56 protein-coding genes (1 of these 56 running past the window's edge) are annotated in these 57,509 nt (G+C 47.5%); 20 read left to right on the plus strand and 36 right to left on the minus strand.

Annotated features, from left to right (window positions below; translation table 11 throughout):
* Positions 1-306: 306 nt before the first annotated feature.
* Positions 307-1,149, plus strand: coding sequence for a DUF4394 domain-containing protein (locus tag ACKFKH_RS24800; protein ID WP_446861018.1), 843 nt, complete (start codon positions 307-309; stop codon positions 1,147-1,149).
* A 152-nt stretch (positions 1,150-1,301) separates the two neighbouring features.
* Here ACKFKH_RS24800 and ACKFKH_RS24805 read toward each other — a convergent pair whose 3' ends face one another.
* The gene (locus ACKFKH_RS24805; RefSeq protein WP_446861019.1) at positions 1,302-2,729 is read right to left on the minus strand and encodes a RecQ family ATP-dependent DNA helicase; all 1,428 of its coding nucleotides are present in this window, start codon (positions 2,727-2,729) and stop codon (positions 1,302-1,304) included.
* Positions 2,730-2,819: 90 nt separating this feature from the next.
* On the minus strand, positions 2,820-3,014 hold the full coding sequence (locus ACKFKH_RS24810; RefSeq protein WP_446861020.1) for a hypothetical protein: 195 nt from the start codon (positions 3,012-3,014) through the stop codon (positions 2,820-2,822).
* Between the two features lie 412 nt (positions 3,015-3,426).
* Here ACKFKH_RS24810 and ACKFKH_RS24815 point away from each other — a divergent pair, with 412 nt between their 5' ends.
* On the plus strand, positions 3,427-3,789 hold the full coding sequence (locus ACKFKH_RS24815) for a hypothetical protein (protein WP_446861021.1): 363 nt from the start codon (positions 3,427-3,429) through the stop codon (positions 3,787-3,789).
* Between the two features lie 271 nt (positions 3,790-4,060).
* Positions 4,061-5,149 (plus strand): aromatic ring-hydroxylating dioxygenase subunit alpha, encoded by a 1,089-nt coding sequence (locus tag ACKFKH_RS24820; RefSeq protein ID WP_446861022.1) that lies wholly within the window; start codon positions 4,061-4,063, stop codon positions 5,147-5,149.
* A gap of 4 nt (positions 5,150-5,153) precedes the next feature.
* Here ACKFKH_RS24820 and ACKFKH_RS24825 read toward each other — a convergent pair whose 3' ends face one another.
* The 11 genes from ACKFKH_RS24825 to ACKFKH_RS24875 all read right to left on the minus strand — a co-directional run bounded on the left by ACKFKH_RS24825 (position 5,154) and on the right by ACKFKH_RS24875 (position 13,546).
* Complete coding sequence (locus tag ACKFKH_RS24825) at positions 5,154-5,594, minus strand: FxLYD domain-containing protein (RefSeq protein WP_446861023.1); 441 nt, start codon at positions 5,592-5,594, stop codon at positions 5,154-5,156.
* Between the two features lie 112 nt (positions 5,595-5,706).
* Entirely contained in the window at positions 5,707-6,015 is a 309-nt protein-coding gene (locus tag ACKFKH_RS24830; RefSeq protein ID WP_446861024.1) for a hypothetical protein, read from the minus strand.
* A gap of 928 nt (positions 6,016-6,943) precedes the next feature.
* Complete coding sequence (locus ACKFKH_RS24835) at positions 6,944-7,891, minus strand: F0F1 ATP synthase subunit gamma (RefSeq protein ID WP_446861025.1); 948 nt, start codon at positions 7,889-7,891, stop codon at positions 6,944-6,946.
* Positions 7,892-7,904: 13 nt separating this feature from the next.
* On the minus strand, positions 7,905-9,422 hold the full coding sequence (gene atpA / locus ACKFKH_RS24840; RefSeq protein ID WP_446861026.1) for a F0F1 ATP synthase subunit alpha: 1,518 nt from the start codon (positions 9,420-9,422) through the stop codon (positions 7,905-7,907).
* An 80-nt stretch (positions 9,423-9,502) separates the two neighbouring features.
* Positions 9,503-10,060 (minus strand): ATP synthase F1 subunit delta, encoded by a 558-nt coding sequence (atpH, locus tag ACKFKH_RS24845; RefSeq protein ID WP_446861027.1) that lies wholly within the window; start codon positions 10,058-10,060, stop codon positions 9,503-9,505.
* On the minus strand, positions 10,060-10,620 hold the full coding sequence (locus ACKFKH_RS24850) for a F0F1 ATP synthase subunit B (protein WP_446861028.1): 561 nt from the start codon (positions 10,618-10,620) through the stop codon (positions 10,060-10,062). Before ACKFKH_RS24850 ends, atpH begins: the two co-directional genes overlap by 1 nt.
* A gap of 74 nt (positions 10,621-10,694) precedes the next feature.
* Positions 10,695-11,117: a F0F1 ATP synthase subunit B' gene (locus tag ACKFKH_RS24855; RefSeq protein ID WP_446861029.1), complete on the minus strand. Its 423-nt coding sequence runs from the start codon at positions 11,115-11,117 to the stop codon at positions 10,695-10,697.
* 100 nt (positions 11,118-11,217) lie between these two features.
* Positions 11,218-11,463, minus strand: a complete 246-nt coding sequence (atpE, locus tag ACKFKH_RS24860) for an ATP synthase F0 subunit C (protein WP_446861030.1) — start codon at positions 11,461-11,463, stop codon at positions 11,218-11,220.
* Positions 11,464-11,566: 103 nt separating this feature from the next.
* Positions 11,567-12,319, minus strand: coding sequence for a F0F1 ATP synthase subunit A (atpB, locus tag ACKFKH_RS24865; protein ID WP_446861031.1), 753 nt, complete (start codon positions 12,317-12,319; stop codon positions 11,567-11,569).
* 69 nt (positions 12,320-12,388) lie between these two features.
* Entirely contained in the window at positions 12,389-12,790 is a 402-nt protein-coding gene (locus ACKFKH_RS24870) for an ATP synthase subunit I (protein ID WP_446861032.1), read from the minus strand.
* 414 nt (positions 12,791-13,204) lie between these two features.
* Complete coding sequence (locus ACKFKH_RS24875; protein WP_446861033.1) at positions 13,205-13,546, minus strand: hypothetical protein; 342 nt, start codon at positions 13,544-13,546, stop codon at positions 13,205-13,207.
* 284 nt (positions 13,547-13,830) lie between these two features.
* On the opposite strand from ACKFKH_RS24875, the gene argZ reads away from it, so the two are divergent.
* From argZ to ACKFKH_RS24890, 3 genes are all read left to right on the plus strand, one after another.
* The gene (gene argZ / locus ACKFKH_RS24880; protein ID WP_446861034.1) at positions 13,831-15,939 is read left to right on the plus strand and encodes a bifunctional arginine dihydrolase/ornithine cyclodeaminase; all 2,109 of its coding nucleotides are present in this window, start codon (positions 13,831-13,833) and stop codon (positions 15,937-15,939) included.
* 1,208 nt (positions 15,940-17,147) lie between these two features.
* On the plus strand, positions 17,148-17,420 hold the full coding sequence (locus ACKFKH_RS24885; protein ID WP_446861035.1) for an Npun_R1517 family heterocyst differentiation transcriptional regulator: 273 nt from the start codon (positions 17,148-17,150) through the stop codon (positions 17,418-17,420).
* Between the two features lie 120 nt (positions 17,421-17,540).
* Entirely contained in the window at positions 17,541-18,944 is a 1,404-nt protein-coding gene (locus ACKFKH_RS24890; protein ID WP_446861036.1) for a TldD/PmbA family protein, read from the plus strand.
* An 11-nt stretch (positions 18,945-18,955) separates the two neighbouring features.
* Here the strand turns inward: ACKFKH_RS24890 and ACKFKH_RS24895 are convergent, their stop codons facing one another.
* Both ACKFKH_RS24895 and coaE read right to left on the minus strand, forming a co-directional pair.
* Positions 18,956-19,543 carry a hypothetical protein gene (locus tag ACKFKH_RS24895; RefSeq protein ID WP_446861037.1) on the minus strand — a complete coding sequence of 196 codons (588 nt, stop codon included), beginning with the start codon at positions 19,541-19,543 and terminating at the stop codon, positions 18,956-18,958.
* Positions 19,544-19,668: 125 nt separating this feature from the next.
* The gene (gene coaE, locus ACKFKH_RS24900; RefSeq protein WP_446861038.1) at positions 19,669-20,304 is read right to left on the minus strand and encodes a dephospho-CoA kinase; all 636 of its coding nucleotides are present in this window, start codon (positions 20,302-20,304) and stop codon (positions 19,669-19,671) included.
* Positions 20,305-20,372: 68 nt separating this feature from the next.
* On the opposite strand from coaE, the gene ACKFKH_RS24905 reads away from it, so the two are divergent.
* Positions 20,373-22,064: a glycosyltransferase family 39 protein gene (locus tag ACKFKH_RS24905; protein WP_446861039.1), complete on the plus strand. Its 1,692-nt coding sequence runs from the start codon at positions 20,373-20,375 to the stop codon at positions 22,062-22,064.
* Between the two features lie 12 nt (positions 22,065-22,076).
* Here ACKFKH_RS24905 and ACKFKH_RS24910 read toward each other — a convergent pair whose 3' ends face one another.
* Complete coding sequence (locus ACKFKH_RS24910; RefSeq protein ID WP_446861040.1) at positions 22,077-23,021, minus strand: hypothetical protein; 945 nt, start codon at positions 23,019-23,021, stop codon at positions 22,077-22,079.
* A gap of 19 nt (positions 23,022-23,040) precedes the next feature.
* A complete protein-coding gene (locus ACKFKH_RS24915) occupies positions 23,041-25,023 on the minus strand; it encodes an iron uptake porin (protein ID WP_446861041.1) in 1,983 nt (660 codons plus the stop codon).
* Positions 25,024-25,230: 207 nt separating this feature from the next.
* Between ACKFKH_RS24915 and ACKFKH_RS24920 the strand changes: the two genes are divergently transcribed.
* From ACKFKH_RS24920 to ACKFKH_RS24935, 4 genes are all read left to right on the plus strand, one after another.
* The gene (locus ACKFKH_RS24920) at positions 25,231-25,860 is read left to right on the plus strand and encodes a fasciclin domain-containing protein (RefSeq protein ID WP_446861042.1); all 630 of its coding nucleotides are present in this window, start codon (positions 25,231-25,233) and stop codon (positions 25,858-25,860) included.
* A gap of 100 nt (positions 25,861-25,960) precedes the next feature.
* Positions 25,961-26,377 carry an IS200/IS605 family transposase gene (tnpA, locus tag ACKFKH_RS24925; RefSeq protein ID WP_446861043.1) on the plus strand — a complete coding sequence of 139 codons (417 nt, stop codon included), beginning with the start codon at positions 25,961-25,963 and terminating at the stop codon, positions 26,375-26,377.
* A gap of 349 nt (positions 26,378-26,726) precedes the next feature.
* On the plus strand, positions 26,727-27,086 hold the full coding sequence (locus tag ACKFKH_RS24930; protein ID WP_446861044.1) for a hypothetical protein: 360 nt from the start codon (positions 26,727-26,729) through the stop codon (positions 27,084-27,086).
* A 543-nt stretch (positions 27,087-27,629) separates the two neighbouring features.
* Positions 27,630-28,532 (plus strand): cell division protein FtsX, encoded by a 903-nt coding sequence (locus ACKFKH_RS24935; protein ID WP_446861045.1) that lies wholly within the window; start codon positions 27,630-27,632, stop codon positions 28,530-28,532.
* 11 nt (positions 28,533-28,543) lie between these two features.
* Here ACKFKH_RS24935 and ACKFKH_RS24940 read toward each other — a convergent pair whose 3' ends face one another.
* The 3 genes from ACKFKH_RS24940 to ACKFKH_RS24950 all read right to left on the minus strand — a co-directional run bounded on the left by ACKFKH_RS24940 (position 28,544) and on the right by ACKFKH_RS24950 (position 33,548).
* Complete coding sequence (locus tag ACKFKH_RS24940) at positions 28,544-31,156, minus strand: bifunctional diguanylate cyclase/phosphodiesterase (protein ID WP_446861046.1); 2,613 nt, start codon at positions 31,154-31,156, stop codon at positions 28,544-28,546.
* Positions 31,157-31,536: 380 nt separating this feature from the next.
* A complete protein-coding gene (locus ACKFKH_RS24945) occupies positions 31,537-32,550 on the minus strand; it encodes a 2-hydroxyacid dehydrogenase (RefSeq protein ID WP_446861047.1) in 1,014 nt (337 codons plus the stop codon).
* Between the two features lie 131 nt (positions 32,551-32,681).
* A complete protein-coding gene (locus ACKFKH_RS24950; protein WP_446861048.1) occupies positions 32,682-33,548 on the minus strand; it encodes a polyphosphate kinase 2 family protein in 867 nt (288 codons plus the stop codon).
* A gap of 82 nt (positions 33,549-33,630) precedes the next feature.
* Between ACKFKH_RS24950 and ACKFKH_RS24955 the strand changes: the two genes are divergently transcribed.
* A complete protein-coding gene (locus ACKFKH_RS24955; RefSeq protein WP_446861049.1) occupies positions 33,631-34,326 on the plus strand; it encodes a DUF547 domain-containing protein in 696 nt (231 codons plus the stop codon).
* On the opposite strand, the gene ACKFKH_RS24960 is transcribed toward ACKFKH_RS24955, so the two are convergent.
* The 13 genes from ACKFKH_RS24960 to ACKFKH_RS25020 all read right to left on the minus strand — a co-directional run bounded on the left by ACKFKH_RS24960 (position 34,308) and on the right by ACKFKH_RS25020 (position 49,253).
* The gene (locus ACKFKH_RS24960) at positions 34,308-35,060 is read right to left on the minus strand and encodes a TIGR04283 family arsenosugar biosynthesis glycosyltransferase (protein WP_446861050.1); all 753 of its coding nucleotides are present in this window, start codon (positions 35,058-35,060) and stop codon (positions 34,308-34,310) included. The two genes, ACKFKH_RS24955 and ACKFKH_RS24960, sit on opposite strands and share 19 nt — an antisense overlap.
* Before the next feature lie 21 nt (positions 35,061-35,081).
* Positions 35,082-36,215 carry an acyltransferase family protein gene (locus tag ACKFKH_RS24965; RefSeq protein ID WP_446861051.1) on the minus strand — a complete coding sequence of 378 codons (1,134 nt, stop codon included), beginning with the start codon at positions 36,213-36,215 and terminating at the stop codon, positions 35,082-35,084.
* Between the two features lie 60 nt (positions 36,216-36,275).
* Complete coding sequence (gene nirD / locus ACKFKH_RS24970) at positions 36,276-36,641, minus strand: nitrite reductase small subunit NirD (RefSeq protein ID WP_446861052.1); 366 nt, start codon at positions 36,639-36,641, stop codon at positions 36,276-36,278.
* A gap of 75 nt (positions 36,642-36,716) precedes the next feature.
* Positions 36,717-39,260 carry a nitrite reductase large subunit NirB gene (nirB, locus tag ACKFKH_RS24975; protein WP_446861053.1) on the minus strand — a complete coding sequence of 848 codons (2,544 nt, stop codon included), beginning with the start codon at positions 39,258-39,260 and terminating at the stop codon, positions 36,717-36,719.
* Positions 39,261-39,484: 224 nt separating this feature from the next.
* On the minus strand, positions 39,485-40,279 hold the full coding sequence (locus ACKFKH_RS24980) for a glycosyltransferase (protein WP_446861054.1): 795 nt from the start codon (positions 40,277-40,279) through the stop codon (positions 39,485-39,487).
* A 12-nt stretch (positions 40,280-40,291) separates the two neighbouring features.
* Positions 40,292-40,423 carry a hypothetical protein gene (locus tag ACKFKH_RS24985; RefSeq protein ID WP_446861055.1) on the minus strand — a complete coding sequence of 44 codons (132 nt, stop codon included), beginning with the start codon at positions 40,421-40,423 and terminating at the stop codon, positions 40,292-40,294.
* 682 nt (positions 40,424-41,105) lie between these two features.
* The gene (locus tag ACKFKH_RS24990) at positions 41,106-42,836 is read right to left on the minus strand and encodes a hypothetical protein (protein WP_446861056.1); all 1,731 of its coding nucleotides are present in this window, start codon (positions 42,834-42,836) and stop codon (positions 41,106-41,108) included.
* A gap of 390 nt (positions 42,837-43,226) precedes the next feature.
* Entirely contained in the window at positions 43,227-43,565 is a 339-nt protein-coding gene (locus ACKFKH_RS24995; RefSeq protein ID WP_446861057.1) for a glycosyltransferase family 2 protein, read from the minus strand.
* 175 nt (positions 43,566-43,740) lie between these two features.
* On the minus strand, positions 43,741-44,553 hold the full coding sequence (locus ACKFKH_RS25000; protein ID WP_446861058.1) for a DUF3598 family protein: 813 nt from the start codon (positions 44,551-44,553) through the stop codon (positions 43,741-43,743).
* Between the two features lie 309 nt (positions 44,554-44,862).
* The gene (locus ACKFKH_RS25005; protein WP_446861059.1) at positions 44,863-45,624 is read right to left on the minus strand and encodes an SDR family oxidoreductase; all 762 of its coding nucleotides are present in this window, start codon (positions 45,622-45,624) and stop codon (positions 44,863-44,865) included.
* A 477-nt stretch (positions 45,625-46,101) separates the two neighbouring features.
* Positions 46,102-46,812: a DevA family ABC transporter ATP-binding protein gene (locus ACKFKH_RS25010; RefSeq protein WP_446861060.1), complete on the minus strand. Its 711-nt coding sequence runs from the start codon at positions 46,810-46,812 to the stop codon at positions 46,102-46,104.
* Between the two features lie 3 nt (positions 46,813-46,815).
* Positions 46,816-47,985, minus strand: a complete 1,170-nt coding sequence (gene devC / locus ACKFKH_RS25015; RefSeq protein ID WP_446861061.1) for an ABC transporter permease DevC — start codon at positions 47,983-47,985, stop codon at positions 46,816-46,818.
* A 29-nt stretch (positions 47,986-48,014) separates the two neighbouring features.
* A complete protein-coding gene (locus ACKFKH_RS25020) occupies positions 48,015-49,253 on the minus strand; it encodes an HlyD family efflux transporter periplasmic adaptor subunit (RefSeq protein WP_446861062.1) in 1,239 nt (412 codons plus the stop codon).
* Between the two features lie 173 nt (positions 49,254-49,426).
* On the opposite strand from ACKFKH_RS25020, the gene ACKFKH_RS25025 reads away from it, so the two are divergent.
* Together ACKFKH_RS25025 and ACKFKH_RS25030 are read left to right on the plus strand one after the other, a co-directional pair.
* The gene (locus ACKFKH_RS25025) at positions 49,427-50,599 is read left to right on the plus strand and encodes a sensor histidine kinase (protein WP_446861063.1); all 1,173 of its coding nucleotides are present in this window, start codon (positions 49,427-49,429) and stop codon (positions 50,597-50,599) included.
* Positions 50,596-51,222: a response regulator gene (locus ACKFKH_RS25030; RefSeq protein ID WP_446861064.1), complete on the plus strand. Its 627-nt coding sequence runs from the start codon at positions 50,596-50,598 to the stop codon at positions 51,220-51,222. The genes ACKFKH_RS25025 and ACKFKH_RS25030 overlap by 4 nt, the downstream gene beginning before the upstream one ends.
* Before the next feature lie 31 nt (positions 51,223-51,253).
* On the opposite strand, the gene dprA is transcribed toward ACKFKH_RS25030, so the two are convergent.
* The 3 genes from dprA to ACKFKH_RS25045 form a co-directional block, all read right to left on the minus strand.
* Complete coding sequence (gene dprA / locus ACKFKH_RS25035) at positions 51,254-52,375, minus strand: DNA-processing protein DprA (protein WP_446861065.1); 1,122 nt, start codon at positions 52,373-52,375, stop codon at positions 51,254-51,256.
* A 156-nt stretch (positions 52,376-52,531) separates the two neighbouring features.
* Positions 52,532-52,903 carry a hypothetical protein gene (locus tag ACKFKH_RS25040; RefSeq protein WP_446861066.1) on the minus strand — a complete coding sequence of 124 codons (372 nt, stop codon included), beginning with the start codon at positions 52,901-52,903 and terminating at the stop codon, positions 52,532-52,534.
* Between the two features lie 167 nt (positions 52,904-53,070).
* Positions 53,071-53,475, minus strand: coding sequence for a phage integrase N-terminal SAM-like domain-containing protein (locus ACKFKH_RS25045; protein WP_446861067.1), 405 nt, complete (start codon positions 53,473-53,475; stop codon positions 53,071-53,073).
* A gap of 480 nt (positions 53,476-53,955) precedes the next feature.
* Here ACKFKH_RS25045 and ACKFKH_RS25050 point away from each other — a divergent pair, with 480 nt between their 5' ends.
* From ACKFKH_RS25050 to ACKFKH_RS25075, 6 genes are all read left to right on the plus strand, one after another.
* Positions 53,956-54,600 carry a hypothetical protein gene (locus ACKFKH_RS25050; RefSeq protein ID WP_446861068.1) on the plus strand — a complete coding sequence of 215 codons (645 nt, stop codon included), beginning with the start codon at positions 53,956-53,958 and terminating at the stop codon, positions 54,598-54,600.
* A 376-nt stretch (positions 54,601-54,976) separates the two neighbouring features.
* The gene (locus ACKFKH_RS25055; protein ID WP_446861069.1) at positions 54,977-55,435 is read left to right on the plus strand and encodes a RipA family octameric membrane protein; all 459 of its coding nucleotides are present in this window, start codon (positions 54,977-54,979) and stop codon (positions 55,433-55,435) included.
* Between the two features lie 142 nt (positions 55,436-55,577).
* On the plus strand, positions 55,578-55,853 hold the full coding sequence (locus ACKFKH_RS25060) for a hypothetical protein (protein ID WP_446861070.1): 276 nt from the start codon (positions 55,578-55,580) through the stop codon (positions 55,851-55,853).
* Positions 55,850-56,221 carry a clan AA aspartic protease gene (locus tag ACKFKH_RS25065; RefSeq protein ID WP_446861071.1) on the plus strand — a complete coding sequence of 124 codons (372 nt, stop codon included), beginning with the start codon at positions 55,850-55,852 and terminating at the stop codon, positions 56,219-56,221. The genes ACKFKH_RS25060 and ACKFKH_RS25065 overlap by 4 nt, the downstream gene beginning before the upstream one ends.
* A gap of 283 nt (positions 56,222-56,504) precedes the next feature.
* Positions 56,505-56,795: a hypothetical protein gene (locus ACKFKH_RS25070; protein WP_446861072.1), complete on the plus strand. Its 291-nt coding sequence runs from the start codon at positions 56,505-56,507 to the stop codon at positions 56,793-56,795.
* A gap of 74 nt (positions 56,796-56,869) precedes the next feature.
* Positions 56,870-57,509: the 5' portion of a hypothetical protein gene (locus tag ACKFKH_RS25075; protein WP_446861073.1), read on the plus strand. 533 nt of this gene lie beyond the right edge of the window; 640 of the gene's 1,173 nt are visible here — the first part of the coding sequence; the start codon lies at positions 56,870-56,872; its stop codon lies off the right edge, out of view.

Consider the following 57,509-nt stretch of genomic DNA (forward strand, 5'->3'; position numbering starts at 1 on the left):
TTGAAACTTACCATGTCTCTACCCTCCGCAACCCCTCTTTATGCAACAACGCCGCAAGATTAACTAAATTTTTGCGAAACATTGTCCCAGTTTCTAATGCCTCACTGATCTGAAAAGCCTGTTTGGGACATCGAACAAGAGAAAAAACTTCATTTCTGTCAACAAAATTCACTGATCCTTTACTCAAACTTCAAAAAGTCTAGCCATAGATTAAAGGAATTGTAAAGAAGAAGCTCGATCGAGATCTACTACAGACTTCTGAGCGGACAAGTCAGCGAACCCTTACCCAACACGGGAGGATGACTGATGAAACGCCTCACCCCTGCGATCGCTATCACAGCATTAAGTTTGACGGCTGTTTTGGCAATGACCGATCGCGCTCAATCCACCAATCTACCTAACGTTCAGCTAGTGGGTCTGGCTGCCAAAAACACGCTCGTCTCTTTTAACCCCAATAACCCGACTAAAAGTAAGAGTCTACAAGTTCAAGGAATCGCCGGGACTTTGATTGGCATTGATGTGCGTCCCTCCAACGGGCTACTCTACGGTCTGACAAACCGCAGCCAAGTTTACACCATCAATCCCACAACTGGAGAAACGAAACTGATCAGCACGCTGTCGATTCCCTTTAAGCCAGGGTTTAGCACTGCGATCAACTTCAATCCGGTGCCCGATCTGCTGCGCGTCGTCAATGCAGATGGACAAAATCTCCGCATCAATGTAGACAGCGGCATGGTGATGGTAGACAAGCCGTTAAACTATGCTCAAGATGACCCCAATGCAAAGAGTCAGCCGCGTGTGGGTGCCGTGTCTTACACCAATGCTTTTCCGGGGCCGCCTTCACCAACCGGAGTTATGCCTCCAACGCGCACCACTCAACTGTTTGACATCGATTCTCGCCGCGATGTTCTCGTCCTGCAAAACCCGCCCAATGATGGCACGCTTGGAACGATCGGTGCTCTAGGCGTTAACTTCAACACGGTTGCTGGGTTTGAAATCTTCTCGCCGCGTGCAGGGGTCAATACTGCCTTTGCTGTCGCCAATTCCACGCTGTACACAATTAATCTTTCAACGGGTGCCGCTACAACCGTCGGGAACGCTCGTGGAATGAAATTGATAGGGTTGACAGCGCTTCCAATGTCGAATTAGGGATGAAGGAGGAGGGATGAACGGCATTGCTGAATCTGAGTATGAATCGCCGATGAAAGTCCTCCAGAATTGGAGGTTGGGGGGCGAATTTATACTACCGTTCAGCAACGCCGGATGAACTATTGTGGATTCTGAAATCTTCTCTTTACACCTCACACCTCACATCGATCGCACGTCCCACACCGAAATCCGTCTGCATCCTTCTCAAAGCCAAAAGCTTGAAGCAAAAATTGCCAGCGACAGTTGCGGGTTTTGAGAAAGTCACGCATCGACTGAGTGGAATTGAGCGGAGCTTGGGGACGAGTTGAATGAATGATGTAATGAAACGGATCAGTCCAGGTTAGCTGCTGGGTGCTGTGGAGGAGAGAAAGCGCGATCGCACCCTCTTTAAATTGTTTATTAACTTCCTCAATGCTGCCTTGTTTGGGAAGTTGGGGGGCGAGTTTTTGGGCGGTTTGATGTTGCGATCGCGTTTGCTTTTCAAAAAATTCCCAGCGCTGTTTGTCGGCTTGATCGAGCCATCCGCTAGTTAGAATTAAAGCGGTCGCAGGCTTGCCGTCTCGTCCCGCGCGTCCGATTTCTTGCACATATTCGCTTAACAAAAAGGGTGCGTGATAGTGAGCAATCCACCGTACGTTTGACTTGTTGATTCCCATTCCAAAGGCATTCGTACAAACGACAAATTGCAATCGATCGCTTAACCAGGCTTGTTCAATTTTGCGGCGATCGTCTGGTTCCAGTCCTGCATGATAGCAATCTGTTTTGTATGATTGCTGACGGAGCCAATCTGCTAATTCTTCACACTCTCTGCGACTCCGGACGTAGATCAGTCCCGATGCTTGCGGGTGATGTTGGATGAATTTAAGTAACTGTTGGCGGCGTTCTCTCGGTGTGTTGACGGCTTGGATTCTTAGCTTTAAGTTTTCACGATAGGGATTGAGTCGAAAAACCTGTGGCGCTTCGAGTTGTAGAATGCGTTTGATCGTCTGTTGTACTTGTGGATCTGCGGTGGCGGTGAAGGCAGCGATCGCGATGCGACTTCCCGCAGGTTTGTGTTGAAGGAGGGACGATCGCACCGCTCCCAATCGATAGTAAGCAGGTCTAAAGGTTTCGCCCCAGGCAGCTAGACAGTGAGCTTCGTCTAAAATGATGCCGTTGATCTGTAATTCTGGCTGACACAAACGCTGCCAAACTGCTGGATTCAAAAGCGTTTCGGGCGAAAGGTAGAGTAGCCGTAACTGCTGATTTTCTAATGCCCAAAGGACTTTTCTGCGCGATTGAGGAGGCAGTTCGCCATGCAACAAAGCGGCTGGTAAGCGTCGCTGCTGCAATTCTTGTACCTGATTTTCCATTAGGGCAACTAGGGGGGAAACCACGATCGTCAAGCCCGATCGCATCAATGCGGGAAGCTGAAAACAAATCGACTTGCCGCCGCCCGTTGGCAACACAATGATGGCATCTTTTTGAGCGAATAAGGTTTGGACAATTTCACCTTGGGGCGGTCGAAAATCGCTATAACCCCAAATCTTTTGAAAGGTGGCCTGAAGCGTCGCAAGTGAAGACTGTTGAGAAAGCGTCATACGTTGGTGAGTTACGATCGCCCTAGAATGCCCTTTTTTGACAACAGAATGCGACGGCTCAGACCACCTATTTAAGTTATAAATTTTGCCTTAGTGAGCAAGACTAAAGTAGTCGTTGACAACTGCAAATACGAAGATTGAAACGCCGGTCAAAATTCCGGTTGCCCAGAATACAGGGAACGGAACTTTGGGTAAAACGGCTCCTTCGGGAGGGCGAGAATGACTGGGTTCAACGTGGTCGGTGATAGTCGGTTTGTCGCCTGGCACCATAACTTTTGTCTCCATAAAAACGGCTGTTTCTTATCATTGCGGAGCCGCTTGATCTCGACATCTAACTTACGAGTTATTCAGATTTCACTTGAAGGCTTACATTGCGTGACCTGGAAAAATCTCAAATCCTAATCGAAATAAAAATTGCTGAAACAGCTACTTGACGTGAGTCAAAATTCCAGATATTCTCTCAAATCAAGGACATCTTTTCGTTACGGGAAAGTCGTCTGGTCGCCCAAAAAATCTAGTCTGTCGCCGCCCAAGGCTGTTAGCGCAACCGAGGGCAGCTAACCCGCGAGACTGTGCGTACCAGTCCAGAGGGCTAATGGAGAATTTTATCACTCCTTTGGCCGCTCTGACTTGCTCTGCCTGTCGGGGCGGCTAGTTTTTTGGGTTTCTTCGGAGACCTAAATTTGGAGTAATGACAATGGCAGAGCGCCTTTTGAACGCTGGCTTTTGGCTGTGCGATTTTGCTTACGCACTTTTAGAAGCAATTCAACTTCGATTTCTTCCCGATTCTATTCCCCGCTTCATTCCGTTTCGTGTTTCGTCTCTTGTTCCGTTACAGGATCTTTTACCTGACGCTGCCATTTCTCACTCTGATGAGTTTGAAATCTTGCGCGTGTTGCTGATTGGTTCCTCTGACGGGGTAACGGAGGCGATTCAAAATCTACACGTTCGACGATTCGCAAATGCTACCGATTGGAGTCCTTTGCTACCCGCGCCTTCGCTTGGCGAAGTGATGAGCATTCTGACTCGACAGCGCCAAAAAGCAGGGGACGATCGTTAGTCGTTGGAAATTAGTCTTTGGGAAGTCGATCGAGTTCTTAAGCTTCGTTAGTTGCATCTTCTGCCCCCCAACCCCCATTCTGGGGGACTTTCAGATATTGGTTTTGCTTCAAAGTTCCTCACTGGTGGGAGATTTGGGGGCTGACTGGATTTGCAACCCTTTGCGAGTAACTCAAATTGATAGCGAATCGATCAGCGTTTTGTCTTCCATGCTATAAACTCGCTCGTCAAAAAACGATAGAAACTCTCACAGTGTTATCGAGGTTTTTGCCATGCTGGTGACTCAACAGCCCGTTCTCAGGCGATTTTGGTATCCCGTCATGCCGTTGGCCGATTTGTCTTTTGAAAAACCCCAACCCTTTGAGCTATTGGGACAAAAAATTGCGCTCTGGCTTGACGCAGATGGACAGCCCGCCGCCGTAGTCGATTACCCCCAAGGGGGAACAGATCATCGCTGTTGTCATCGCACTGCCCAACTCTCAAAAGGCATCGTCGCCAATGGACAAATTCGCTGCCCTTATCACGGCTGGTCATATCGCGCCGATGGCACCTGTGGCAACGTCCCCCAACTCACCGCCCAGTCCATTCCAGCCAGCTACCGAGTGCAGTCTTATCGCTGTGCAAAGCGCTATGGTTACGTTTGGGTATGTTTGGATCAAAATCCGCTCTCGCCGATTCCTGAAATTTTAGAGGCAGAAAATCCCGACTATCGGCTGATTCCAGAATTTTATGAGCCGTGGCACTGTAGCGGTTTGCGTCTGATGGAAAATTCGTTTGACAATGCTCATTTTAGTTTCGTTCATGCCGCTTCTTTTGGCGACCAGTCCCAACCAGAACCCGCTTCCATTCAAACCACAATCTTAGAAAACGGTCTTAATGTCAAAACTCAAGTACCTGTCGTCAATCCACCGCTTCAACAAAAAAATCTGCAAATCGCCCAAACTACAACCCTTCGCACCAACGATATGACCTGGTTTATGCCATTCAGCCGAGTGTTGAAGATCACGTATCCTAATGGGTTGCTACATCTGATTTTTACGGCGGCCACTCCCATTAACGATCGTACTTCTCAAGTCATTCAGTTTTGCGTTCGCAATGACACCGAACTGGATGCTAAAGCGGAGGATATTGTAGCGTTCGATCGTCAAGTCACTCAAGAAGACAAAGCCGTTTTAGAATCTACAGATTACGATACGCCGCTCGATTTGAATGCAGAACAACATATGGCTTCTGACCAACCGGGAATTATTATGCGGCGTAAGTTAGCAGCGCTGTTGGGAGGGATGAGGGAGAACTTCGATGATCTGTTCCCCCTTGGGGGTAATCCGCTGCGCGAGGAGGGATGTTCTGATTCTTGTTGATTGCTTAGTAGTCCCAATCGATCGAGATAATTTGAACTTTGGCACCTGGATGATTGCTTGTTGTTTGAAAGGGAATTGACTGTCCTGGAGCGATCGCCGTCGTGTCAGACTTGACAAACCCCGCGTCGATTTCCTTGCCTTGCTCGTCCTGAATTTCATAGTTGACTGTAATGCTCTTAGCAACTTGATCACTTTGATTAGTCACTTGACCTGTGATCAAATTGCCATCATAGTTCACCGCACTCGCCACCATATTAAAGCTAGAAGATCTGAGATTGGAGACTTGATCAGACTGACTACACAACGCACTCAAATTCAACATCTTGCCCCCACTGGTCTGCATATAGCAAAGAGGCGGATCGGCACTCAAAGCAATCGGATTAGCGATCGCCTGCTCAGTCAAAATCGGGAGAAGTGCGATCGCGATCAGTAAGCGTTTTAACATAGCGCAACCAAATGATAAGTGGTCAACAATCTCAGCGATCGATAATCAGAAACTCCAGCCCCTCCAAACCAGCAAGCCCCAAATTCATCCCTCCTCTCTCCTTCCCGATCCTCTATGGATCACAAGTTGCAGGCACAGTCGAAGTGTTTGGTTTGGTGCAGAGCGGCCCTAATTGAGCAGGCGCGATCGGCTTGCTGATAAACGCTAAAGGGCCGGCCTTTTGTTCACCATTAAAGGGAGTTGGTTTGGAGGGGTCAAATCCACAAGCCTTGGCATCTTCAGGGTTGTTAAACCAAAAGCCAACATGGAAGGTCTTGGCCGGCTTGAGGTTGACATCGGGGTTAAAGCCAAAAATCTGATCCAAAAGAATTGTCTTAACAGAAGTCGCACCAGGTTCGAGGTCAGTTTGATACCACGCCAAACCAAACGAACCCTTGAATTGAGGATCTTTAGCGCCGTTCGCTGCAAAAATACTCCGCTCAACCGTGAACAGATCAAACTTGATTCCTGCTTAAAGCCCTTCAAATTAACAATCATCAGATCATTGCGATCGCCCCGTGCCACCGCTACATCCACCGTCGGCGTAACGCCTGGACTCGCTGCCATACAGGGAATAAATTGAGCATTCGGATAAAGCTGAAACTGTGTGTAGGGCGGGTCTTGGGCTTGAGCTTGTTCAGTAATAGCAGCTACCAACATCAGACTTGTCGCAAAAGCAGCACTGCGTTTCCAAATCGGGGCGAGACTGTGTGGCATGATGAACCTCTTTTGACCCAAGTTTGTAAAATCCCTTGTCCAAGGAGTTACACGTCACAGTCTCAAACGTTATGCAGTTTCTCAGGATTTGTGACTCAAATAAGCGTGCAATTAACCCCCAGCATCACTTTGGTTAACGTGAATTCGATGAAATCTTTCGCTGCCGTTACAAATCCGGGCAGCCCCCTAAATCCCCCACGAGTGAAGGACTTTGAACGAAGAATAGTATCTAATAGTCCCCCAGATTGGGGGGTTGGGGGGCAGAAGCGCTGAAGACCGAAGCGAAAAACTCCCATCGAATTCACATTAGCCAAACGTGAATTCGATGAAATCTTTCGCCGCCGTTGTTAATCCCGGCAGTTCCCTAAATCCCCCACGAATGAGGGACTTTGAACCGGGATCTTGTCTAAAAGTCCCCTAGGTTGGGGGGTTGGGGGGCAAAAGCCGTGAACAGCGAAGCGAAAAACCCTCATCGAATTCACGTTTTATTTAAAGGCTCTCCCACTGACATTCAATTAAAAAGCTCTCCTACAAATACTAAAAAAGCGCCTGAGTTTCCCCAGACGCAAATCTTCTTACTTGATTAATTGAACCTAGCCTTGAGCTTCGGCACCGCCCACCACTTCCAGAATTTCCTGAGTAATGGCAGCCTGACGCGCTTTGTTGTAAGTTAGCGACAATCCTTTGATCAGATCAGATGCATTCTCACTGGCATTGTTCATCGCCGTCATCCGGGCCGCCAACTCACTCGCCGCCGACTCTTGCAGCGATCGCAGTAGCTGGTTATTCAAATACAACGGCAGCAACGCATCCAAAATCTGCACCGGATCTTGCTCAAAGATCATGTCCTGCGGAAAGCTCTGCGTCGGAGAAGTCACCTTCTCACGCTCGACTTGAAACTGCCCGCCACGAGTCGTCAACCGAAAGATTTCATCATCTGCCACTTCAAAACCCTGGGGGTCAAGCGGCAGGAGCGTTTGAATCACCGGACGAGAACTGATCAAAGACACAAATCGAGTGTAAATGAGTTCGACACGATCGACCCCATCCGACAAAAACAGAGACAGCAGTTGATCCGAAATTTGGGCAGCTTCGGCAGCCGTCGGAATTTGCTCCAACCCCGTATAAGTGCCTTCGATCGGCTGCTCACGACGCTGAAAGTACTGAATCGCCTTACGACCGACGAGGACAAACTTATAGTTAATTCCTTCAGCCTGTAGCTCTTTGGCGCGAGTTTCAGCCCGACGGATCACATTACTGTTGTAAGCGCCGCACAGACCACGATCGCCCGAAATCACCAGCAATCCGACCGTCTGAACATCGCGCTTTCTCAACAGAGGGAGATCCGCCTCTTCAAACCGCAATCGAGACTGCAAGCCGTAGAGAACCTGAGCCAAGCGATCAGCAAACGGACGAGTGGCAGTGACTTGCTCTTGAGCGCGACGCACCTTAGCCGCCGCCACCAACCGCATCGCTTCTGTAATCTTCTTCGTATTTTTGACCGACTGAATGCGATCGCGAATCAGTTTGAGATTTGCCATGATTTGTACCGATTTACGCTGCTGCCAGGAAGGTTTTTTTGTACTCGGCGATCGCTTCCTTCAAAATCGTTTCCGCTTCGTCAGAAAGTGCCTTAGAGGTGCTGATGATTTCACCATACTTGGGCTTGCTAGTGGCTAGATAGTCGCGCAAACCTTTGGCGTAGGCGGTGATTTTCTCGACGGGGATATCATCCAAATAGCCGTTAATTCCAGCGTAGATAATCGCCACTTGATCACCCACCGACAGCGGAGAATATTGAGACTGTTTGAGCAGTTCGCGCAGTCGCTGACCGCGTGCCAGTTGGTTTTGAGTCGATTTGTCCAAGTCAGACGCAAACTGAGCAAACGCTTCCAGTTCAGCAAACTGAGCCAGTTCCAGCTTCACCTTCCCGGCGACTTTCTTCATCGCCTTAGTCTGAGCCGCAGACCCCACCCGCGAAACGGAAATACCCGCATTCACAGCCGGACGTAGACCAGAGTTAAACAAGTCAGACGACAAGAAGATTTGGCCATCAGTAATCGAAATTACGTTGGTCGGAATGTACGCAGACACGTCACCCGCTTGAGTTTCGACGATCGGCAGTGCGGTCATGCTGCCTTCGCCCATTTCGGGGCTGAGTTTTGCGGCACGTTCTAGCAAGCGAGAGTGGAGATAAAAGACATCGCCAGGATACGCTTCCCGACCGGGCGGACGACGCAGCAGCAAAGACATTTGACGATAAGCCTGAGCCTGCTTAGACAAATCATCATAGATGACCAGCGTGTGCCGACCTTTGTACATAAAGTATTCAGCCAGCGTTGCACCTGTGTAAGGAGCGAGGTATTGCAGCGTTGCCGCATCGTTGGCGTTTGCAGCCACAATGATCGTGTAGTCCAGAGCACCTCTTTCGCGCAACACGTTGGCAATGTTGGCCACGGTGGACGCTTTTTGACCGATCGCCACATACACGCAGACCACGTTCTCGCCTTTCTGGTTCAAAATCGTGTCTACCGCAACGGAGGTTTTGCCCGTTTGACGATCGCCAATGATCAATTCACGCTGTCCCCGACCGATGGGAATCATGGTGTCGATCGCTGTAATCCCCGTTTGCATGGGTTCGTACACGGACTTGCGATCGATAATCCCAGGGGCAGGCGATTCGAGCAGACGCGATTCGTTGGTTTGAATGTCGCCTTTGCCGTCTAGGGGACGAGCCAGCGCATCCACGACGCGCCCAATCATGGCATCCCCGACAGGAATCTGAGCAATTTTGCCTGTTGCGGTGACGTTACTGCCTTCTTGCACATCGCGACCGTCACCCATCAACACCGCGCCCACGTTATCTTCTTCTAAGTTGAGCGCAATTCCGACGGAGCCGTCTTCAAACTCTAGTAGTTCTCCCGCCATTGCTTTTTCCAGACCGTAGATGCGGGCGATGCCGTCTCCGACCTGAAGCACCGTTCCCACGTTGGAAACCTTTACACCTTTGTCGTAAGTCTCGATTTGCTGACGAATAATATTGCTAATTTCGTCGGGTCTGATTGCTACCATTGGAACCTCTTGGAAGGGATGAAGGAGGAGGGAGGAGGGATGAAACGTTTTTGAGTGCGGGTTAAATTGCCACTCTGTTTCTAGGTTGCACTACCTAGACGGAAGGAAATTCGGCGGAGTTGACCGCGCAGGCTGGCATCAATCACTTGAGAACCCACTTTGATGATCACACCGCCAATTAAGTCAGGGTCGATGCGGGTTTCGATATCCACCTGATTGGCCGAAGTCATCGATTTGACTCGTTCGCGAATCGTGTTCTTTTGATCGTCGTTGAGGTCGATCGCCGAGGTCACTTCCGCCAAAACGGTCTGCTTGAGCTTCCGCAGCAGCGTTTGATACTGACGGCAAATGCCTTCTAGAAATCCGATGCGGCGACGATCGACCAGCAGATTCAAGAAGTTCTGCATGTAGGGGTGAACTTGTTCCCCAAATACCTGCTGAAGCACGCTGCGCTTGGCATCTAGATTGACGATCGGGCTGGCCAAAAACTCTCGCATATCTGGGGAATCGTTGAACGCAGCCAGAATCGCGCCGACATCTTCACCAAAGCGATCGGTCAAGTCTTGAGACTGAGCCAGCGACAAGAGCGCTTGAGCATACGGCTCCAGAACTTCAGCCGTCAAAATACTATCTTTCATTAAGAAACCTCCAACTGAGCGATGCTGCTGTTAACCAGTCTTTGCTGCACATCATCGTTCAGACGGCCAGGAAGCTCACCTTCTGCCCGCTGCATGGCCAAAACTGCGATTCGCTGGCGCAATTCATTGATGACGCGCTCCTGATCACTGCCCATTTCTTGAGCCGCCGTTTCGCGCATTCGCTGAATGTCTTGTTCTGCCTTCGCCAAAATGGATTCTCTCGCAGCCTTTGCCCCGTCTTCAGCAGAAGCACGAATCTTGGCGGCTTCACCTTGCGCTTGAGCTAACTTTTGCTGCTGCTCGGCCAGAGCGGAAGCAGCGGACTGTTTACGTTGTTCGGCTTCCTTGATGGCAGTTTCGATCGCGCTACGACGCTCACCCAAAATCTTACCCAGGAACCCTTTTCCGAAATAAACCACTAAGGCGATCACAATACTGAGATTGATCAGATTGGTTTCCAGGATGTCAGCGTTCAGCCCGAAACCACCTTTCTCTGCTGCCTCTGCTACCTCAGCGCCCAGTAAAGTGGCTCCGGTAGCGAGTTGCCAAAAAATTTCCATGACACTCATCCACAACTGCGTCGTTGACTATCCTATGTCTGCTATCTTGTGCCCAAACGTCTCAGAGCAGTCCGTTAAATTCCGACTAAAAGTTTATCTAGAATTTCACGACTCAGCGATTCAACCTGCTGCTCTAGCGTTTGCATGGCAGCTTGCTTTTGCTGGTCTAACTCTTTCTGAGCTTGCTCTCGTTGAGCTTGAGCTTCTTGTTGAGCCTCTGCCACTTTTTGAGCAGCAATTTTTTGAGCGTCCGCCTGCGCCGTAGCGATCGTCGCCTGGTACTGTCTGCGAGTGTCTGCGAGTTCAGTTTCGTACTGTTTCGCCATGCTCTCAGCTTTAGCCAGTCGTTCTTTCGCGTCGGTATCGTTACTGCGGATGTAATCGCTGCGGTCTTCGATCACTTTTGTCAATGGCTTGTAGAAAACCACGTTCAAAATTGCGGCTAAAAGAAGGAATTGCACTGCCATCAGGGGCAGAGTCGCATCGAAATCAAACATTGTCTTGGGTTAGGGCTAGAAAGTGCAAGCAGACTGCAAAAGGTTTTGAGTGCTGAATCCTCAAGTGAAAGGTTCAACACTCAGAACTGGGAAATCTACCCTATGAGAAGGGGTTTGCAAACAGCAACACCAGCGCGATCACCAGACCGTAGATGGTCAGCGATTCCATGAACGCGAGGGTCAACAGCAGCGTACCGCGAATTTTGCCTTCTGCTTCGGGCTGACGCGCAATACCAGCAACCGCTTCACCAGCCGCGTTACCTTGACCAATACCGGGGCCGATCGCAGCCAGACCAATTGCCAGAGCAGCAGCCAAAACGGAAGCAGCAGAAACGATGGGATCCATAATACTTATACCTTTGGGTTAACAGGACAGACGAGTGTTGCGTCTTGAAAACTGAACTGGGCGAATCCCGGACTAAATTCAGCGTTCAAAACAGTTGAGGATTTTACGGCGCGTGTTCCTCTTCACCGTGACCTTCGATCGCCTCATGAATATAGGCGGCAGCCAGAGTTGCAAACACAAGCGCCTGAATCGCACTGGTGAACAACCCCAACAGCATGACAGGTAACGGCACAAACAGAGGAACCAGCAGCACCAAAACCGCAACCACCAGTTCATCCGCCAGGATGTTGCCAAACAGACGGAAGCTCAGGGAGAGAGGCTTGGTGAAATCTTCGAGAATCGCAATGGGCAGTAAAATCGGCGTGGGTTGAATATACTTCGCAAAGTAGCCCAGACCTTTTTTGCTGAAGCCCGCGTAGAAGTAGGCCAGCGACACCAGCAACGCTAATGCCACGGTCGTATTGATGTCGTTCGTTGGGGCAGCGAGTTCTCCCTCTGGAAGTTTGATCAGCTTCCAGGGAATTAGCGCTCCCGACCAATTGGAGACAAAGATGAACAGAAACAGTGTGCCAATAAACGGCACCCAAGGACGATAATCTTTTTCACCCAATTGATTTCTTGCCAAGTCACGCACAAACTCTAGCGCGTACTCCATCAAGTTTTGAATGCCGCTGGGAATGCGCTGAATGTTTCGCGTCGCCAACAGTGAGGCACCGACGAGCAAAGCAATCACAAACCAGGAGACAAGAAAAACTTGCCCATGCACCTTTAAGTTGCCAATCTGCCAGTAGAGGTGATGACCAACCTCCAGGCTGGCGATCGGAAGGGAGTTGGGAGCGTCGAGGAAATTTAGCATTTCAAGTTCAGGCGGCTTTCCCCAGTTCAAGGAGTAAGAATTTTGTACAAACCTCTGCTCTTCCCTGTTCTAAGAATGATCAGGAGCAAACAGGATTCGCAACGTGTAGACGAGGAGCGTTCCTTTGTAGGTCAAAAATCCCAAAAAAATAGGAAGTACATGTAGCTGATTCCATTGAGTTGCGACTATAATCAGCCCAACGAAAATCGCCATGTGAGATTTCCCGATCCGGTCTTTTTGATTACCCAGTTGCTCTACGTTTCGAGCCAACAACTTCAAGTAAACCACACCTGTGACTGCTCCAATTAAATAATTAAGAGCGATGTTCAAGGAGTAGAAATACCAAACGGGGAAAAAGATGATCCCGGTGAGTGCGATCGTCAAGATCAACAACTCCTGTTGGAGCCGATAAAATTCTTGCATCGATCCACTGGTTTCTGGCAGTTGAGTGCCTTGGGAGGTTTCCTCCATAGCAGGTGCGTTCCAGGAAGTTAGGTGAACATTGCCATGATAATCATTGGTTTCCAGAGGTGGCTTCCCAAGGAGTCCAAGGCTAACGCGACAGTGGTCAAACCAGAAGCAATCATACCACGCGGGGGTAATAATACTTAACGCAAGAAGTCGCTGAATTTAAAGCAAAAAGTCAAGAAACAAGACGTTTTTTACCCAATTGCAGGCATTTGGAAAGCAGAAGACCCTTTTCGATCGAGTTGCAAAACAGCAAAAAGCCCCAACACCACGTCAGGGCCAATTTTTTCAGCAGACAAATGAGCTAAATGAGCGACTTAAGGAACAACTGACAAAGAGTAAATGAGTAAAAACAGCAGAATCTAGAATTTTACGGTTTATTGTCCATCCCTCATCCCTCCTCGCCCTCTCTCATCCCTATTCTTTACCTGTCACCTTCTCAACCGCTTCTTTCACGCCCTCTACTACAGTGTTTTCGCCAGGATGCTCTTCCTTGTAGACCTTCATTTCCTTTTTATATTCCTTCTCTAAGCCGTTTGGATCTTTGGTCGCCTTAACCGCTTCCTCATAGGCAGCATTCCGACTGGCAGGAGTTTTGACTACTTCACTAAAAGATTTTTCGGTCGCTAGCGGGCTTGCTTCTTCTGCAAAACTGGGCTGACTCCCCATCACAAAACCTGATGTAAGAATAAGAATAGCTAGACTCAAAATCACAACACCGTTGCGAATCGCTTGTTTTAGGGTTGAAAGAAGTTGCATATATAGTTCCTCGTATGGGGATTTAACTGCCCTTCAAGCTTTTTAGTTAAAGGACTGAAATGAATCATACAAATCGGCAGAAACAACGACCTCTATCAGAGGAACGATTGATCGATTGTCAGGGGTTGTTCATTTTTCTTTCGTCCGATCGCTCCTCATTCCTCCCTAAAATATTCAGAATGCGTCCGTTCGCTCTGCACAGGACAAATGCTTTGACAGCGTTATGATTTCGTAGCGGTTTAGATCATCTGCATCCACTTCACACTCAACCCCAGTACTTTTCTATGACCTCCAGCCTTCGTTTTCTTATGTGTCCTCCTGACCACTACGACGTGGATTATGTGATCAATCCCTGGATGGAGGGCAACATTCACAAATCGTCTCGTGATCGTGCCGTCGAGCAGTGGCAAAAATTGCATAGTGTCATTCAAAATCACGCGATCGTCGATCTGGTTAAGCCTGAGATTGGCGTTCCGGATATGGTGTTTACGGCCAACGCGGGTTTGGTGCTGGGCAAAACGGTCGTTCTGAGCCGCTTCTTTCACAAAGAGCGTCAGGGAGAAGAACCTTTCTTTAAACAGTGGTTTGAAGATAATGGCTACACCGTTCACGAATTGCCTAAAGATTTGCCCTTTGAAGGAGCCGGAGATGCGCTGCTCGATCGCGAGGGTCGTTGGCTCTGGGCGGGGTATGGCTTCCGTTCAGAATTAGATTCGCATCCTTATTTAGCGAAGTGGTTGGATATCGAAGTCGTTTCTCTGCGGCTGATGGATGAGCGGTTTTATCACCTCGATACTTGCTTCTGTCCGCTTAACAATGGCTATTTGCTTTACTATCCGCCTGCGTTTGATGCGTACTCTAACCGTATGATCGAGATGCGCGTCCCCGAAGCCAAACGGATTCCGATCAGTGAGCCGGATGCAGTCACGTTTGCCTGTAATGCGGTCAACATTGAGGAAGTCGTCATTCTTAACAAGGCCAGCGACGAACTGAGACAACGGCTAACCCAAGCCGGATTTCGCGTGATCGAAACGCCTCTGACCGAATTTCTCAAAGCAGGCGGCGCGTCTAAATGTCTAACGTTGCGCGTCACAGAACCTGTGCGAGTCGAGCTTCATGCGAGTGCGGCGATCGAGAGTCGTACCGTTCGTTTAGACGGGCATTTATTGGATTCGGGGTTGATTAACCAGGCGCTGGATGTGATTGTCGAAGCGGGCGGCAGCTTCCAGGTTCTCAATTTCAATTTGGGCGAACAGCGACAAAGTACCTCATCTGCTGACGTAAAAGTGACGGCTCCCTCCCACGATGTGATGGAAACGATCATGAGTCAGTTGATTGACCTCGGAGCGTTGCCGCCGCCTCAAGAGATGTGTGACTCTCAGCTAGAAGCCGTGATTCAAACTGGGGTGTCGCCGGATGATTTCTATGTGACGACAATCTATCCGACGGAAGTGCGTATCGACTGTCGATGGGTCAAAGTCGAAAAGCAGCGTATGGATGCGGCGATCGTCATTCGTGCGGATGGCTCCCCTCCTGTATGCAAGCTGTTGCGGGATCTGGAAGTGGGCGATCGCGTTGTCGTCGGGGTCGAGGGCATTCGTACCATTCGCAAAACCGAGTCGCGGGAACAGCGCAATACCCAGGAATTTAGCTTTATGGGAGCGGGAGTTTCAAGTGAACGGCGCGTCGAACTGGTCGTCGAACAAATTGCCTGGGAACTGCGCCAAATCAGAGATCAGGGCGGCAAAGTGGTCGTGACAGCCGGGCCGGTCGTGATTCACACAGGCGGCGGCGAACATCTGGCGCATCTGGTTCGAGAAGGCTATGTGCAGGCGCTGTTGGGAGGAAACGCGATCGCCGTTCATGATATGGAGCAGTCAATCATGGGCACTTCTCTCGGCATGGATATGAAGCGGGGCGTTTCGGTTCGGGGGGGGCATCGCCACCATTTGAAAGTGATCAACGCGGTGCGTCGCTGTGGCAGCATCACTCAAGCCGTCGAACAGGGCATCGTCAAAAACGGCATTTTCTACGAATGTGTGCGCCACAAGGTTCCCTTTTCGCTGGCGGGTTCGATCCGCGATGACGGGCCGCTACCTGACACTCAAATGGATCTGATCAAAGCCCAGGAAGACTATACGCGCCTGATTGAGGGAGCCGACATGATTTTGATGCTGTCCTCGATGCTGCACTCGATCGGCGTGGGTAATATGACTCCCGCTGGGGTGAAGATGGTTTGCGTCGATATCAACCCGGCTGTGGTGACCAAATTGAGCGATCGTGGCTCCGTCGAGTCGGTGGGAGTGGTGACGGATGTTGGCCTATTCCTCAGCCTTTTGGTGCAGCAGTTAGATAAGTTGACCAGTCCCTATCGTGTGGCTGAAGTAGTGTGAGCCGTTCTTAACTAAGGCTTAAGCTGTTTGTGGAGATCAGTTAGAACCTATCGCTTCTGGTCTCCATTTCTGTATTGAGAACCTGCTTTCTAGCAAAACTCATTTTGGGGATTGCTGACGGCGACGATCGATCCAGGGTCTCTCAGAAAATATGCGGATTACTTACCATAATTCAGTGCGTATACTGAATCTTTCAGTTCATTCGCTACAAAAGCTTTTGTCTGGATCGATTCTAAAATTCTTTCTCTCAAGCTCATAAGTCGTTCAGAATGTCCATCTTTAAGCAATTCACAACCCACGCTTTTTAAGTATTGCTGATTTTGTAGGTTGTAGCATTCTATCGGGCTAACTTCTCAAAAAACAATCTTATAAATTAGTCGTAGACAACTACCACAAAAAAGTTTCGGTTAAATAAGTCACATCGGTTTTCGAGGATTACTGGATTAATGAAGTGCGTGTAAACCGACTTTGAAATTGATATTAACCTAACCTTCATCCAGGTACAAAAAAGGGTGTTGCGATCGAGACAGATTTATACTTTGCTAATTAGTCAGTTCTGTGTAGACTAGAGCAATTTTTGGGGATTTTGAACTTAAGGCGCTTGAGTTATTCTCGCTTCTTACACGGCACTACCTTTAAGTAGAATAAGTATACGGGGATGCTACAGTGTCAACCAATACCACTGCTGCTCTTGTAGACACCGAATCGATTTTTCTAATCCTTTAGAGTTGCTAAAAAATCTAACGATTTTAAAATCGAACCTGTCTGTATTCGCTACAAAAAATCTACCTAGAGTCGAACGATCGAAGGCTCATAAAAAAGGATGAATCATCTGGCAGAAGGTGTGTTTCTTTCCGTCTCTTTACGAGGTTGAAGAAATTCTCAATCATTCAAAGATGAGTGTTATTACGGTACTAAATCAACAATTGCTCCCCTATAACTATCGATAAGCGCTCTTACAGAAGGGAATTTGTGGTCTATTTCAAGGCATTAAGCCAACGTTTTGTACGACCCAAAATTTCCAACTTTCTAACACGATTCAGCTATCTTGCTGATCTGAATTTCATTCTGAAGATGCTAGGTTTGGTTAAATGAAAGGACTGTTTACTTTTGATTGCTTAAAATAAAGCGATTCGATCTAGACGCTTCGCCAAACCTGATTTGAAACTGTTATCCAATTGCAGCGTAATAGGGACTGCTTTCATACGATGAAGTACGATTCCTTGGACTACAAGCCTACGAATCATGAGGTGGGTGTTTACGAGTGTGAGATTCACCTCAAATTTAGGCTCGTTGAGGAGAAAGGGGCACTGAAAGACCGGGAACAACTCCTGGAAATTCTAATTGATGCGTTCACTTGCGGAAGTGACGAATATATGGAACCGCTTCAGGTTGAGGTCGAGGCACAAGAAATCTCCGAAATTGAAGCCTCACCCCAAATGCGTCGCCAATTGATCCGCCTGCGGAACGCCAAAGATTAGATTGAGAAGAGGGCGCGATCGAGACGGATGAGTTCCCCGTTTCTCTCCTGTCCTCTTCCCAATTGCAACAAGTCTCGATTGATCGCAGAATGGAAGCAGTTGCTTCACCCCTTGACTGCGATGATCACTGCTTTAGCTGACACCAAAAATCTTCTCTCTGATCTGATCAAGCGCTACAGTTCTCAAGTTGACCACCTAGCGATCCGTCTAGAGTCCGCCGAAGGAACTGATATCTTGCTCAGAGGAAACAAAATTGAAACCCTGAGCGAAGGGATCTCTTTGGGCGGGCAGGTGAGAGCTTGCTACAAGGGCGGCTGGGGATTTGCCAGCTTTAACCAGCTTGCGACGCTGGCGGATCGAATCGAGGAAGCGATCGCCGCTGCTCGAATTGTAGGCTGTGACGAAACGATTCTTGCGCCCATTACGCCCATCCAGGATATTTGCACCTTGCCGCTCACGGGCACCGATCCCCGGCAAATTACGCTAGCTCGCAAGAAAACACTTTGTCAATACTACGGCGAGATTCTGCGAAGCGTCGATCCGAAAATTGCTACGATTTCGGTTCGGTATGGCGACAGTGCCCAGAAAATTGTTTTGGCGACATCCGAAGGCACCCTGATCGAGCAGTCCTGGGTAGACATTGAGATGCGATTTGCGGCGACGGCTCGTGATGGCGAAACAGTGCAAACGGGACGAGAAACGATCGGCTCCCGCAAAGCCTACGAAGATCTGGAAGGATTAGACGAGCAGGTTCATCAAGCGGCACAGCGATCAGTGCAGTCCCTCTCCCTGCCATCTGTCAAGGGCAACACTTACACCGTTGTGATTGATCCCATTCTCACTGGACTGTTTGTGCATGAAGCGTTTGGGCATCTCTCAGAAGCAGATATGGCCTATGAGAATCCCGATTTGCTGGAAGTAATGAGTCTGGGACGGCAGTTTGGCCCGTCTGAGTTGCAGATTTTTGATGGCGCGGCAATCCCTGAGCATCGAGGCAGCTATTTTTACGATGATGAAGGTGTAGCAGCGACGACGACTCAGCTAATGACCGATGGCGTTCTCACTGGGAGACTGCACTCACGCGAGACGGCTGGCAAACTGGGGGAAACGCCGACCGGAAACGCCCGCTGTTTGAACTATCACTATCCACCGATCGTCCGTATGACTAACACTTGGATCGAGCGAGGCAAGACACCTGTGCAAGATCTCTTCAACGACATTCAAGAAGGCGTATATGCCCGCAACTGGCTCGGCGGTATGACCAATGGCGAGATGTTTACTTTTACGGCAGGGGAAGCGTGGATGATTCGCAACGGCAAAATTGCTGAACCTGTGCGAGACGTGACGCTTTCTGGAAATGCCTTCAAGACGCTGGCAGACATCGAAGCGATCGGGGATGACTTTTATTGGGATGAGTCGGGCGGCTGTGGCAAAGGAGGGCAGAGCGGTTTAGCCGTGGGATGTGGTGGCCCAAGCTTGCGGATTCGAGATGTGGTGGTGGGGGGAGAAGCGATCGAAGAGTAGTGTCCCCAATCTCAAAACTCGTCTTTTTCTTCGACCTCTTTTTCTTCGCCAGGGAGTCTGCCACGTCGTTTGCGGGCTTCCATTGCACGTTCTAGTAAGGTTAGCAGTCCAGGGGCTTCTTCTTGCAGTGTGAGGAGGAGCCGTTCGCCTTCTTCTATGTCACCGGGGTCTTCTCCCGTTTCCATAACGGCTTTGAGGCGGGGGAGGGCGAGTTCGTCAACCAGTTGCACCAGACTATGGAGACATCGATTAAACTGTCGCTCAGTCAGTATGGAGTCTTCTAGCGGAAACTCAATAATGGCGCGAATTTCTCCATCGGAGGGATCGTACTCCCATTGCAGCATTTTGGTTTCCCATGAAATACAGAGCATGGTCTGGAGAATGGCATCTTTGTGTGGGTGATCCTTTACGCCAGCCAGCACACGAGGGGCAAATAGCTCAAAAAATTCTCCGTCTTCATCCAATTGGATCACGATGAGAAAATCTTCGATGTTTTCACCATAAACGCCAGTGAGAATGCGGCACTCTTCGGGATCAAGTCGATATTTCCAGCCTTTTTTAGTCAAGTAAGTGGCGATCTGTTCTAGCGTTGTGCCCATAGAGTCGTGAGGGATGAGGGATGAGGATTGTTTTTGCGGGTTACTCGACCGTAGAGGCAATCAGGAGTTTCTAGCCAGTTGGAGTAAAAACCTAGCCCAGTGTAGCTGTCGGATGTGGCGTGGTGTCAAGCTGAGAATGGCGGAGGTGTGGCTGCTTCCGACTTTAGCGCTAAGGCCGAGTCTACCTGTTTTAGCAAATTCTCCAGGGTTGAGGAGTTATCTAGGGTGATAGTTGCTTGATGATATTTCTCAGCGATCGCCATTTGGCTGTCAATTCTCGCTTGTGCCTGTTTTCTAGTCAGACCGCGCTCAATAAGTCGTTGAATCTGTTGCTCTAAGGGGCAAAACACGACCCAAATTTCTGTCACCAAATCGGTCATTTGCGCCTCAAATAATAAAGGAATCACCAGCACGATCGTTCCAAATTTTTGAATCAAGCGATCGCGCTCTTGAGTGAGAACTTGCCGCACATGGGGATGAATCTGCTGGTCAAGCCAGATGCGTTCTGAAGGTTGGTTGAAAATGATTTCGGCGAGTTGAGTGCGATCGAGCGTGCTATCTGAGCGCAAAATTTTGGAACTGTAGCGATCGACGATTTTCTCTAGGATTGGGCTTCCAGGCTGGACGGCATCTCTGGCATACAGGTCAGCATCTAAAATTGGCAGATGTTTTTGGGCGAGGTAGTTAGAGACGGTGGTTTTGCCCATGCCAATACCTCCTGTTAAGCCAATGATGCGCGGTGACGTGACCCAGCGATTCATTTGAAAACTTACCTGTCTGTCGATCGATTCGCTTCTAGTGTAGACTCCAGACTGGAGGAGCGCGTCACATGAAAGCCTTTTCGCATTACTTAATTTTGCTGGTTGCCATTCTCATTGGGGCTGCCTTGAGATTTTGGAATCTGGATGCCAAGCCACTTTGGATGGATGAAGTGATCACAGCGCTCTTTAGCTTTGGGCGAAATTATTACGACGTGCCGCTTGAGAAAGTAGTTTCGCTGAATGCGATCGAGCAGGTGTTTACCTTCAGATCCGATTCCACTTGCGCTGACATTGCTCAAACGATTTCTGTACAGTCCGTTCATCCGCCTTTGTTTTTTTGTTGGTTACACAACTGGCTTGGATTGTTGCAGTCTGATTCGTGGGTGTGGAATGTGCGATCGCTCCCAGCATTGTCTGGAGTGTTTCTAGTTGCTGCACTTTACTATCTAAATCGCGTTGCTTTTTCCATTCCAGCAGGGTTGTCCGCAGCGTTTGTGATGTCGGTATCTCCATTTGCAGTTTATCTTTCTCAAGAAGCGCGTCACTATACGATCCCAATGTTGCTAATCACGGTGTCGCTGGTGGGACTGGTGCGAATTGGACAAGACCTGCGATCGCGCCCACAAAACTGGGGAGTCTGGCTGGGATGGGTCGTTGCGAACAGCGTTGGGTTTTATGTCCATTATTTTTTTATTTTGGCGACGATCGCTCAAATTCTCACGCTGATTGTGCTGCTCAAGCTCACTCATTCCCGACGCTCTATTCTTCCTTTGATTTTGGCGGTTGGCGGAATTGGACTCACTTATCTTCCCTGGCTACCAACTTTTGTCAGTCATTTTAGTCGCCCCGAAACCGATTGGTTGCAGTCTACTCAGCCTATTTGGATACAAGCGATCGCGCCGCTCTATCAATTAGCTGCCGGATGGTTGTTGATGACGATCGCGCTACCTGTCGAGACTCAACCACTTTGGGTAGCCATTCCGTCTGCGCTGTTGATGTTGCTGTTTGGCGGTTGGGTGGTATGGCGAGTGTCAAGGGGAATAAAACGACTTTGGAATGCCCCAGACACCCATTGGGAAACGCTGATACTAACGACTTTTGTCATGGCAGTGTTAATAGAATTTCTGGCGATCGTGTACGGCTTGGGCAAAGATATTACACAGGTTCCCCGCTACAATTTCATCTACTATCCAGCTATCTGTGCCTTGTTGGGCGCAAGTCTAGTTGCAAAACGCACCGACCAATTTAGAAGCCCTCCTCACTCCTCACCCCTCACCCCTCACTCCTCACTCCTCACCCTGCTAATCGTCGGCTTCATCAGTTGTGGATTTGTAGTCAACGATCGCGTCTTTCTCAAGCCCTATCATCCCCAGCAAGTCGCTTCAAGTATGCTCACGTCTGGTTCATCGGTGGTTGTCATGGCCTATGAGGATTTTCAAGAGATTGCGTTGGGCTTGAGTTTTGCGTTGGCGTTGGAGCGACCTTTCACAAATGCCTCGAAGAGACCGCCCCATTCCGATCGCACGAATTTTGCTTTTTTGGGGCGATCGACACAAAGTTACGAATCATTTTGGCGCAAATTGCCAGCCCTCAAAACTGAGATAATTCCACAAAATTTATGGTTGATCGCTCCTGGGCTGAGGAAATCAGACTTTCCGACTCAACTTTCTCTCAATTCAACGCTTTGTCAGATTGATCTCGATCGCTACTACCGAGTGGGTGTTCCTTATCAAGGCTATCGATGCAAAAGTGAGCCGTAAAACACACATCGGTTACCGTAGTAGAACACGACTTCGGGGGGCAACTGGAGACGCTTTCTGAGATTCTAAAACGACTCGATTGACTTCAAAAAATTGATTGTTGCGGTAGACACTTCCTACATCAATAGGAGAAGCCTGGGAAACTGAATTAGTAGCTGAGTTGCTAATAGAAATTGGATTGCTGACAGGATTTGGATTGCTGATAAAAGGTGGATTGCTGATAGGAAGCGGATTGCTAATAAGAGGCGGATTGCTAATGGGAGGCGTTCCGCTGGGGGAAATCGGAGCTAATCCACTTGGTATCGTAATGGTTAACTGAACGGGCATATTGTTCACCGGATACGAGAAGACAGTTGGCTGGGGAGCAATTTGAGGCGTTGCCTGAAAGTTGTATTGTGACCGAAAATCAAACACCGTTGGACTCGAACCGCCGTTACGATCGCTATATCGTGGCCCCTGTCCTCGAATGTTAAAGGTGCCTTGATATTGTTGTCCGGTTTTGGGATCGGTTGCTGTTCCAGTATATTGACCCTGCACCACAAATTCGTCCTGAATGTTGCCGTGAAATTTAACAGGGGCGGCATTGTTCGATCGCTGAATTAGCTGCAATTCGCCATTGGATAAAACTGGAGATAAAAGCGTTCCATCGGTTGAGACTACTGGAATGCCTCGAAAATCGACAAAATATCGCCCGTTGCTATCCATTCGCACCAGATTGGGATTGATGTCTTGAGCCGAGAAAACCAGCACTCCATTGCGAAAATAACGCCCCTGACTATCTGTGTCTACTCGCGTGGTTCCTTGATTAAAATTGGGATTCCGGCTAGGTGGTGTGATTGTTCCGCTGACGGTTCCGGTACTGTTAATCGTGACTTGTGCCACTGCGTTGAAGGGAATGAGTGCGATCGCGATTCCATTCCCAATCATCCAAGCGTATTTGAAAATTTTTGTTTGCATGATCATTCTTGATAAAAAACTAGAATCGAAATGTGGCTCGTAGTGCCCCGATCATTAACGTGTCGTTGGCGGCATTGTGACCGGGATTGAAGACAACCAGCACACCCGGAGTCAGGTCGATCGCAGGGCTTAACCTGGTTCGATAAAACAGTTCTAGGTGAAGTGCGCTGTCAGGCTGTCCCCCAGATTCGCCGTCAATGCTAAATCGCGGAAAGTTGTAGCCAGAAGGTAGCGTGCTTGAGGTAATTTTAGGCGGCTGGCCCACCAAAATGCCCCCCAAATTGCCCGGTGCAAACAGATCAGGAAAGGCAGAAAAGACCATCCAGTTTGTCGTTTTGACCGAGCCTGAAACATTCACCGCTGATGAAGTTGTCCAACCGCCCCAACCGCCGATCGTCCATTTGGGATTGACGCGCCAGGCGACGGTTGCTCCGACTGCATGAGTGTTAAATTCGCTGTGGGTGGGGGCAAAGGGTGACAGCAGTTGAGAATCGCCAACCCAGTTGCCCAAAAAGCCGTCGGGCGAGTGAGAAAACAAGTAATTGATGCCAACCTCGATCGTATTTGTCGGCGCGATCGACAGTTGAACTCCGGCCGTGTAACGTCCGCCAAACAATCCGCCCTGCCGTTTGTCTCCTGCAAAAGCGGGCATTTCTGCGCTGTAAACTCCTTGCAAACTGACGCGACGAGCGATTTGCCAGTCAAATCCGATGCCTCCGGTGCCACTGCCGATCGTCAAAATGGGATTGCGCTGGCCCAACAGTGATAATGCTCCGTCGCCCGACCCTTCGAGCGGATTGATGCCCCGAAAGGTATTGGCCGCATTCACTCCGGCCGGCCCGACCACGATGCCAAAACGATCGCTAAGGGGAAACCGATACGACAAATCACTGAGGACTAGCTGATTGTCTAGTTCTGATTCGTAGGCGAGCCGTCCCATGTTGGTTGAGAGTTGGGGAGCAGACGATCGCAAGTTTCCGGTTTGCAGTCCTGTGAGCAGGAGATCATTGCCGCGAAAGGAGGTGGCGAGTGAGATTTCGACGTGATTGTTGAAGGTGATTTCAGACTTGCCGCTGCGCTCTTGGATGCCATCGCGAGGAAACAAATCGGCTCCGACTTCATTGCTGCCCTGGATTGAGAAAATTGCCTGACCAAACAAGCGGGTTGTGGTCGAAAACTGATTTTTTTCTAGCGTCACTGTTCGCGTTTCCAGGGCATCCAGTTGACCCCGCAGGCTGGCTAATTCTGCCGCAAATTCTTCTTGTAGTTTTTGCAGCGTGATCAGATCTTCTCGTTTGACTTGATCATCAAAAGTGCTGGCGATCAATTCATTCACTCGACTCAGACAAGCATTCAATCCAGCCGCAAATTCATAGCGAGTCAGGGCCCGTTGCGAAGCAGTTCCCCCTCTGGGGTAAACGCCGCGAAAGGTTTTGTCAGAATAGCCCTCAATGCATCCGTATCGCTCGACGAGGGTTTGTAGCGATTGAAACGCCCAATCGATCGGCTGTACATCTGCAAGTTGAGAGACAGAATTGACCTGCGCCATTGATGGCTCGTCGTCTAGCTTTTGAGCGGATAAGCCAACAGCAGGTAAGACAGGCGAGGAAACTTCTGGAGGAGTAGACAAATTTTCTGGAGGGTTTGAGAGGATTGAAGCTTCTAGATTGGAGGCGATCGCAGGTTCAACCTTCTCTGATTTGACCGCAGTAGAACTTTCTAAAACTTCTGGCAAAGTAACCAAATTCTGCTCAGTGAAAGACTTCTGCTCTACAGTTGCCTGATTTTTTTCTAGGCGTGTTTCTGCTTCCTGGGCTGCTTTTTGACTAAACTCTGGCTGAATCTCCCGCTCTGGCGAAACAGATGGCGCGACTCTGGACGGCTGCACTTGAATAGGAACAACTTGAGACAGCGTGATCGACGGCTGATTTTGAGCCTGATTAGGATCAAGTCTGGGCTGTTGTGAAGTCGCTAACGTAGCAATCAATCCAAAGTCCGTCATTGCAGTGGGGTTGTAGTTTAACTGTATTCTTATACTGAAAAACTTGTATCAATCAGCACGATCTCCTTGTTTGATACTGAAGTTGGGCGTTTCTACGGATAGGTCAATTGACATAATTGGCATTCTCAACCTCTCACTGCTGGTAGATGCCTGATGAGGTAGATATTTATACGGTGGGGTGGGAAAAAGTAGAAGAGAGTGTAAGCTGTGCAAATATTTATTCCAAAAAAATTAAGCGCTGGGCGGCTGGCGATGTCGATCGCACTGTTGATTCCTGTGATGGCATCCTGTGCGTCAGAGATGGTTAAAGCCCCCGCTGATACTTCTCCGACTCCAGCGCAGAATGCCCCTGCGATCGCTCCGACTACACCCCCCACGATTAGCGCGTCGCCAACCAACAAAACAGCGGGCGAGACATCGGGCAGCATTGTGGATGTGGCCTCTGCTAACCCTTCGTTAAAGATGATGACGGCGGCGATTCAAGCAGCAGGGCTAACTTCAACTTTGCAAGGAAAGGGGCCATATACGGTATTTGCGCCCACTGACCAGGCGTTTGCGTCCGTTCCGGCGGCGACTCGACAACGGGTTTTACAACCTGAAAATCGCGCAATTTTGACTCGCATTCTGACCTATCACGTTGTTCCGGGTGAGATTACTTCTAGCCAGTTGAAGTCAGGAGATGTGAAAACGGTTGAAGGTAAAACGATCGATATTCAAGTCAAGTCAGCCCAAGTGACGGTGAATGAAGCAAAGGTGACACAGCCTGATATTCGAGCCAACAATGGTGTGATTCATGTGGTCGATCGGATTATCATTCCCCCTGACGTAAACCTGTAGATTTGATTTGGGAATAGTTATAAAGACAAATAGGGGCGATTAAAATCGCATCTAAGAGAACAAAGTCCGCCTTCGCGGACTAAAAGAGGGGTAGGAAAGTGTGAGGCGCAATTTTACACAGTTGTATGTGCATCTGGTGTGGGCAACGTGGGATCGACTGCCACTCATTACACCAGATGTTCAAGAAGCACTTTATAACGTGATTGTGTATGAGTGTGAGCAGATGGAATGTCAAATCATCGCGATCGGCGGTATTGCAGATCATATGCATTTGCTAACCGGGTTTTCTTCAAGTTTGGCGATCGCGACCCTTGTCAAACAAATCAAAGGAAGTTCGTCTCACTGTATGACGCATCAGATGAAACCCGATCGCTTCTTTAAGTGGCAAGGAAGTTACGCTGCATTCACAGTCAATCCACAAAACCTTAATCCTGTTGCTGCCTACATTCACAATCAAGCCGATCACCATCGTCAACGCACAGACATTTCTTCCTGGGAAATCCCGATATCTAACTGATCAATAGAGCGTTCTAACCCGCGAAGGCGGGTTTTGTTCTCTTAGCCGCGGTTTCAACCGCCAGGTTATTTTGAAATTTACTTGACGCGAACCAAAAATCCCGATATTCTCTCAGATTAAGGTTGCCTTTTCGTCCCGATGAGGCAATCTGGTCGCCCAAAAAATCTAGTCTGTCGCCGCCCAAGATTGCTGACAACAACCAAGGGCAGCTAACCCGCAGGACTGATCTATCCAGTCTAGAGGGCTAATGGAGGATCTTATCACTCCCATAGCCGCTCTGACTTGTCATGCTTGTCGGGGTGGCTAGTTTTTTGGGTTTTCTTGCAAAACCTAATTGGAGTCAATCCTCATGGCCGAAGCTATTTTGAACGCAGGGTTCTGGCTTTGCGATTTCACCTACGCAATTTTAGAAGCGATTCAAGAACGCTATTTTCCCGAATCCATTCCCAAAGTAACGCTGGTGGTCAGGCATCCCCAAACGTCCCTCAAGCTACAGGACGTTCTCGCCGAGTTTGAAATTCCTGAGCGATGTCCCACCTTTGAGTCGGTTCGCATCTTGATCATCAGTTCTCCTGATGGTGTGACCGAGACGATTCACAATCTACACGCAAGGGGATTTGCCGAAGTCAATGATTGGAGTGCTTTGCTGCCTGCCCCGGTGCCCGGAGAAGTGATGAGCATTCTCAGTCGGCAGCGTCAGCGCTTGTAAGGGAGTTGCGCTTTAATAAAGTCCCCGAAAAAGTCTCTCTGCTCCGTTGCTCACCCACCCCGGACTGAAAGTCGGGGCTAACCGGGCAAAGTCCTTTGAAAAGGACTGAAGACCTCTCTCCTAGGCTGTTTAGTCCCTTTAGTGGACTTCGTTCTGTTAGCCCCGTAGCCGAAGGCTCTTGCGAAGCTATTATTCAGTCAAAGGGCGGGTCAGAATCGAAGCGATGGGACGTTATTTGTTTGCAGCTCCCTAAGTAGATTTAATAAAACCGACCCCTGTGTAGGATGTGTTGGGCTACACAAAACGCACCAATCGCAACCGTTGGCGGTGCATTTCTGTATCGTTCAACACACCCTACACAATTCGGTATTATTCAATTCTCATTCCTTTGCTGCGGTTTCAACCACCAGGTTGATTGTTTGAAGGTCTGAGTTGATCCATCTCACGCCTACAAATTATTCCTCATAGCAGCACCTCAAGTTTTTTTGTAATTTGTCAACTTGATGGTAAAAATGACGGAGATTACAAATCACCTGAAAAGCCGTGTTTCGTTTTTTTACTAAATTAGATTACCTGCTGCGAGAAACGCTCTTAGGATTGCAGCGCGGCGGCTGGATGAATTGGGCCGCCATCAGCACCGTCACCGTTTTGCTGTTTTTGTTTGGTATCGGACTGCAAACTTCGTGGCAACTAGAAGGATTACTCAATCAGTTTGGCAGCCAGCTAGAAGTCTCGGTCTATCTCGACACGGGCGTGGGCGCAGAAACCCTCAAGCCGATCGTCGAAAAAATCCCCGAAGTTGCCGCCGTTCAGAGCATTCCTAAAGAAACAGCCTGGACGAATTTAGTTAAAGAATTGGGCATTTCTGACCTCAAAGATGTGACCCAGCAGCTAGAAGGCAACCCGCTTGTCGATGAGCTAAAGGTCAAGGCAAAGTCTTCTGAACAGGTGCCCTCACTTGCCAAAAAGTTGAAAGCGCTGGGCGGCGTGGACAATGTGCAATATGTCGATGAAGCGGTCAAGCAAATTGCTCAACTCAATCGCGGACTAAATTGGGTCAGCTTGGCGATTACGGGCATGTTGACGCTGACCTCAATGGCGGTGATTAATACGACGATTCGGTTAATTGTCATGGCTCGTCGCCGCGAGATTGAAGTCATGCAATTAGTTGGCGCAACCGCTAGCTGGATTTATTTTCCGTTTATTCTTCAGGGCGTGACGTTTGGTGTGGTGGGCGCGACGATCGCCTGGGGGTTTATCCGCAGTGTCGAACAATTTTTGCAAAACCAACTGTCTCAGCAAGCCGACTTTGTGCAGTTTTTGACCACAGGGTTGCAGCTTAAACCAGAGAATGCGATCGCGCTCCCTGTGATTCTGTTGGGGTTTGGGGGCTTTGTAGGATTGTTGGGCAGTCTGTTTGCTGTGCGTCGTTTTTCGACTCGTTGATCGGTTTCGCGCTAATGGTCAATTTTCCAACAGTATATCGAGTGCGTCATCAAAAGTTCGGTGATGTGGTTGGCGGATAGCGGCGGCGAGAAGAGGTAGCCCTGAATCTGATCACACTGCATGGTTTGAAGCGGTTCGAGTTGAGCGATCGTTTCTACCCCTTCGGCCACGACATCCATTCCCAGTTTGTGGGCGAGGACGATGATCGCTTCTACGATCGCCCGATTTTCAGCACTGACATCAAGCTGATGAATAAACGAACTGTCAATTTTGAGTGTGTTAGCCGGAAATCGATGCAGATAACTTAAGGATGAATAGCCCGTGCCAAAGTCATCAACGCTGATTTGAATGCCCAGATGTTTGAGCCGACCCACTTTTGCCCGTGTGACTTCTCCCCGCTGCATAAAAATCGTTTCTGTAATTTCTAGCTTTAGGCTCTGAGGCGGTAACTGCGTCTCGATCAGAATGTGATTAATCTGCTCTAATAAATCAATTTGTAAAAACTGTCTACCGGATAAATTGACGCTGACTGTGAGCGATCGACAGCCCAAAAATTGCTGTTGCCACACGCTCATTTGAGAACAGGCCTGCTGAAGCACCCAACCGCCCAGTTTAACGATCAGTCCCGTCTCTTCGGCAATGGGAATAAACTTGGCAGGAGAGATCCGTCCTTGAGTCGGATGATTCCACCGAACGAGCGCCTCAAACCCAGTCAAGCAGGCGGTTTGTGAATGCACGATCGGCTGGTAGTAGACTTCAAATTCTTCCCGTTCGATCGCACGTCTCAGATCGGTTTCTAACTGCAATCGCTCAACTGCTTGCGTATGCATGTTTGCATTGAAAATATCATAGCCTGCTTTGCCATTTAATTTAGCGTGATACAAAGCAATATCGGCATTGCGTAAAAAGCTTTCTGGGCGCTTACTGTCGATCGTGCTCAAGACAATTCCAATACTCATGCCAATAAAGATCTCATTCCCATTCACATTAAAGGGTTGCTCAAACTCTTCTAAAATACGATCTGCAACTCTCGTAACGTCTGTAATGTCAGTAACTTGATTGAGAAGGATAATAAATTCGTCTCCGCCAAAGCGACCAATGATATCAATCGATCGCAAACACAAACTCAATCGTCTCGCAACTGAGATCAACAACTGATCGCCAATCAAGTGACCCAAACTATCATTGACAAACTTGAAATGATCCAGATCTAAAAATAGAACCGCAAATAGACTACTGGTAGAATCAGCAGTGGTAATACGATTGTTTTCTTCATAATGCAGAATGACTTCGTGTAGTTTTTGCTGAAATGAATTGCGATTGAGCAGTCCTGTTAATGCATCGTGAGACGCTGTGTAGACCAGTGTGGTGAATGAAGATTGTAGCTGTCCTGCCATCCGATTGAATGCAGTGGACAACAGAGAAATTTCACTAATTCGAGAGTCCTGAACTCGCTGCTGCCAATCTCCACTCGATAAGGCATTCGCCGTGTTGACCATTCTCAAAATCGGCTCGACGAGCCTTCGGGAGGTCACTGCCCCGATCGTCGAAGCCGCCACCAGCGCCAGCAAGCACAAGAAAATAGTGGCCTGAGTATTATGGTGCGCCACTTCCATAAAATCGGACTCTGGCACCACGACGACAATGAGCCAATCCAAGCCAAAGCGATCGTTCCAGGGACTCACGCTCACAAACTGCTGTACTCCCACGCGCTCAAAGCTAAACTGCTGATTTCCCTGAATTGCATTGAGATTGCCAAAGTGTTGAGATAATTGTTGTAGCGTCGATCGCGTCACCTCATCTGCACTTTGACTGGCACTTAGCCTTTTGGCTTCCCCGTTGACTACCACAAACGGTTGACCGACTGAACTAGCAACCAGCAACCCATTGCGCTCTATGATAAAGGTTCGACCAGAGGGACTGATTCTCAAACCGCGCAAAAACTCACTGACTTGAGACAGTATCAGATCCACACCGATCACACCCACTAGTTTTTGTGATTTGTCATAGATAGGGTAGCTCGAAGAAATAGATAATACAGTCGGCTTGTCTTGCCATTGATAAATGCGGCTCCAAGTGGGACGGCCCGATTTCACGGCATCTGCATACCAACCTTCGTCATGAATAGAGGCTTGATTGGTCAAAACGGCTTCGAGGCGGGTGCGTCGTCCCTGGCGATCGACTTCATAAACAGAGGTTTTGTCTGGTGATGCTGTACGACTTTCATTGATCAAAAAACTGCCACTGTCGAGTCGCTCAACTCCAATAAATTCGCCTTGCTTGCCGCCAAAATTGATATAACCCACGTTAAAAATTTGCATCTGTTTCCAGAAAAATTGTCCCGTGGTTTTTAGGTCTTTGAGGTTGAGTAATCCCAGTTCGATCGCAGCTAAATTGGTTTGATTAATCTGGTGCGGAATCTGTAAATAGCCATCTAAGTGATGAGAAATCTGATTGCTTGTCTCGGCTTGAAGCTGGCTAGAAAGGTTATGAATTGCTCTTTGATTATTGCGAAGCGAGATCCAACTTGTCAGTCCTACTACAGTTACGATTTGCAAGACAAATGGCAAGACCAAAATCAGGCGTAGCGGGATGCGATGAGGAATCGATGGCGGCTTTAGCATAGGAACGATTCATAAATAATGCGACCCAAAGCGGCACATTTGAGCATTTATTATTATTCCCCGATCGCGTAGAAATTCTAATAGTTAGGATTCTAGATGAGAAACTGGCACATCTTCTCTTCCTAACTTGTTGATAAGTATCTCACTCATTGTTTAGAAATAGTTCACCAATCCATAGCAGTCCTAAATCAGTTGTGAAAATTTTGAAATAGCACGTTCTTACTGATTAATTCTCAGCCATTGATTGGCGACTAACCACTAACCACCGAACTTCTACAACCCAAATGGGACAGCTATATCACTAATCTTTACCTGAACAATACCATGATCTAGAACATTGAATAGTTCAAAATGTAGCGATCGAACTAAAGTTTTGTTGCTTACTTAGAAGCGATCGCTTGCTCTAAATTCACCTGATTGGCACATGTTTGACCTTGCTCAATCTCACTGATATTTGAAAGTGTCGTTTCGGCAATATTCTGCAAAGCTTCTTTAGTAAAAAATGCTTGATGAGCCGTAATCAGCACATTTGGAAAGGTTAATAACCGCTCAAACAAGTCATCTTGAATAATTTGATCAGATAGGTCTTCAAAAAATAAATCTGCTTCTTGTTCATACACATCTAAAGCTAGAGAACCAACCTTTTGAGACTTTAATCCATGAATGACTGCTGTTGTATCAATCAGCGCACCTCGACTGGTATTAATCAACATTACGCCTTTTTTCATTTGAGCGATCGTGGTCTGGTTGATCAAGTGATGCGTCTCAGGGGTTAAAGGGCAGTGCAGTGTAATGACATCTGAGTCAGTCAACAGTTTTGTCAGGTCTACATATTTTGCCCCGGTCGCCTCACAAATAGGATTGGGATGCACATCATAAGCGAGAACTCGGCAACCAAACCCTTGCATAATTTGAGCGACAATTTGACCAATTTTTCCAGTGCCAACGATACCAATTGTGCGATCGTGCAGGTCAAATCCTAACAGTCCTTCTAGCGAAAAGTTGCCCTCTCGAACCCGATTGTAGGCGCGATGAATTTTGCGGTTAAGGGTTAACATTAGTCCGATCGTATGTTCTGCCACTGCATGGGGTGAATAGGCTGGAACACGCACGACCCTTAGTTTCAATTTGACAGCAGCCTTGAGGTCAATGTTGTTGAATCCTGCACAGCGTAAAGCAATTAATCGAGTTCCATGTGAGGCTAAAATCTCTAGAACATGCGCATCCAACTGATCATTGACAAACACACAAACGGCTGGAAATCCTTTTGCTAAAAGTGCAGTTTCTGGACTCAGACGAGGTTCTAAAAAAACCAAATCATGCTCATAGTCATAGTTAGCAGTAATCAAGAATTGGCGATCGTAAGGCTTCGTATTAAAGACAGCAACTTTCATAGGAAGATGGGGAAGATTAATTTTGAAACGAATCGCAAACTGATGAGAATCTAATCAACAAAGCTCTCTGAAAAACGTGACTTCTTAAACATTCGAGAACCAAAATAGCAACCCTCCCCATTTCCTAACGGTTATTCATTTTCTAACATCTGCTTTGCCTTTAAAAGCTGCTGCCGATGTTCTTCTTTCAGAGCCGGATACTGCAAGTCGAGAGAAGCCAACTTAGTACAAATGATGTCAGCTACTGCTAACCGAGTAAACCATTTGTGGTCAGCAGGAATAATATACCAGGGAGCCGCCTCAGTGCTGGTATGGTTGAAGACATCTTCATAAGCATTCATGTAATCATCCCAAAAGCCCCGCTCTTTGGCATCGTTGGCTGAAAACTTCCAATTTTTTTCGGGTTGATTAATTCTGGCTAAAAACCGCTTCTTTTGCTCTGATTTTGAGACATTGAGAAAGAACTTAAGAATGATAATGCCGTTGTCAACAAGGTACTTTTCAAAGTTGTTGATCTCTGTAAAACGGCGTTTCCAAATGTTTTCCTTAACGGCTTGAGCAGGTAACTGTTGCTTTGCCAAAATCTCTGGGTGAACGCGCACCACTAGCACTTCCTCGTAATAGGAACGATTGAAAATTCCAATCCGACCACGTTCGGGAAGTGCTTTAGACGATCGCCACAAATAGTCGTGATCTAAATCTTCTGAAGACGGAGCTTTAAAGCTAAAAACTTGACAGCCTTGGGGATTAACGCCTGACATCACATGCTTGATCGTGCCATCTTTTCCGGCGGCATCCATCGCTTGAAAGAGAATTAACACAGCATGAGTATCTTGTGCATAGAGGATATCTTGAAAAGCAGCCAAGCGCTCTACATCACTTTTAAGTTTCCCTTCGCTTTCTGCTTTATCTTTATAATCACCTGTGTATCCAGGATTATAATCTTTAGCTAAAGAGATTTTTGCACCTGGAGGAACGATGAGACGATCGTATTTCATAACAGCCTCCGATCATTTAATTGAGTCATGATCAACAGTAGCGGTTAGCCGCCAATAGACCACTATCTTGAGAAGGGGAAACATGATCAATTTTGCGCCGTGGGATGCTTTACTTCGTCGATATGTCGATGATCGGGGGCGAGTAGATTATCAGTCCTGGCAACGAGAACAGCCCGCAGCTCTAACCAGTTGGCTGTCTGAAATTGCGTCCCTGAATCAGGTTGATGGAACGATCGATGACCAATTAGCATTGTGGATTAATCTATACAATGCCTTTACGATTTCTAAAATTTTGCGGCGATATCCAATTGATTCAATTCGTCCAAACATCTTAGGAATTCCAAACTGGATTGCGTTTCTGAGATTTTTTATGCAGCGATCGTACTCTGTAGCGGGTACACATTACAGCCTGGCCCAGATTGAAAACCAGCGTTTGAGGACTTTAGAAGATCCTCGAATTCATTTTGCGATCGTTTGTGCATCGATCGGCTGTCCGCTGTTAAGAAATGAGGCTTACTATCCCGAAAAAGTTCAGCAGCAATTAGAAGAAGATGCTCAACAATTTATTAATAATTCAGAAAAAGTTCGGTATGATTCGGAAGCTGATACGCTTTATTGCAGCAAGATCTTTAAATGGTATCGAGCTGATTTTCTCAAAGCTTCTGATTCGATTCAAGACTACATTCGCATCTATCTCAAGAATGATTTGATCAACCCAAAAACCTCAATCAAATATCTCTACTATGACTGGAGTTTGAATCAGCGAACATCCTCATAAAATTGCTTCAAATACTCTGTAGAAACCCCAATTCCCCAGAGAATACCGATGTATAGATAGATGCCTGTTGCCTTCCAAGCGCCCCATTTTTTGACGCGACGATCGGAGCTTTGTACCACGCGATCGACTTGCCAAATACGCCCTTTTTGCAGCAGTTTGCGACACAAATCACCATCCTCCATAATCGGCAACGCCTCATCAAAACCGCCACAGTCCCAAAAATCAGTTCGACGACAAAACATCACCTGATCGCCAAACAGCAGGCGTAGCCCTTTAACAAATAAGTGAGGTCTAAACAACAAGGGAGCATAGTAAGTTTTGAGATAATTGTGCAGCGAAATTCCCCAGCGAGTCTTTTGTCCAACCATCAGCGAAATGAAGCCTCCACAAGCAATTTGGGGGTTTGTTAGCGTTTGCTCCATCACTGAGACGACATCATTGGGCACCCAGGTATCTGCATGAAGAAAGCATAAAATTTCTCCTGTTGCAGCATTCGCGCCAGCATTCATTTGAGGAGAACGTCCGCGTCGATCGCTCTGAATAATTTTCGTTTTGATAGCTGAATGAATTGATTCTAAATAACGTTGTGCAAGGGCGATCGTGTCATCCTGACTGCCACCATCCACGATGATAATTTCCCAGGCAGGTGGATGCAAAACCATGAGTTGACGCAGCGTTCGTTCTAAACAAGCCGCCTCATCTAGCGTAGGAATGACAATCGACACCTGAGACATGGTTCTCCTCTTTGTTCTCTTCTATTGAGGCTTTAACCCAAATAGAAAGCGTATCCAGTTCAGTCGTTTGATAGTCAAATCGTACAATACGATCGTGATCACGACAGTTGCTGTACTAATTATCAAGAACTTTTCTACAACCCCAATTTTCCACTGAACCACATAAAAACTAATCGTAACGAGAACGGATTGATGTAACAAAAAGATTGGATACGAGGCTTGATTGAGATACGTTAGAAAACGGTTGTTAAAACTTAAATAACGCTGTCCCAATGCGAGTAGAGCAATCACCCAACACCACGAGTGAACGCCGCGAAACATTTGATACAACACATATTCAAAAGAATAGCCACGCACTGGAAGCAAATTTGCAATACTTAAACTCAATAAAATAAATGTCCCGATGATTGCCAACGACAATGAGAGAATTGGATGTCGATCGATTGCTTTCTCTAATCGATCGTCTGAGCTGAGAACAAACCCGTAAATCAAATAAGTCAGATACAGCAGCACATTCGCCCAATCATCATACAGATTTTGAAAGCCAAACCAATGAGGTCGCAGCGTGCCTTCAATGATCGCTAACGGGATAGCGGGTAAGAAAATAGCTCCCGGTTTTTCGAGAAAGCTAATCCAATTTGAGTATTCAGGCTGCTTGCGCTTAAGAAGCAATAAAAAAGGTAGCGCGACGATTGACAACACCAGCAGATAAATGACAAACCACAAATGCGCCCATTCAAAATTACCGTTTGGACGAATGCCATTAAAAAACTGAGGATAAAACTGAAGATACGACCCCTGAAATTGATGGTGACTGAGCAACTTGTAATAAACCTGGGGCGGCACCAAAACCAGAGTACCCAATACAAAAGGGATAAACAGGCGCTTGAAGCGATCGCTGAGATATTGATGGGGCGATCGTCCCTGGAGCGCAAACCAGGTGGCTGACCCCGACAACAAAAAAAATAGTGGCATGTGCCACTGATGAACAAAAAAGATAAAGGCCGTTAAGGCTGGACTGAACGGATCATTCTGAATATAAAACTCGCCCAATTCACCTCGATAAAAAACAGCCGCCGCATGAAAATAAACCAGCAGCAATACAGCTAAAACTCTTAACCAGTCCAAATCATAGCGTCGGGTTGGGGGATTCACAAAGGCGCAGCAGTTGAAAGAAGTTAACTAAACGCTAACAGCTAAAATGCAAGGCGCGGTTTAGTTCTCAAAAACGTTTACTTGAACCTGCATTTCGACGACTCGAACGGGAAAGGTTGGCACACTGACGGTTTCATCGTCTAGACATTGACCCGTTTGTAGGCTGAAGTTTTGTTTGTAGATGGGAGACGCGACTTTGACAACGCCGTTGCGATCGCCCACCAGCCCCCGTGACAAAACAAAGGCTTTGCTAAACGGATCGTAGTTAGCGATCGCATACACGTCATCGCTTTCACCGACTCGAAAAATAGCAATCTGCTCTCCCTTGACGAGGGCACAAACGCCTGTATTCGGTAAGATTTGATCAATTGAACAAACAGTAATCCACTGAGTCACGGTTTCTGAATTTGGGAGTGCTTGGATCATAGAGATGAGGGATGAAGGATGAGGGATGAAGGCAGATCAATCAGAGTTAATGGTTTGTCTTGAACCAATCGATTTTTACAGTCGATCGCCTGTTTTCAACAGTTCCTTTTCGTGTTCAAAGGCGGGGCGGGTTTGGCCGCGTTCCTCAATTTTTACGAGGCTGGGATCGGGTTGGTCGGAGTTGATGAAATGAGTGAAGCGAGCTAACTTTTGAGGATCGGCGATCGTCGCTTTCCATTCGCAGGCGTAGGTGGCAACTTGATGTTCCATTTCGGCTTCTAGCTCGGCGCAAATACCCAGTGAGTCGTCAATGATCACTTGTTTGAGGTAATCCAGTCCGCCTTCTAATTTGTTGAGCCAGGTAGCGGTGCGTTCTAATCGATTTGCGGTGCGAATGTAGAACATTAAGAAGCGATCGATGTATTTAATTAGCGTTTCTTCATCGACATCTTCAGCAATCAGTTGAGCGTGTTGTGGTTTCATGCCGCCATTCCCACAAACGTATAAATTCCATCCTTTTTCGGTTGCGATAATGCCAAAATCTTTGCTTTGAGCTTCGGCGCATTCGCGGGTGCAGCCAGAGACGGCAGATTTGAGCTTGTGGGGGGCGCGCAGTCCTCGGTAACGGAGTTCGACAGCGATCGCTAAACTGGTTGAGTCTTGCACTCCAAATCGACACCAGGTGCTTCCTACACAGGATTTCACGGTTCTCAAAGCTTTGCCGTAAGCGTGACCCGATTCAAAGCCTGCGTCGATTAGTTTCTTCCAAATGTGAGGTAACTGATCGACTCGTGCGCCTAATAAATCAATGCGCTGTCCGCCTGTAATTTTGGTGTAGAGTCCAAATTCTTTAGCAACTTCGCCCAAGACAATCAGCATTTCTGGCTTGATCTCGCCGCCCGGAATGCGCGGAATCACCGAATACGTCCCGTCTTTTTGAATGTTGGCCAGAAACGCATCGTTCGTGTCCTGTAAGCCCGCGTGAGGCTGATTGAGAATGTAGTCATTCCACGCAGACGCGAGAATGGAAGCAACGGCAGGTTTACAAATTTCGCAGCCTTTCCCCTGTCCATGTTGCGCCAGTAGAGACTCAAAGGTTTGGATGTGTTGTGACCTGACTAAATGATATAGCTCTTGTCGAGAGTAGGAGAAGTGTTCGCAGAGATGATTTTTGACCTCAACGCCTGCTTTTTTGAGTTCTGCCTTCAGCAAGTCTGTGACTAACGGAACGCAACCGCCACAGCCTGTTCCGGCTTTTGTGAATTTTCTGAGGGTGCCAATTTCGGTGAAGTTATTTTCTTGAATGGCGCTGCAAATTTGTCCCTTTGTCACATTGTTGCACGAGCAAATTTGGGCCGTGTCGGGCAGTCCTTCAACGCCCTTTGAGACGGTGGCTTTTCCTTCGCGGGGCGGCAACAACAAATCTTCGGGATGAGGCGGCAGTGTGATTTGGTTTTGCATCAGTTGCAGCAGCGTGCCGTAGGCCGACGCATCCCCAACCAGAATGCCGCCTAGCAAGCGATCGCCCTTTTCATTCAGCACCAGTTTTTTGTAAGTGCCCTGGACAGAATCGACGATCGCAAACTCTTTGGCACCGGATATTTTGGCAAATCCATCTCCAAAGCTGGCGACATCGACACCCAGCAGTTTCAATTTAGTAGACATATCTGCACCCGTAAAGGTGTTGCTACCTTGATTACAAAGCTGATTAGCCGCGATACTGGCCATCGCATATCCTGGAGCCACTAATCCATAAATTCGATGATTGTGAAGGGCACATTCGCCGATCGCTAAAATGTCAGGATCAGAAGTCTGACAGTGATCGTCAATGACAATACCGCCGCGATCGCCAACGGCTAATCCGCACTCTCTAGCCAGTTCATCACGAGGACGAATCCCCGCAGAAAACACAATCATATCGGTGGGCAGTTCGTCACCCTCGGCAAAGCGCATTTTTGTGACGCGCCCATTTTCACTCACAATTTCAGTCGTGGACTTTTGAGTATGAACGGCAACACCCAGTGCTTCGATTCTGTTTTTGAGAATAGTTCCGCCAACATCATCGACTTGGACAGGCATCAAGCGAGGGGCAAACTCGACGACGTGGGTTTCTAAGCCCATATTTTTGAGCGCGTTGGCGCATTCCAGTCCCAGCAGTCCGCCGCCAATCACGACACCCACTTTGCACTGTTTGGCGTAGGCTGACATGGCTTCTAAGTCGTCGATCGTTCGATAAACAAAGGTGCCAGCGGTGTCTTTTCCGGCGATCGGCGGCACAAATGGATAGGAACCTGTCGCCATCACCACTTTGTCGTAGTGAATCACCACACCATTCGCTGACGTGATTGTCTTGTGGATGCGATCGATGCGTTCTGCTTTGTCACCAATGTAGATTTGAACGTTATTTTCCTGATACAACCCCGGCTCGACTAGCGACAGATCGGCTGCTGTTTTTCCGGCAAAAAAGCCACTTAAGTTGACGCGATCGTAAGCGACACGAGGTTCTTCGCAAAAGGTGATCAGGTTCCAGTTTTGGGAGGCTTCTTTGGCGATCATTTCCTCCAAAAAGCGGTGCCCGACCATGCCGTTGCCAATGACAACCAAATTCTTTTTAGTCATAACAGGAGTTTTTGTAGCGCATTCTTTGTTAAGACTAGGCGGAGTTCTAAATTGTGACTAGCCCCTAATTGTAGTGAGCAATACTAAAGTTCCTTTATTTATTCACAAGGTGCATGATCCCAATTCGATTTCTGCATTCAGGATGCGAATTTAATCATTTTCTTAGAATTGAGTTGAGAAAAAAGCTTGATGAAGTCGATCGCAGCCAGGGTCTTGGAAGCTGTCTACTTTTCAAATTCCGCTTCGTCCATCTCAGTAGCACTTCCAGATTTCTGTAGCAATGCAACCTGAGCAGAGAGTTCTACGGTCAACTCTAATTGCTCACTCAAGCCTCTCCTGACCAAAGCCTCTTGAGCAGCCTTGTAGCTACAAATAATTTTCTGAATTTGACGATGTAGATCAATCGAGTCTTGATGATAGCGATAGAAATATAGAGGTTGCGGTAAATGATGAATGTCAGTCACTTCTGACAGCTTTAAGATCAAATCATAGTCTTGACTAAATTCAAATTCAGGATTAAATCCGCCAACTTGATCGTACAAACTTCGACGCATTAATCGAAAATGCATCACCATAAAGCTGACCAACAGACGATCGCGCGAATAGGGAATCTGACACCGAGAACCATACTCAACTGGCTTTCCTTGTGCGTTGATCGTCACATAATCGCTATAGACTAACCCAACGTCAGAGTTGCTATCCAGAATCGCCTTTGTTTGTTCTAAAGCTTCTTTGGCAAGTAAATCATCGCTATCGACAAGACCCAGATAGGTTCCGGTAGACAGCGCAATCGCTTTGATTAAAGAATCGACTCGTCCAGTGTGAGGTGCAGCAATCAGTCTAATTCGATCATCTTGAGCGGCGTAAAACTGAGCGATCGCCAGCGACTGATCTGTAGAGCCATCATCCCAGATCACAAACTCGAAGGAGCGATCGGTTTGAGTCAAGACGCTTTCGATCGATAAGCTCAGATATTGTTCACGGTTATAGACCGTCATAATCAAAGAGGTATCAACCATTAGAGTCATCGACTAATTGTGCCAAGAGCGACCTTGCCACTCCCCGACTGATTGAGACACGATTTGAGGAGGCAAAACTTCTTTCTGTTGAGCAGACAATGCCTGACTCGTTTCAGTGCGATGAGCCGTAACCTCACCCAGCAAAATAACCTGTTTTCCTAAAAGGCTAGAACCACGGGACGATACGGGGGTGCAATTAGAGTCACTCTGGCTTCTACAAGGAGGAAGGGGTGGTGGAGGGGGTGGTTCTTCTGGTGGTGGACAATTTTCGTTGCTATCAGCACTGCTGGCAGATCCAAGCGCGGGGCAACTATCAGGCTGAGTTATCAAACACGACGTTTTCACGTTCCATTCGTCGCCATAATATACTCTGCCTGGATTAAATTCTATGTAGGAATCAGTTGACTCAATTCCCACAGATATCTCATACAGCCCCGGGCCAGGGAACCCCACCTCAAATTGATTCCTCTCTTGTGTAGACCCATTAGCATTTTGGTTCCCGGTGTCTGATCTGTTAGGAGGGAGTCCCTGAATGTTGTAGAAGACAAGTCGATACTGACCAATTCTGGCAACTCCCTCACCATCAATTGCCCAATTAACGACCGCAGTTCTGCCATCTTGATTACTGAAACATCTCAATTCAAACGTCCCTGGGCCAACCCTGGTCTTCTCGGCACTCGCTCTGCCAGCAAATACTAACAAGCCAATCGGAGAAAACAGAAGCAGAATACTTTTTACCAAAATCATGGAAAAGTTAGGCATATTGAAGCTTAAGAATTGCATAAGACCTCATTGAGCTAGTGTTGCATGTGCTTATCTCTTGCTATCAAGCTATAGTCCAAGCCTCTGGTGGCTGAATCTCAAGAAAACCAATGTAATGCTGAGTTCCTTCTGGTCTTGCTAATAGACTTAAAATCCCTTGCCAACATTGTCCTTGTTCATCCGTAAAAGACCAAAGGCTTACATGGCAGTCTTCGTTCTGACTAACAACTTGTGACTGCCAGCCTGCTTGCTGCATCTCAACATGGTAATGATTGACTAATGCTACCGAGGAGAGTGATGTTGTGATGCACACTGTAGTTACAGTAATATCTCTATTGCTCCTCGACCGACGGACTTCAGTCTGGTCAGCACGAGCTAGTGATGGAATAGGCTTCTGACTCAGTTCCTTTTGAATTTGTGATCGAATACTTTCTCTTGGTGAAGGACTCATCTGTTCAGGTGATGGAGACCAGTAAAGGCTTACATCGGAATAATTGAGCGTAGCTGGGTCAACGGTTATCGAGAACTGAGTTCCCTGAGTTGGATGAAAAAAAATGTCCCGAAGGGTTTCCAAGTGTGTAGAGGTTTCAAACCCAATTTCTGCATCATCATTCCAAGCCGACCATTGTTGCCAGCCCAAGTTGATGAGTTGCTCGGCTAACTGTTCACAAATCTGTTCGGACGAAAGCGGCACCTGCAAAAAGACCCGAATCCCATTGCGATCCTCAAGGCTCCCCAACACTTGTGTGTCCTCTGGAAACCGCAATAAGACGGGCAATGTAGAGGGCAGTTGCTCAATCCATAACTGCTGGGTCTCATCTGGCAGGAAGGTGTCAGACAAGAATTGCCACAGGATTGCTTCTGGAATTGCTTCCGTTAAGGCAACTGAAGGAGTGGGCGCTGAAGGGAAGAACCTTTCAAAAACCGTACTTAAGTTCAACATTTCCAGGTCAGCGGTGTACCAATTGGGGCAGTCTCTATCTACGACGAATCTAAGAAATAGTTGCCACAGATAGTTGCGGCGATCGCGCAGCATCCAAACACTCCATAGCAGTTGTTCTTGTGTTTCCCCTGCTCGTCGCACCCACCCTAGTCGAGTGAGTTGACTCTCGTAATGAGCCAGCAAATCAAGGCTGTTCAGCGCTGTTTGAATTTTAGAAGTGCTGTACCAGTCTTCGTTTGACCCACCCCCGCGTCGTCTTTGAAGATCAGCATCTTGGGGTGGCACCTCAGCATCGGTGGGTGGAATTAGATAAGGAAGCGGTAGCTGATTCAGTTGATTTGTCTCCCAGTCTGCCTGACAGGGGGAGCGGTAGGCATTCTCGTCAAATAGTTTGATTTTGACGAACGTGACATTCTCTGCCATCCGGCGAGTTTGCAGGGTGAGGGCAAGCAATCTCTCCGAGTCACCCGCAAGGGGCCGTGGGCGATAACAGAACGTGAGGAGGGAGGTTGGCTCGTGCCTTAAACCTTGCCTCATAACAGACGTACGAACAAATAGGTTGAAATCTACTCGGTCTTCATCTGATCGCTTCTGAAGCCAGCCCAGGGTGCGAAGTCGGTTAGAATACTCGACTTGGATGACCCAGGGAGGCTGAGGCGACTGCATTAAAATTGTAAACACTGCGCCTTGACACAAACTTGCAGTAATTTGGGACTGCTCTAATAGGGGTAACTCGATGGGGAGTCCTTCGGGTAGTCGCCCTAACCAAATCTGTCGTGAATGCAGAGGCTCTATTCCACCCAATAGTTGAAGAGCGAGTTTTAATGAGATTGAGCGAGAGGATTGAGGCATTACAGTTGTGGGAATCTGGGAAAAATTCGCTAGCTGACCAGCCGAACGTGTTCAGAGAGTAGGTTTAGGTAAGAAAATTGAAAGTCTTGCAGTAACTTTGAATGTGTGGCATCTTCATGTAAGAAGGTAAGGTATCTAGAAGAAGATTCCTACCGTAGAAAGTCCTATTTCATTACTACCACTCTCTGTAAGAAAACCAACGGGATCGGGGCGAGATAAAATTGCATTGAGGGAGACTTCTGGCACCGCTTAATGTGGTTGATGGAACTTTCACTTGATGTCTACTCAGAAGAATTCTACTTAGAGAATAGCGGTGACTTACTGAATTCTTTGCTGTGAGCAAGCTATAAGCGTAAGGAAAACTGGTACATGAATTTCTTATCTCTTCTATCAGGATTCTCCATCAGATATTGAAGTAGACTGCCTTCGTTCTAAAGCTTCTTCGGCAAGTAAATCATCGCTATCTATAAGACCGATATAGGTTCCAGTAGAGAGCGCGATCGCTTTGATTAAAGAATCGACTTGTCCAGTGTGAGGTGCAGCAATCAGTCTGATTCGATCATCTTGGGCCGCATAAAACTGAGCGATCGCCAACGACTGATCTGTAGAGCCGTCATCCCAGATCACAAACTCGAAGGAGCGATCAGTTTGAGTTAAGACGCTTTCGATCGATAGGCTCAGATATTGCTCGCGGTTGTAGACCGTTATGATCAAAGAGGTGTCAACCATTGAGGTTAAGCAGATGACTTATCTACTACTTTTGCCAAGAGCGACCTTGCCACTCACCAACTGATTGAGACACGATTTGAGGAGTCAGAAATTCCTCTTGAGCAGACAATACTTGACTCGTTTCGATGCGATGAGCCGTAACTACGATCGCTTCAAGTTGCCCGCAGGGGGTCGCTCAACCCTCACTCACTTTCCGTTCTGTCACCAGCGTTAGACTCACCCATTCTCCTTGGCTGTTGTAGTTGCGAATTAGGCGTTGGCGTTGGTCAGATTCTACAAGCCATCCCACTTCCAAAAACAGAGGGTTACCTTTGCTAATTTGTATTGGACACGTCGAAGAAGCCCCATCAGGAAGGAGCAGAACCTGTATCGGTTGGGAACCGCGATCGAACAGCAGTTTTGAACCCTCGATCGTCCCTGTAGAAGTGATTTGCCTAGTTTTATCAAAAGAGATTTTCTGAGTAATTTGGTTGCCGTCTTGATGCAAATTTAGGGTAGTTGAGTAGGTTTCTGGCTCTCGTAAATCGGCGTAAATAGTGGTAGCGGAACCGTGCCATTCTCCAAGCAGACTTTCTAGCGTGAGGGGAGATTGCTCTGGAGCATTGCTGCCCGCGCGTTTTTCTCGAATCAGCGTTAATGAATCAAGCTGACCGTCGAGATCAAAGAGTTGCACCAGACGCAGACGACGATCGCCATACAGCAGCGCCAATTCTCCTCCAAACTGCGAAAACGGAGCCATCTGAATCGGCCCCTGCGAAAAGGCTCCCGTCTCAAAAAACTTCAAACCGCCGCCCACGGTTGTGTAGGATAACTTGACTTCTGGCTTACCTGCTCGACGTAGATTTAGATGCACCGTTTGGCGATCGTCTAGTTCCAAACTCAATACAGAAGGCGTGTCACTCAAGGTTTCTCCCTGGGGCGACAGTTGCGTAAATGAGCCGTGCCATTCGCCTAAGTTTTGGAGGAAACAATCCCATTGAGGTTTCATGTCTGTGTCCTGCTAATGTAAATTCAATGAAGTTGTTCACTACAATTTCGATTCGAGTTGCTCCCTTGTTTAGTCTACAGAATCAGGATTCTTGTCTAAAAGTCTCCCAATAACGAAGCCAAAACCTGTAGGGTATGTTAAGCCGCGTGAAACGCACCGATCTCAATCACCCGCTTAATCTTCTATTTTCAAAGCAGGTCTAATCAAGCTGCAAGAAAAATTAATTGAAGAACAGCTTATTTCAACCGTTTGCGGTGCGTTTCGCTTGGCTCAACATACCCGATGTAAGTCGATCTATCAATTCAAGTTTTAAGCCTGCACGCCTGCGTAAGAGGCTCCTGGTAGAAAGGTGGCCATATACTTCTCGACTCCTTTGGGATTGGAGAGTAACTGGGCTGACACCTCGATCGCTTGCTGACCTGGATAGGCATCTTCAACTCCATCAGACACCGCTTGCAGGGCGACTTTGACCACTTCGACCGGGGAAACTTTGGGATCGGGCCAGTCTTTTGCAAGCGACGTGTCTACCGTTCCGGGTAAAACTGCAACAACCAACGTTCCTTGGGCAGCCAGTTCTGCGCGAACTCCTTGAGTCATTGAGAGAGCGGCAGCTTTGGAGGCACTATAGGAGCCACTAAACGGTAAATGGGCCCGAGCCAGCAGCGAGAGAATGTTGACGATCGCGCCTCCCCCATTTTTCTCAAGCACTGGGGCAAAAGCCCGACACATCGACAACATCCCAAAGTAGTTGACTTCCATTTCGGCTCTAGCATCATCGAGACTGGGGGCAGAAATCACTCCCTGATTGAGTGAGGTTCCGGCGTTGTTGATCAGCAGGGTGACATCTTGACATTGGGCAGCAGCTTGAGTTACCGATTGCACGTCCGTCACGTCTAGCTGAACAGGAATAATGCAGTCTGGATCAAGGGCAACGAGGGCGGCTACTTTTTGAGGACTACGGGCAGCGACATAAATTCGGGCGGCTCCTCCTGCTTTCAGGGCTTCTACAAATTGAGTGCCAATCCCGCCGTTTGCGCCTGTAACGAGGGCGATCGAGTCTTTGATTTGCATTGAGTAGCTCCTTTCTGTAATTTACGCTGTTCATAACAGACTTTGAACTTTGGACTCTAGACTTTAGACAGGAAAACACTTTGGGTCTCTGGACTAATGTCTCCGGACTAATGCGCTAACGAAGTCCAGAATATAAGGCGAACTCGATTCCCGTAGATTCGTTTTCAATAACTTTAGATTTTAGAGCAGTTTTTGGGCAGTCGATTTGACAAGGAACTGGGAAACGATCGGGTCACACAGCCTCTAGTTCCGAAGCCACGATAAAGCCACTTCATATTAACCCGGCGATGAAAGTTATCAGAGGCAATCTAAAATGTTTAAGGGTTTCAGCCTCAAAAATGCACTCTCATGATTGCCGGAGTAATATTTGCATCTCTTTGAGCTTTTGTTAGAAATGCGCTCCTAACAGTTGAATAAGGAACGATCTAACTAATGTGTCAATTAACTAATGTGTCAATTAACTAATGTGTCAACTAACTAATGTGTCAACTTTTCAACGGTTGCTTGATCGCTGACCAATTGACCATCTTCCATGTGGACAATGCGATCGGCGATGTCAAGAATTCGATTGTCGTGGGTCACGAGTAGAATCGTGCAGTTTTGTTCTTTTGCAAGTTTTTGCATAATCGTCACTACGTCGCGCCCCGATTGACTATCCAGTGCGGCGGTCGGTTCATCCGCTAAGACGAGTTGGGGATGACTGACTAAAGCACGGGCGATCGCGACTCGTTGCTTTTGTCCGCCAGACAGATTTTCGGGGTAGTAATGAGCGCGGGACTGCAAGCCAACTGACGCTAACATTGACAGCGATCGAGCTTGGCGATCGGGCAGTGCAATTTGTGGATGTAGTTTCAGCGACATGGCAACGTTTTCCCACGCTTTGAGACATTTGAGCAAATTGTGAGATTGAAAGATAAACCCGATCTGACTTCGCACCTGCCTTAATTTTTGCTTGTTTGCGTTTTTGAGTTCTTGATCGAGGACGGTCAGGCTACCTTCTTGCAGCGATCGCAGTGCCCCAATCAAGGTTAACAGTGTCGTTTTGCCGCTACCCGATGGGCCGGTCAAAATCACGATTTCACCAGACTGTACGTCAAAATTAATGTCTGTCAACACTGACTTTCGCAGGTCTTTGGCACCAAAGTAATGATTGAGATTGCGAATTGAGATTACGGGAGACATAGGCATACTCTAAAACACATCTGCGGGATCTGCGGAGCGAAGTTTTCCAGAGGCGATCGCGGCGGAGACCAGACACATCGCGAGCGTTAATGCAAAAACAGTCACTGCAATCTCAAGGCTCATGATCAGTTCTAATCGAGTCAATTGACCCAAAAACGCATACATTCCCAACGAAGCGGCATATCCTGGAATAAACCCCAGCACGCCTAAGATCATCGCTTCTTGAAAGATCACAATCAAGAGTGCGATATCAGAATAACCCATTGCTTTTAGCGTTGCATATTCTGCTAAATGATCATTCACGTCTGCATATAAGACTTGATAGACAATAACAACTCCTACAATCAATCCCATGATGGTGCCAAACCCAAAAATCGGCCCGACTGCGGTTGTTTCCTGAAATTTTAGTTCTTTATCAATGAGTTCTTTGTGGGTATAGGCTTTGATGCCGGGGACGTTAGCTTCGATTCCTGCTTTGACCGCTTGAAGGTTGGCTCCTGGCTCTAGTGTGATGATGCCAATACTGACTTGTTGCAGCACTGTTGCCCCAAACAACTCGGCATATGTGGATTCGCTCATGATTAAGTTGCCTGATCCCAAAAAGAAAGAGTTTCCTAGACTAAACAGCCCGACGACTGACACCCGACGATTGTTGAGAACAGCCTTCACCGATCCTGTTTGCTCAAACAGTGGAACGATCGGGCCAAAATCAGGTTTAGCCAATCGATCAAACAAAATCTGATTAGGAACTGTCAGACGATGCTGTTGCTCAATCACCTCTGGAATATTAAAAACCGATTGAGTTGGGTTAAAGGCATAAACTCGCCCTTCAAACGACTTTTTTTCGGCAGAATATGACCAGGATGTGGGCGAAATGTAGAGGGGAGTTGTAGCAGCCACGCCTTTGACTCCTGCCGCCTGATAGAGACGAATGCGATCGAACCCATTTGCACCTAAAAACTCTGTACTCGGATTCAATAAAAACAAATCTCCTTTGAGACTTTTAGGCAAAACAGTCGCGCCACCGCTAAAGAGTGACAGAAATCCTAGCTGCATAAAAATCAGCACATTGGCGAAGGCAATTCCGCCCATTGCAACGGTCAACCGGACTTTTTGATGCGATAGCTGCGACCACGCCAAAGGACGCTCTTTAAAGACAGCAAACTTGCTCAGTTTCATAAGGGCAAAAGGTTAAAAGACTGGATTGATTAGCGATCGCGACCCGTCGGAATTTGATCAGTTTGACCAGGGTTCGCGTTTTTAGAAATTTCTAGTTTGATTTTCACTTGCATGTTCGTTAGTGATGCAACTTTTGCGTTATCACCTTTGTTAATTCTGACTTTAACGGCAATCACTCGCGCATTTTGATCAATCACAGGACTATTAACAGCGCTGGCATCTTGAAGTGACTTTTTGCCAATCTGTAAGCCAACCTGCTCAACAACTCCCTTAATCTCGCCTGCAAAGCTACCATACTCGCTGGTAATCGTCGCTTGTTGTCCCGATCGGACTTTGGCGATGTCTGTTTCTGATATCTCTGCGATCGCAAACATACGATCGGTGCGGGCGAGTTCGACAATTCCCTGGGTGGTGTTGACCTGCTCACCAACACGGGTATTAATTTTGAGAATCTGTCCCGCGATCGGAACTCGCACCTGGGCATCTCTTACATTCGCTTGTTGCTGCTCAACGGCGATCGAGGCTTTCTCCAATTGAGCCTGGGCAATCTCCACATCCACAGGGCGAACTTCCTGCAACTCGGCAAGTTTTGCCTGCTCTTGATTAATCTCTGCGGTCAGGGTCGTGGTGGTTTGGGTGAGTTCGGCAGTGCGTTCGGTTAGCGTGGCTTGAGCCGTGGCTACATCTCGTCGAGCAAGATCGACATCGGCTCGATTGATGGCCCCTTCTCTCAATAGAGATTGGCGACGATCGAGGGTCTGCCGCGCCTCTCTCAGGGTAGCTTCCGCGCTGCCGATTGCGGCTCGTTGTTGGAGAATTTGCCCCTTGAGTTGGGCTTCTAATCGCTCGATCGCAGCACGCTGGGCAATAATCTGAGCTTTTTTGGCATCACCTTGCGTTACTTTTTCAAGTTCTGCGATTCTTAGTCGCACATCGGCTTGAGCATCTCGCAGATCAGCTTCTCGGCGATCGATGCCCTGCAAAATAGCAATCACCTGATTCGCTCGCACAAACTCTCCTTCTTTAACCAGGATTTGATTGACTCGGCTATCTTGGGCGTTGGGGACTGATAGTTTGATCACTTCGCCTTCTGGCTCAATCCGTCCCAAAGCAACGACTGACTCGATCGCGGCGGCTTGCGCTGGGTTTTCGGCAGAAGAGTTTGGCGCATTGGTACTGCAAGCGTGACACAGCATGAGAATGCTAATAGAAATAGAAAGTCTAACAGAGTGACGAATCGCATTAGAAAAGTATAAGAATGCTACCATCGATGAAATGGGTAAACGTCGCGACGAGTTCAGTATAGCGATGATACACTCAAAAGACCATTTCTGAGAGTCATGAAACTCAATGACGTTTGGAGTTTAAACTCGTGACGAAAGTCATGATCTAACAGAATTATTTCAGTCTAAAATCGTGGGAAAGAAGTCGTGTGTGGATTATGCGATCGCCCATCCAGCTAGATACCAGTTCTCCAAAATCATTGAGTCTAACCCTACGTTATCTCGATTGGAGCCTGATCGGTGTTGGGCTGCTATTAGGATTGGTGGGCGAAGGCTATGCCTATCCACAAACGCTCACTTTTCAAACCTGCATTGCCAGCGTTGCCTATATTATTCTCAGCTTTTTTATTCCGATTAATGGTTCGATTAGTCAAAGAAGAATCTATGTATCGATCAATCTAATTCTGGCGATTTGGCTTTCGTTGGTGAGTCCGATCGCAGCAATCCTACATTGGTCGATTATCAAAAGCTGCTTCTTACTCAATCTCAAAGAAGTTGTTCTAACGATTGCATTAACGAGCATTTTTTATGTCGTGGGCACGCTCTGGAGCATTCCTCAGTTTTCTGAGATGCTGACAATGAACGGAATTCAAGTGCCGGATGCCCCAAAGCTCATTTTGATGGGAAACATCGCTTATTATCTGGGAGCTTGCATCTTCTCAATTTTGATGAGTTTGTTGGTGATGGCAGAGCGCAAAAGCCGACAAACCTCAGAACTGCTTGCTACAGAAGTTGAAACCCTCGCAGCCAGTTTAGAACGATCGCGCATCGCCCGCGAAATTCATGACTCATTAGGTCACACGTTGACCACGCTAGACATTCAGATAGAAGTTGCTCAACGGCTACAACAGCGCAACCCCGAAAAAGCGCTACAGGCTCTAGAGAATGCCAAACGCTTATCGAGCCAGTGTTTACAAGATGTGCGATCGACGGTGCAGACGATTCGACAGCCGACGTTTAATCTCAATCGAGCCTTGACCACCCTTGTCGAGCAGGTTAATCAATCGCAGCAGTTTGCAATGCACGTCGATCTCGATTTGCCCGATCTGCCGCTCAACATCAGTCATCCGCTCTATTGCATTATTCAAGAAGGTTTGACGAACATTCAAAAACATGCGCATGCATCTTCGGTCAGTCTTCAGGCTGGGACAGGTGCCAACACCTTAATCATCGAACTCGACGACAATGGCCGAGGATTTGAGCTTGAAAAACCGCGATCGGGCTTCGGCTTGCAGGGCATTGAGGAGCGCGTTTCTCTCTTGGGCGGCGAGTTTACGCTGTATAGTCAACTGGGACAGGGCACCCAACTTCGAGTAAAAATTCCACAATGATTCGATTGTTGTTGGTCGATGATCAGCCTCTTTTTCGGCAAGGACTTGCTGACTTGTTGGAGTTAGAAGACGATTTGCAGGTTGTCGGACAAGCGGAGAATGGAACGGTCGCGCTCGCGCTCACGGCTCAACTTCAGCCCGATGTGATTTTAATGGATGTGCGAATGCCGATCTGCGATGGCGTGACGGCGACTCGTGAGATTCATCACTGCTATCCGTGGGTTCGGATTTTGATTTTTACGACCTTTAGCGAAGATGAATATGTATGGCAGTCCCTTCAGTTTGGGGCGTTAGGCTATCTGCTCAAAAGTACGCCGTCTGCTCAAGTAGCCGCAGCGATTCGTACGGTTTATCAAGGGCATAGTCAACTCGGCCCTACGATCGCGTCTAAGGTGTTCTCAAAGATTTCTGCCCCTCTGCCAAAGCAAGATTATCGACATCTTTTTAGCGATCGTGAACACGAAGTTCTCATACTCATTTCTCAAGGAAACACCAATCAAGAAATCGCCCAACGCCTCCATCTTGCTGAGGGAACGGTTAAAAATCATGTGTCTCGCATTTTGTCTCAGCTAGGGTTGCGCGATCGGACTCAAGCAGCACTTTGGGCACAACAAAATCTTTAACAAGATGGGTAAATCTATTAAAGAGAATCTCCTAAAGCGTTTGGTATCGCATTCCGGGCAGTTGGGACACTAAGCCCAACATTTCTAACTGAAACAGAGCGCTGGAGACGAGTCCGGCGGCCATGCCTGTTTGCTGAACGATCGCATCAAAGGCAGCCGATTCGAGATTGGATTGGGTGACGATCGTGCCGACTGATTGCAATACTTGAGCCAATTCAGCACTCAACTCCAACAAGGGTTGGGCAGATTTTGCGGCATCGAGTTGAGGCATCGTTCCCAATAGTTCTAGCAGTTCTGACTCGCCGAGAATCATCTGTGCGCCTTTGCTGATCAGGGTCAGACAGCCTTTTGATTTGGCATTGTCGAGGCTGCCAGGAAGGGCATAGACATCGCGTCCATAATCGTTGGCAAGATAAGCTGTGATCAGAGCGCCTGATTTTTTGGGAGCCTCAATCACCAAAACTGCACGACATAACCCTGCCACAATCCGGTTGCGTCGAGGAAAGTGAGTGCGATCGGGCTGCGTGCCGTTGGGGTATTCGCTCAAGGCTAGACCGTTCTCAATGAGTTCTTGATAAAGCTTGCGATTTGACCACGGATAGACGACATCGACACCCGTTCCTAAGACGGCAACTGTCTGACCACTGGCTTCTAGACAACTCTGGTGAGCTTCGGTATCGATGCCTTCTGCCAGTCCTGAGACGACGATGAAGCCATTTTGTACCAGCGATGCGCTTATTTTTCGCGTCCAGCGGCGACCATAGTCGGAAGGGTCACGAGTGCCGACGATCGCGATCGCAGGTAAATCTGTCAGATCTTTGATCATCGAAGGTTTGCCGCGATAATACAGAACGGGCGGCGGATCGGGGATTTCTTGCAACAAAGCGGGATATTCGGGGTCGGCGGGTGTCCAAAACTGTGAGTTTTTTTGTTCGTGCTGTTGGAGCAGGTGATCGGGTTGATAGTTGTGGCGATCGGTGGCGATCGCTTCTGCGGTCAATAGTCCAATGCCTTCGACGGCTAGAAGTTGATCAGGGCGAGCATCCCAAGCCTCTGACAAACTGCCAAACTCCTGGTAGAGTCGCTTAATCAAAATCGGCCCCACATTGGGAATTTGCGCCCAAGCCAGCCAAAATGCACGTTCCTGAGTCAATCTCCTACCCTCGCAATCTGGTAATTTTGAGTTGAGTATTCCCTCTATGGCGAGTCTTCTGTCATTTTTAGGGGCTGATTAGAAAAGATGAATCAGCGAAGCTGGACTAGAGAGCCGTAAATCAGTGGAGTATGCGATCGACGACTCTCTAAATCTCTAAAGTTGAATTGTCTTTTGGTTGTGCAATTCCTCCAAATGTATGAGTGAACCAGCCCCCAGGACAATATCAAACTTCATTAAAGACCGCTGCACTTGATAGCCCGCCAACACGCGAATCACTTGATATTCAGTCGTCAAATCGCTCGTGCCATCCCATTTGAGATAGGCTAATTGATTTGAAGCAACTTCACTCAATTGTTCAACAAACTCTTCAATACAATTCCTGACATCCGAGAGAATGCCAGAAGGTACAAAAATCAAACGATCCTGCAAATCCAACGTAACGGTGACTTGATATCGTCTCACTAATGAGCATTGCAACTCAAAGCTAAACGAAACCGAGTCAGGAAGGTGTCTCCTAACGGCCATGTTGTTTTGTCCTCTCTGTTTAGTGCAAAGAGGATGGGAACGCTGACGGCTCAAACGCTCCCCAGTGGTGTGAAGTGTATGCAGGATCTTGATTCCAACCTTTCAAGATCCCATCGCAAAGCAGACGTAGTACAATCATGAACGCCTCCAAAGTTACTCCAATTAACTTAGGTGGAAGTCCTCGGAGATTTGATCTCGCAAATCAGATTTCCGGGGCGTGATCTCCACCTGCGGAACATCTTACACAGATTTTTGATTTTTTGGAATAGCCAATTTTTTGGAGAAACGTTAATCAGGCATTTGGGGATCGACTCGTTCCTTGTACCTTCCGTTTTAGTCAAGACACAGAGCGCCTGGTTTTGAGTAGAGGCAGAAACTTGCTCTGAGACTGCCAGATGACTAAGAAAAGCTTCAATGTCTGCAACGCCCATTTCTTGGGGATGTTGCTTGTTATGAAAAAGAATGTAGCGTCGTATCCAGGCTACGTAACTTTGTTCTGTCCGGTAGGAGTAGTGTTTTAGCCGAATGGCATCGCGAACTTGGTCAAGCAGTTTTTTGGGACGCGGTTCCATAGATTAGATTGCTGAGAGGTAAGTAGTATTAATGTGCTAAATACTACAGCGGGATGCTCTGTACTGACTATGAAGATTTCCTAAAGCAACAGGATTATTTTCTCAATCCAGAGATATTATTTTGGGGCAAGCGTAATTCTGCTTAACTTCCCAATTTGGGGTGTTATACAGAATCTTGTCTGCCCTAATCTGAGATTTGAGGAGTTATCCGAAAGTTTTTCAGCCTAATCGCCCCTTTGGGAGGGTTAGCCAGACAATTTTCAGCCTAATCACCCGAATCAGGGAGGTTAGATAGACGAGATCAGTCTAAACACAAGTTAGGTTGCTTCAGTTATTGGTGAGGGCAGCGTATGGAGATTATTGGAGAGAAAGCATTATTCGTTAAATTGCATATGAGTAGTAAAGATAAGATCCGATAGATTGATCGTGCGAAGCACAACTTTCCTAGCTCATATTTAGATCATTGAAGAAGATAAAGGAATGGAAATATTTCTGGGTTTTATAGGCGGACTCATAACATCTTGGATTTTCTGGAAATATCTCCATTTCCTCAAGCCCAACGTTAGAGTGTCTCAAGTAATTTCAAAGAGTCCAAGTTACGATGAGGAAAGGCGAGGTCAAACTATTTATCGGATCAAGGTTGTTAATCTTGGAACGCGCCAAGTCATTAACCTATCTGCACAAGCCACTTTGACAAAAATAGCAAATGTCGCTGATGGTCAACGGCGCATGATACGCAAGATTGAGCTAAAAAGTGATAGCCAAGCTGCGTTAGGTTCTCGAATAGCAATCAAAGATATGTGGCGTATTCCGCCAATGTGGATTGTTGTAGTTGAGCCTAATTCACCTCTGGAAGATTTGGTTAATGATCATTGGAAACTGCAACTGACCCTTTCCGCTCAAGATGCTTTGAGTGGTACAACAGTGGTTCAACGAGTCACGTATGACAAACAGCAAATTGTTCAAGGAGATTTCAGATCGGGGTTGAGTTTGGATGTTTTTGACCCAACTCAATATGGAACTCAAATCGAGCCAGGTGAGGAAGAAGAATTTGAACCAATTCGTTCTAAATCAACAATTGCGCGTAAAACCCACCAACCTAACAATTCGCTTGGAGCGGACTGATGGATAATCTTGGTGCATGGCATAAGTTACTTGCAGCCGCTCAAGCGCACCGTTAGACCGCGATAAATTGTCCTAGCAACTGAAAACTGAAAACTAGCTCATCTATGTGACACACAAGAGAGCTTAGATAGGACTTACGCACTGTACAAATAAACTGCTTTATGCACTAACGCAAACAGCCTGTTTCAGTCTTTGCCAACCCCATCTAGATCGGCTTGCGATCGTCAAAAAAAGGGCTGAAAACTTGGCTAAAAGCCTTGAAAAGCCTAAATGCTATTTTGGATTTTTTGTCAATGCGTAAGTCCTATTAGATTGAATATGACAAAATCCCATATCTGCTACTGTGTATAGATCGTGCTTTTTTGTGGAGGTACAGATGGCTGGTTTAACGGAGAAGAGTTCAGACTCGGCTGAACTTGAAAATGCACGAGTTGGGTATCAAGCAGCATTGGATCACGTAGCGTTCTACGGAGAAAAAATTTGGGCAATCTTCAATGCGATGCTAGTGGCGAACAGCATAGTAGTTGCTGGTATTGTTGTAATTCTGAGTCAGCCAACATTAAAAATTCTAAAGATCCTTCTACCTGTTATTGGGGTATTACTGTGTGCTTCATGGTTTCTTTTAGTCAAACGCGCTCATGAGTTCAGTACCTACTATCTTTTATCTGCTCGTGAAATTGAAGAACGTTATCTTAGTCCACAAGTGGTGACTTTATCGCGTGGAGGTAAGTTTGCAAGTGGCAAGGCTATACTGCTAGAACTTGAAGGTGAGCGAATCACTCGTCGAATGAGTCTCTGGGCAAGGCTTGCAAAGAATGAGGTGAATTCTACATGATGATTCCAATCTTTATTCTTCTGTACATCGTTTTATTTTTTCAAAACTGAATTCACTGGCAGAGCAGTGCAATATAGCCCCGTGAAACAGAGGAATGGTTCAGGTTAAAATGCAGAGATAACATTGCAACGAGGTCAAGCCGATGACAGTTCGACAACCCCGATACAGTAAAGAAGAGTTTGCGCGACGTGGCGATGAGATTTATAAATCTCAAGTGCGACCGCAAGTCGAGGAAGGCAACCACGGCAGAATTGTGGCGATCGATATCGAAACCGGAGCCTTTGAAGTGGCAGACGAAATTTTAGATGCAACCAATCGCTTATTTGAAAGACTCCCTGATGCTCAACCTTGGATCGTCCGCATTGGGCATCGCGCCGTTCATCGCTTTGGCGCACGGAGCTTGAGAAAACCTGTATGATGCACGGTGTCGTGAATTTAAGCTGTGAGGCAACTATTTCGCTGGTCGTGAGCAATACAAATCGTCAGACGCGCTTGATTGATGCAGTGATTGATACAGGCTATACAGGATTTTTGAGCCTGCCTCGTGAAATCATTGTTGCTCTGAACCTTCCTTGGACAGGTATCGATCGCGGGACATTGGGCGATGGGAGCGAAGTTACTTTTGAAGTTTATGCCGCAACCGTGATCTGGGACGGGCAATACCGGAACATTCCCGTAAATGAAGCGGAGACTGATCCGTTAGTCGGGATGAGTTTACTGTATGGCTACGATTTGTTTATTCGGGCAGTGGAAGGTGGTAACGTCACCATCAAGCCTGTTGAGTAGTTGAAAGTCCCTTCGTTGAGGCACGGTCTAACAACACAGTGGAGCGGACGGTAGAGAGTCTTCGCGCTTCGTTCTAGTCTACTCGCCGCCGCTCACTTTCGCCGTTAGACCGTATCACATGCCCAAATCATTTTGGGCAATAGTTTCCTAGAGAATTAGGGCAGTAAGATTTGTAAAATCTGCTTGAACTTCACTTTGAAGAAGAGATATATGTTGTGTGAGTTAGTGTGCTGTAGTTACGTGAGCTTAGTCTAAAACTAATAAATCTAAGTGGAGGAAGACCATGGATGAGAATGAACTGAAAGTATTGGTAGCTCGAGTTTCGAAGGATGTTCTTTCTGAAGTTACGAAAGGAGAAGCCATTCGTGGATTAAAAGTCGGTGAACTTAAAGATCGTGCTGCTGAGCTTGGGGGTGGACGACTTGATTCTGCGTGGACAATCTCTTACTCCACGGCTAATGCAACTCTAATTGAGCGACTTGATCCTGCTAGCGTTAAAGACGCTGTTGCATGGACAATTTCTTACAGTACCGCAAAGATTTCTGCAGTCGAAGGCGGTCGTCTCAATCAGTAGCAACCATAAGTAGCAATTTGGGAGGGAAACTGCTCAGCAAGGTAGTTTCCCTTTTTTGAAAAGGGAGATTTGTGATGAACAACACATTAGAATACGTTACAAAGCGGGTAGAAGAGTTTATCCCGACCGTATGGAGCGGAGTTAACTCCCTGCTGTATAGTTATGCTTCTATTACTCCATCAGACTTTGTCGTCTTAGTTTATACCGGCGACGCTACGGAAGCAGCAATCTGGGTTTCATTAGGTCTTGAGAAAGGGCAGATTCCTTACTGTCGCATTTGGACTAATCCTCTCGTAGATTTTGAATTTGAAGACGCTCTTCGAAATGCTATTCCATGCATAGACGAGATTCAGGGGCGTCTTGTAGTTTTCACGTTTGAACGAGACACAATGTCTCATACGGAAACTTTAAATCGCATCGTTGAGGCATTTCCACCTAGCAGGCGGCTAGTTTATCGAGTGATCAGTGCAAGTAAGGAACTTTTTGAGACTGCATTGCTCTCAACACCTCAGCAACTTGAAGCGTTGAACATAACTCTTCTGAAGCAGTTCATGCCTGCACGAAGGCTTCGAATTACCACACAAGGCGGAACAGAGCTTAGAGTCAGCCTTGACTCAGAACGACATCGTTGGATAAGCAATCGTGGAATTGCTAAAGAAGGAGGGACAATTATTTTGCCTGCCGGAGAGGTTGCAACTTATCCTGCCAGTGTAG

The sequence above is a fragment of the Phormidesmis sp. 146-20 genome (genome assembly GCF_052939475.1).

Coding starts and splice junctions, on each gene's coding strand:
- ACKFKH_RS24805 (WP_446861019.1), bottom strand. CDS start 2,729: ATGACGCTTTCTCAACAGTCTTCACTTGCGACGCTTCAGGCCACCTTT.
- ACKFKH_RS24910 (WP_446861040.1), bottom strand. CDS start 23,021: ATGCAAACAAAAATTTTCAAATACGCTTGGATGATTGGGAATGGAATC.
- ACKFKH_RS24915 (WP_446861041.1), bottom strand. CDS start 25,023: ATGACGGACTTTGGATTGATTGCTACGTTAGCGACTTCACAACAGCCC.
- ACKFKH_RS24995 (WP_446861057.1), bottom strand. CDS start 43,565: ATGGTTGACACCTCTTTGATCATAACGGTCTACAACCGCGAGCAATAT.
- ACKFKH_RS24825 (WP_446861023.1), bottom strand. CDS start 5,594: ATGTTAAAACGCTTACTGATCGCGATCGCACTTCTCCCGATTTTGACT.
- atpA (WP_446861026.1), bottom strand. CDS start 9,422: ATGGTAGCAATCAGACCCGACGAAATTAGCAATATTATTCGTCAGCAA.
- ACKFKH_RS24930 (WP_446861044.1), top strand. CDS start 26,727: ATGGCCGAAGCTATTTTGAACGCAGGGTTCTGGCTTTGCGATTTCACC.
- atpE (WP_446861030.1), bottom strand. CDS start 11,463: ATGGATCCCATCGTTTCTGCTGCTTCCGTTTTGGCTGCTGCTCTGGCA.
- ACKFKH_RS24950 (WP_446861048.1), bottom strand. CDS start 33,548: ATGAAATACGATCGTCTCATCGTTCCTCCAGGTGCAAAAATCTCTTTA.
- ACKFKH_RS24895 (WP_446861037.1), bottom strand. CDS start 19,543: ATGGGCACAACGCTAGAACAGATCGCCACTTACTTGACTAAAAAAGGC.
- ACKFKH_RS24940 (WP_446861046.1), bottom strand. CDS start 31,156: ATGCTAAAGCCGCCATCGATTCCTCATCGCATCCCGCTACGCCTGATT.
- ACKFKH_RS24980 (WP_446861054.1), bottom strand. CDS start 40,279: ATGGTTGATACCTCTTTGATTATGACGGTCTATAACCGTGAACAATAT.
- ACKFKH_RS24800 (WP_446861018.1), top strand. CDS start 307: ATGAAACGCCTCACCCCTGCGATCGCTATCACAGCATTAAGTTTGACG.
- ACKFKH_RS25010 (WP_446861060.1), bottom strand. CDS start 46,812: ATGCCTATGTCTCCCGTAATCTCAATTCGCAATCTCAATCATTACTTT.
- ACKFKH_RS24955 (WP_446861049.1), top strand. CDS start 33,631: ATGATCAATTTTGCGCCGTGGGATGCTTTACTTCGTCGATATGTCGAT.
- ACKFKH_RS25045 (WP_446861067.1), bottom strand. CDS start 53,475: ATGGAACCGCGTCCCAAAAAACTGCTTGACCAAGTTCGCGATGCCATT.
- ACKFKH_RS25040 (WP_446861066.1), bottom strand. CDS start 52,903: ATGGCCGTTAGGAGACACCTTCCTGACTCGGTTTCGTTTAGCTTTGAG.
- ACKFKH_RS24945 (WP_446861047.1), bottom strand. CDS start 32,550: ATGAAAGTTGCTGTCTTTAATACGAAGCCTTACGATCGCCAATTCTTG.
- ACKFKH_RS25050 (WP_446861068.1), top strand. CDS start 53,956: ATGGAAATATTTCTGGGTTTTATAGGCGGACTCATAACATCTTGGATT.
- ACKFKH_RS25055 (WP_446861069.1), top strand. CDS start 54,977: ATGGCTGGTTTAACGGAGAAGAGTTCAGACTCGGCTGAACTTGAAAAT.
- ACKFKH_RS24810 (WP_446861020.1), bottom strand. CDS start 3,014: ATGGAGACAAAAGTTATGGTGCCAGGCGACAAACCGACTATCACCGAC.
- ACKFKH_RS24875 (WP_446861033.1), bottom strand. CDS start 13,546: ATGCAACTTCTTTCAACCCTAAAACAAGCGATTCGCAACGGTGTTGTG.
- ACKFKH_RS25000 (WP_446861058.1), bottom strand. CDS start 44,553: ATGAAACCTCAATGGGATTGTTTCCTCCAAAACTTAGGCGAATGGCAC.
- devC (WP_446861061.1), bottom strand. CDS start 47,985: ATGAAACTGAGCAAGTTTGCTGTCTTTAAAGAGCGTCCTTTGGCGTGG.
- ACKFKH_RS24820 (WP_446861022.1), top strand. CDS start 4,061: ATGCTGGTGACTCAACAGCCCGTTCTCAGGCGATTTTGGTATCCCGTC.
- ACKFKH_RS25030 (WP_446861064.1), top strand. CDS start 50,596: ATGATTCGATTGTTGTTGGTCGATGATCAGCCTCTTTTTCGGCAAGGA.
- coaE (WP_446861038.1), bottom strand. CDS start 20,304: ATGAATCGCTGGGTCACGTCACCGCGCATCATTGGCTTAACAGGAGGT.
- ACKFKH_RS24855 (WP_446861029.1), bottom strand. CDS start 11,117: ATGTTTGATTTCGATGCGACTCTGCCCCTGATGGCAGTGCAATTCCTT.
- ACKFKH_RS25020 (WP_446861062.1), bottom strand. CDS start 49,253: ATGGTAGCATTCTTATACTTTTCTAATGCGATTCGTCACTCTGTTAGA.
- ACKFKH_RS25065 (WP_446861071.1), top strand. CDS start 55,850: ATGATGCACGGTGTCGTGAATTTAAGCTGTGAGGCAACTATTTCGCTG.
- ACKFKH_RS24815 (WP_446861021.1), top strand. CDS start 3,427: ATGGCAGAGCGCCTTTTGAACGCTGGCTTTTGGCTGTGCGATTTTGCT.
- ACKFKH_RS25025 (WP_446861063.1), top strand. CDS start 49,427: ATGCGATCGCCCATCCAGCTAGATACCAGTTCTCCAAAATCATTGAGT.
- atpH (WP_446861027.1), bottom strand. CDS start 10,060: ATGAAAGATAGTATTTTGACGGCTGAAGTTCTGGAGCCGTATGCTCAA.
- ACKFKH_RS25005 (WP_446861059.1), bottom strand. CDS start 45,624: ATGCAAATCAAAGACTCGATCGCCCTCGTTACAGGCGCAAACGGCGGG.
- ACKFKH_RS25070 (WP_446861072.1), top strand. CDS start 56,505: ATGGATGAGAATGAACTGAAAGTATTGGTAGCTCGAGTTTCGAAGGAT.
- ACKFKH_RS24835 (WP_446861025.1), bottom strand. CDS start 7,891: ATGGCAAATCTCAAACTGATTCGCGATCGCATTCAGTCGGTCAAAAAT.
- nirD (WP_446861052.1), bottom strand. CDS start 36,641: ATGATCCAAGCACTCCCAAATTCAGAAACCGTGACTCAGTGGATTACT.
- atpB (WP_446861031.1), bottom strand. CDS start 12,319: ATGCTAAATTTCCTCGACGCTCCCAACTCCCTTCCGATCGCCAGCCTG.
- ACKFKH_RS24890 (WP_446861036.1), top strand. CDS start 17,541: ATGATCACTGCTTTAGCTGACACCAAAAATCTTCTCTCTGATCTGATC.
- nirB (WP_446861053.1), bottom strand. CDS start 39,260: ATGACTAAAAAGAATTTGGTTGTCATTGGCAACGGCATGGTCGGGCAC.
- ACKFKH_RS24870 (WP_446861032.1), bottom strand. CDS start 12,790: ATGGAGGAAACCTCCCAAGGCACTCAACTGCCAGAAACCAGTGGATCG.
- argZ (WP_446861034.1), top strand. CDS start 13,831: ATGACCTCCAGCCTTCGTTTTCTTATGTGTCCTCCTGACCACTACGAC.
- ACKFKH_RS25060 (WP_446861070.1), top strand. CDS start 55,578: ATGACAGTTCGACAACCCCGATACAGTAAAGAAGAGTTTGCGCGACGT.
- ACKFKH_RS24905 (WP_446861039.1), top strand. CDS start 20,373: ATGAAAGCCTTTTCGCATTACTTAATTTTGCTGGTTGCCATTCTCATT.
- ACKFKH_RS24850 (WP_446861028.1), bottom strand. CDS start 10,620: ATGGAAATTTTTTGGCAACTCGCTACCGGAGCCACTTTACTGGGCGCT.
- ACKFKH_RS24990 (WP_446861056.1), bottom strand. CDS start 42,836: ATGCCTCAATCCTCTCGCTCAATCTCATTAAAACTCGCTCTTCAACTA.
- ACKFKH_RS24960 (WP_446861050.1), bottom strand. CDS start 35,060: ATGTCTCAGGTGTCGATTGTCATTCCTACGCTAGATGAGGCGGCTTGT.
- ACKFKH_RS24885 (WP_446861035.1), top strand. CDS start 17,148: ATGAAGTACGATTCCTTGGACTACAAGCCTACGAATCATGAGGTGGGT.